This window comes from Streptomyces afghaniensis (genome assembly GCF_044327915.1).
Lineage (GTDB): Bacteria > Actinomycetota > Actinomycetes > Streptomycetales > Streptomycetaceae > Streptomyces > Streptomyces afghaniensis.
This window is the reverse complement of record NZ_JBIRGJ010000011.1, coordinates 280808-335962: the sequence shown is the minus strand read 5'-3', so window position 1 is coordinate 335962 and position 55155 is coordinate 280808. Positions and strand designations below refer to the sequence as shown.

The 55155-nt window shown below is 71.9% G+C and carries 53 protein-coding genes and 1 pseudogene (1 of these 54 running past the window's edge); 23 read left to right on the top strand and 31 right to left on the bottom strand.

What is annotated here, in order from left to right; translation table 11 throughout:
- On the top strand, nucleotides 1–374 hold the end of the coding sequence (locus tag ACH4G3_RS38020; RefSeq protein WP_397628752.1) for an RNA polymerase sigma factor SigF. Its footprint begins 514 nt before the window's first position; only the last 374 of its 888 coding nucleotides appear in the window; its start codon lies beyond the left edge, outside the window; the stop codon is at nucleotides 372–374.
- 92 nt (nucleotides 375–466) lie between these two features.
- Here ACH4G3_RS38020 and ACH4G3_RS38015 read toward each other — a convergent pair whose 3' ends face one another.
- Complete coding sequence (locus ACH4G3_RS38015; RefSeq protein ID WP_397628751.1) at nucleotides 467–931, bottom strand: ATP-binding protein; 465 nt, start codon at nucleotides 929–931, stop codon at nucleotides 467–469.
- 209 nt (nucleotides 932–1140) lie between these two features.
- Between ACH4G3_RS38015 and ACH4G3_RS38010 the strand changes: the two genes are divergently transcribed.
- Entirely contained in the window at nucleotides 1141–1725 is a 585-nt protein-coding gene (locus tag ACH4G3_RS38010; RefSeq protein ID WP_397628750.1) for a PRC-barrel domain-containing protein, read from the top strand.
- Nucleotides 1722–2138 (top strand): PRC-barrel domain-containing protein, encoded by a 417-nt coding sequence (locus tag ACH4G3_RS38005; protein ID WP_397628749.1) that lies wholly within the window; start codon nucleotides 1722–1724, stop codon nucleotides 2136–2138. Before ACH4G3_RS38010 ends, ACH4G3_RS38005 begins: the two co-directional genes overlap by 4 nt.
- A gap of 38 nt (nucleotides 2139–2176) precedes the next feature.
- Here ACH4G3_RS38005 and ACH4G3_RS38000 read toward each other — a convergent pair whose 3' ends face one another.
- Complete coding sequence (locus tag ACH4G3_RS38000) at nucleotides 2177–3316, bottom strand: DUF6777 domain-containing protein (protein WP_397628748.1); 1140 nt, start codon at nucleotides 3314–3316, stop codon at nucleotides 2177–2179.
- Between the two features lie 180 nt (nucleotides 3317–3496).
- Here ACH4G3_RS38000 and ACH4G3_RS37995 point away from each other — a divergent pair, with 180 nt between their 5' ends.
- The gene (locus ACH4G3_RS37995) at nucleotides 3497–4795 is read left to right on the top strand and encodes a streptophobe family protein (RefSeq protein WP_397628747.1); all 1299 of its coding nucleotides are present in this window, start codon (nucleotides 3497–3499) and stop codon (nucleotides 4793–4795) included.
- A gap of 57 nt (nucleotides 4796–4852) precedes the next feature.
- Here the strand turns inward: ACH4G3_RS37995 and ACH4G3_RS37990 are convergent, their stop codons facing one another.
- Genes ACH4G3_RS37990 through ACH4G3_RS37975 form a run of 4 tightly spaced genes read right to left on the bottom strand, consistent with a single transcriptional unit; the run spans nucleotide 4853 to nucleotide 9589 of the window.
- On the bottom strand, nucleotides 4853–5833 hold the full coding sequence (locus ACH4G3_RS37990; RefSeq protein ID WP_397628746.1) for a serine/threonine-protein kinase: 981 nt from the start codon (nucleotides 5831–5833) through the stop codon (nucleotides 4853–4855).
- Nucleotides 5830–6792: a hypothetical protein gene (locus tag ACH4G3_RS37985; protein ID WP_397628745.1), complete on the bottom strand. Its 963-nt coding sequence runs from the start codon at nucleotides 6790–6792 to the stop codon at nucleotides 5830–5832. Before ACH4G3_RS37985 ends, ACH4G3_RS37990 begins: the two co-directional genes overlap by 4 nt.
- A 9-nt stretch (nucleotides 6793–6801) precedes the next feature.
- On the bottom strand, nucleotides 6802–9132 hold the full coding sequence (locus ACH4G3_RS37980) for an FHA domain-containing protein (protein WP_397628744.1): 2331 nt from the start codon (nucleotides 9130–9132) through the stop codon (nucleotides 6802–6804).
- Nucleotides 9133–9178: 46 nt separating this feature from the next.
- Nucleotides 9179–9589: a hypothetical protein gene (locus tag ACH4G3_RS37975; protein WP_354747798.1), complete on the bottom strand. Its 411-nt coding sequence runs from the start codon at nucleotides 9587–9589 to the stop codon at nucleotides 9179–9181.
- Between the two features lie 335 nt (nucleotides 9590–9924).
- Between ACH4G3_RS37975 and ACH4G3_RS37970 the strand changes: the two genes are divergently transcribed.
- Both ACH4G3_RS37970 and ACH4G3_RS37965 read left to right on the top strand, forming a co-directional pair.
- A complete protein-coding gene (locus ACH4G3_RS37970; protein WP_397628743.1) occupies nucleotides 9925–10308 on the top strand; it encodes a nuclear transport factor 2 family protein in 384 nt (127 codons plus the stop codon).
- A 76-nt stretch (nucleotides 10309–10384) separates the two neighbouring features.
- On the top strand, nucleotides 10385–10672 hold the full coding sequence (locus tag ACH4G3_RS37965) for a DUF1905 domain-containing protein (protein ID WP_354747801.1): 288 nt from the start codon (nucleotides 10385–10387) through the stop codon (nucleotides 10670–10672).
- A gap of 42 nt (nucleotides 10673–10714) precedes the next feature.
- On the opposite strand, the gene mgrA is transcribed toward ACH4G3_RS37965, so the two are convergent.
- Nucleotides 10715–11707 carry an L-glyceraldehyde 3-phosphate reductase gene (gene mgrA, locus ACH4G3_RS37960; RefSeq protein WP_397628742.1) on the bottom strand — a complete coding sequence of 331 codons (993 nt, stop codon included), beginning with the start codon at nucleotides 11705–11707 and terminating at the stop codon, nucleotides 10715–10717.
- 117 nt (nucleotides 11708–11824) lie between these two features.
- Between mgrA and ACH4G3_RS37955 the strand changes: the two genes are divergently transcribed.
- Both ACH4G3_RS37955 and ACH4G3_RS37950 read left to right on the top strand, forming a co-directional pair.
- Nucleotides 11825–12838, top strand: coding sequence for a LysR family transcriptional regulator (locus ACH4G3_RS37955; RefSeq protein ID WP_397628741.1), 1014 nt, complete (start codon nucleotides 11825–11827; stop codon nucleotides 12836–12838).
- A gap of 220 nt (nucleotides 12839–13058) precedes the next feature.
- Nucleotides 13059–13574 (top strand): mycothiol transferase, encoded by a 516-nt coding sequence (locus ACH4G3_RS37950; RefSeq protein ID WP_354747807.1) that lies wholly within the window; start codon nucleotides 13059–13061, stop codon nucleotides 13572–13574.
- On the opposite strand, the gene ACH4G3_RS37945 is transcribed toward ACH4G3_RS37950, so the two are convergent.
- Together ACH4G3_RS37945 and ACH4G3_RS37940 are read right to left on the bottom strand one after the other, a co-directional pair.
- Complete coding sequence (locus tag ACH4G3_RS37945; RefSeq protein ID WP_397628740.1) at nucleotides 13556–14635, bottom strand: adenosine deaminase; 1080 nt, start codon at nucleotides 14633–14635, stop codon at nucleotides 13556–13558. The two genes, ACH4G3_RS37950 and ACH4G3_RS37945, sit on opposite strands and share 19 nt — an antisense overlap.
- Nucleotides 14636–14680: 45 nt before the next feature.
- Entirely contained in the window at nucleotides 14681–15073 is a 393-nt protein-coding gene (locus ACH4G3_RS37940) for a VOC family protein (protein ID WP_397628739.1), read from the bottom strand.
- 65 nt (nucleotides 15074–15138) lie between these two features.
- On the opposite strand from ACH4G3_RS37940, the pseudogene ACH4G3_RS37935 reads away from it, so the two are divergent.
- Both ACH4G3_RS37935 and ACH4G3_RS37930 read left to right on the top strand, forming a co-directional pair.
- Nucleotides 15139–15480 (top strand): annotated as a pseudogene (locus ACH4G3_RS37935) (tautomerase family protein); the annotation flags it as partial.
- Nucleotides 15481–15727: 247 nt separating this feature from the next.
- Nucleotides 15728–16186 carry a pyridoxamine 5'-phosphate oxidase family protein gene (locus ACH4G3_RS37930; RefSeq protein WP_397628738.1) on the top strand — a complete coding sequence of 153 codons (459 nt, stop codon included), beginning with the start codon at nucleotides 15728–15730 and terminating at the stop codon, nucleotides 16184–16186.
- A gap of 4 nt (nucleotides 16187–16190) precedes the next feature.
- Here ACH4G3_RS37930 and ACH4G3_RS37925 read toward each other — a convergent pair whose 3' ends face one another.
- The 3 genes from ACH4G3_RS37925 to ACH4G3_RS37915 form a co-directional block, all read right to left on the bottom strand.
- The gene (locus tag ACH4G3_RS37925; protein WP_397628737.1) at nucleotides 16191–17099 is read right to left on the bottom strand and encodes an oxidoreductase; all 909 of its coding nucleotides are present in this window, start codon (nucleotides 17097–17099) and stop codon (nucleotides 16191–16193) included.
- A gap of 27 nt (nucleotides 17100–17126) precedes the next feature.
- Nucleotides 17127–18017 (bottom strand): glycoside hydrolase family 19 protein, encoded by an 891-nt coding sequence (locus tag ACH4G3_RS37920; RefSeq protein WP_397628736.1) that lies wholly within the window; start codon nucleotides 18015–18017, stop codon nucleotides 17127–17129.
- Nucleotides 18018–18219: 202 nt separating this feature from the next.
- Nucleotides 18220–18657 carry a MarR family winged helix-turn-helix transcriptional regulator gene (locus tag ACH4G3_RS37915; RefSeq protein WP_397628735.1) on the bottom strand — a complete coding sequence of 146 codons (438 nt, stop codon included), beginning with the start codon at nucleotides 18655–18657 and terminating at the stop codon, nucleotides 18220–18222.
- A gap of 81 nt (nucleotides 18658–18738) precedes the next feature.
- On the opposite strand from ACH4G3_RS37915, the gene ACH4G3_RS37910 reads away from it, so the two are divergent.
- Complete coding sequence (locus ACH4G3_RS37910; protein ID WP_397628734.1) at nucleotides 18739–19851, top strand: substrate-binding domain-containing protein; 1113 nt, start codon at nucleotides 18739–18741, stop codon at nucleotides 19849–19851.
- A gap of 67 nt (nucleotides 19852–19918) precedes the next feature.
- On the top strand, nucleotides 19919–20983 hold the full coding sequence (locus ACH4G3_RS37905; RefSeq protein WP_397628733.1) for an acyl-CoA dehydrogenase family protein: 1065 nt from the start codon (nucleotides 19919–19921) through the stop codon (nucleotides 20981–20983).
- On the opposite strand, the gene ACH4G3_RS37900 is transcribed toward ACH4G3_RS37905, so the two are convergent.
- The 5 genes from ACH4G3_RS37900 to ACH4G3_RS37880 all read right to left on the bottom strand — a co-directional run bounded on the left by ACH4G3_RS37900 (nucleotide 20980) and on the right by ACH4G3_RS37880 (nucleotide 24774).
- A complete protein-coding gene (locus tag ACH4G3_RS37900; RefSeq protein ID WP_397628732.1) occupies nucleotides 20980–22182 on the bottom strand; it encodes a serine hydrolase domain-containing protein in 1203 nt (400 codons plus the stop codon). The two genes, ACH4G3_RS37905 and ACH4G3_RS37900, sit on opposite strands and share 4 nt — an antisense overlap.
- 280 nt (nucleotides 22183–22462) lie before the next feature.
- Complete coding sequence (locus ACH4G3_RS37895) at nucleotides 22463–23623, bottom strand: LLM class flavin-dependent oxidoreductase (protein WP_397628731.1); 1161 nt, start codon at nucleotides 23621–23623, stop codon at nucleotides 22463–22465.
- Nucleotides 23624–23675: 52 nt separating this feature from the next.
- Entirely contained in the window at nucleotides 23676–24230 is a 555-nt protein-coding gene (ssuE, locus tag ACH4G3_RS37890) for an NADPH-dependent FMN reductase (RefSeq protein WP_397628730.1), read from the bottom strand.
- A gap of 189 nt (nucleotides 24231–24419) precedes the next feature.
- Nucleotides 24420–24497, bottom strand: coding sequence for a putative leader peptide (locus ACH4G3_RS37885; RefSeq protein WP_351405193.1), 78 nt, complete (start codon nucleotides 24495–24497; stop codon nucleotides 24420–24422).
- Nucleotides 24498–24597: 100 nt separating this feature from the next.
- Entirely contained in the window at nucleotides 24598–24774 is a 177-nt protein-coding gene (locus ACH4G3_RS37880; RefSeq protein WP_397628729.1) for a hypothetical protein, read from the bottom strand.
- Nucleotides 24775–24999: 225 nt separating this feature from the next.
- Here ACH4G3_RS37880 and ACH4G3_RS37875 point away from each other — a divergent pair, with 225 nt between their 5' ends.
- Nucleotides 25000–25440, top strand: a complete 441-nt coding sequence (locus tag ACH4G3_RS37875; protein ID WP_397628728.1) for an SPW repeat protein — start codon at nucleotides 25000–25002, stop codon at nucleotides 25438–25440.
- Between the two features lie 126 nt (nucleotides 25441–25566).
- Complete coding sequence (locus tag ACH4G3_RS37870) at nucleotides 25567–25830, top strand: GlsB/YeaQ/YmgE family stress response membrane protein (protein ID WP_397628727.1); 264 nt, start codon at nucleotides 25567–25569, stop codon at nucleotides 25828–25830.
- A 61-nt stretch (nucleotides 25831–25891) separates the two neighbouring features.
- Here ACH4G3_RS37870 and ACH4G3_RS37865 read toward each other — a convergent pair whose 3' ends face one another.
- Nucleotides 25892–26815: an NAD-dependent epimerase/dehydratase family protein gene (locus ACH4G3_RS37865; RefSeq protein WP_397628726.1), complete on the bottom strand. Its 924-nt coding sequence runs from the start codon at nucleotides 26813–26815 to the stop codon at nucleotides 25892–25894.
- Nucleotides 26816–26907: 92 nt separating this feature from the next.
- Nucleotides 26908–27684, bottom strand: a complete 777-nt coding sequence (locus ACH4G3_RS37860) for a GNAT family N-acetyltransferase (protein WP_397628822.1) — start codon at nucleotides 27682–27684, stop codon at nucleotides 26908–26910.
- Between the two features lie 125 nt (nucleotides 27685–27809).
- On the opposite strand from ACH4G3_RS37860, the gene ACH4G3_RS37855 reads away from it, so the two are divergent.
- From ACH4G3_RS37855 to ACH4G3_RS37845, 3 genes are all read left to right on the top strand, one after another.
- Complete coding sequence (locus ACH4G3_RS37855; protein ID WP_397628725.1) at nucleotides 27810–28295, top strand: nucleoside deaminase; 486 nt, start codon at nucleotides 27810–27812, stop codon at nucleotides 28293–28295.
- A 175-nt stretch (nucleotides 28296–28470) separates the two neighbouring features.
- Entirely contained in the window at nucleotides 28471–32748 is a 4278-nt protein-coding gene (locus tag ACH4G3_RS37850) for an aminotransferase class I/II-fold pyridoxal phosphate-dependent enzyme (RefSeq protein ID WP_397628821.1), read from the top strand.
- A gap of 6 nt (nucleotides 32749–32754) precedes the next feature.
- A complete protein-coding gene (locus tag ACH4G3_RS37845; protein ID WP_397628724.1) occupies nucleotides 32755–33489 on the top strand; it encodes a class I SAM-dependent methyltransferase in 735 nt (244 codons plus the stop codon).
- Nucleotides 33490–33534: 45 nt separating this feature from the next.
- On the opposite strand, the gene ACH4G3_RS37840 is transcribed toward ACH4G3_RS37845, so the two are convergent.
- Nucleotides 33535–34200 carry a chaplin gene (locus ACH4G3_RS37840; RefSeq protein WP_397628723.1) on the bottom strand — a complete coding sequence of 222 codons (666 nt, stop codon included), beginning with the start codon at nucleotides 34198–34200 and terminating at the stop codon, nucleotides 33535–33537.
- Between the two features lie 276 nt (nucleotides 34201–34476).
- Between ACH4G3_RS37840 and ACH4G3_RS37835 the strand changes: the two genes are divergently transcribed.
- On the top strand, nucleotides 34477–36048 hold the full coding sequence (locus ACH4G3_RS37835) for an alpha/beta hydrolase (protein WP_397628722.1): 1572 nt from the start codon (nucleotides 34477–34479) through the stop codon (nucleotides 36046–36048).
- Between the two features lie 25 nt (nucleotides 36049–36073).
- Here the strand turns inward: ACH4G3_RS37835 and asnB are convergent, their stop codons facing one another.
- Entirely contained in the window at nucleotides 36074–37915 is a 1842-nt protein-coding gene (asnB, locus tag ACH4G3_RS37830; protein WP_397628721.1) for an asparagine synthase (glutamine-hydrolyzing), read from the bottom strand.
- 283 nt (nucleotides 37916–38198) lie between these two features.
- Between asnB and ACH4G3_RS37825 the strand changes: the two genes are divergently transcribed.
- On the top strand, nucleotides 38199–39293 hold the full coding sequence (locus tag ACH4G3_RS37825; RefSeq protein WP_397628720.1) for a baeRF3 domain-containing protein: 1095 nt from the start codon (nucleotides 38199–38201) through the stop codon (nucleotides 39291–39293).
- Between the two features lie 271 nt (nucleotides 39294–39564).
- The gene (locus ACH4G3_RS37820) at nucleotides 39565–40968 is read left to right on the top strand and encodes a PP2C family protein-serine/threonine phosphatase (protein ID WP_397628718.1); all 1404 of its coding nucleotides are present in this window, start codon (nucleotides 39565–39567) and stop codon (nucleotides 40966–40968) included.
- A gap of 5 nt (nucleotides 40969–40973) precedes the next feature.
- Here ACH4G3_RS37820 and ACH4G3_RS37815 read toward each other — a convergent pair whose 3' ends face one another.
- Nucleotides 40974–42467 carry a DNA-binding protein NsdB gene (locus ACH4G3_RS37815; protein WP_397615180.1) on the bottom strand — a complete coding sequence of 498 codons (1494 nt, stop codon included), beginning with the start codon at nucleotides 42465–42467 and terminating at the stop codon, nucleotides 40974–40976.
- Between the two features lie 234 nt (nucleotides 42468–42701).
- Between ACH4G3_RS37815 and ACH4G3_RS37810 the strand changes: the two genes are divergently transcribed.
- Nucleotides 42702–43841 carry an aminoglycoside phosphotransferase family protein gene (locus ACH4G3_RS37810; RefSeq protein WP_037666293.1) on the top strand — a complete coding sequence of 380 codons (1140 nt, stop codon included), beginning with the start codon at nucleotides 42702–42704 and terminating at the stop codon, nucleotides 43839–43841.
- A gap of 77 nt (nucleotides 43842–43918) precedes the next feature.
- On the opposite strand, the gene ACH4G3_RS37805 is transcribed toward ACH4G3_RS37810, so the two are convergent.
- From ACH4G3_RS37805 to ACH4G3_RS37770, 8 genes are all read right to left on the bottom strand, one after another.
- Nucleotides 43919–44416, bottom strand: a complete 498-nt coding sequence (locus ACH4G3_RS37805; RefSeq protein ID WP_397628717.1) for a glycosyltransferase family protein — start codon at nucleotides 44414–44416, stop codon at nucleotides 43919–43921.
- Nucleotides 44417–44486: 70 nt separating this feature from the next.
- Complete coding sequence (locus ACH4G3_RS37800; RefSeq protein ID WP_397628716.1) at nucleotides 44487–45086, bottom strand: CGNR zinc finger domain-containing protein; 600 nt, start codon at nucleotides 45084–45086, stop codon at nucleotides 44487–44489.
- A 40-nt stretch (nucleotides 45087–45126) separates the two neighbouring features.
- A complete protein-coding gene (locus ACH4G3_RS37795; protein WP_397628715.1) occupies nucleotides 45127–46029 on the bottom strand; it encodes a universal stress protein in 903 nt (300 codons plus the stop codon).
- Between the two features lie 184 nt (nucleotides 46030–46213).
- Nucleotides 46214–46456 (bottom strand): DUF397 domain-containing protein, encoded by a 243-nt coding sequence (locus tag ACH4G3_RS37790; RefSeq protein ID WP_010033039.1) that lies wholly within the window; start codon nucleotides 46454–46456, stop codon nucleotides 46214–46216.
- An 82-nt stretch (nucleotides 46457–46538) separates the two neighbouring features.
- Nucleotides 46539–47705 carry a thiolase domain-containing protein gene (locus ACH4G3_RS37785; RefSeq protein WP_397628714.1) on the bottom strand — a complete coding sequence of 389 codons (1167 nt, stop codon included), beginning with the start codon at nucleotides 47703–47705 and terminating at the stop codon, nucleotides 46539–46541.
- Nucleotides 47702–48766, bottom strand: a complete 1065-nt coding sequence (locus ACH4G3_RS37780; RefSeq protein ID WP_397628713.1) for a thiolase domain-containing protein — start codon at nucleotides 48764–48766, stop codon at nucleotides 47702–47704. The genes ACH4G3_RS37785 and ACH4G3_RS37780 overlap by 4 nt, the downstream gene beginning before the upstream one ends.
- The gene (locus ACH4G3_RS37775) at nucleotides 48763–49704 is read right to left on the bottom strand and encodes a Zn-ribbon domain-containing OB-fold protein (protein ID WP_397628712.1); all 942 of its coding nucleotides are present in this window, start codon (nucleotides 49702–49704) and stop codon (nucleotides 48763–48765) included. Before ACH4G3_RS37775 ends, ACH4G3_RS37780 begins: the two co-directional genes overlap by 4 nt.
- Nucleotides 49705–49822: 118 nt before the next feature.
- Nucleotides 49823–50623, bottom strand: coding sequence for a crotonase/enoyl-CoA hydratase family protein (locus tag ACH4G3_RS37770; RefSeq protein WP_397628711.1), 801 nt, complete (start codon nucleotides 50621–50623; stop codon nucleotides 49823–49825).
- A 176-nt stretch (nucleotides 50624–50799) separates the two neighbouring features.
- Between ACH4G3_RS37770 and ACH4G3_RS37765 the strand changes: the two genes are divergently transcribed.
- Together ACH4G3_RS37765 and ACH4G3_RS37760 are read left to right on the top strand one after the other, a co-directional pair.
- Nucleotides 50800–52419 (top strand): acyl-CoA synthetase, encoded by a 1620-nt coding sequence (locus ACH4G3_RS37765; RefSeq protein ID WP_397628710.1) that lies wholly within the window; start codon nucleotides 50800–50802, stop codon nucleotides 52417–52419.
- A gap of 238 nt (nucleotides 52420–52657) precedes the next feature.
- Nucleotides 52658–54460, top strand: a complete 1803-nt coding sequence (locus ACH4G3_RS37760; protein ID WP_397628709.1) for an LTA synthase family protein — start codon at nucleotides 52658–52660, stop codon at nucleotides 54458–54460.
- Here ACH4G3_RS37760 and ACH4G3_RS37755 read toward each other — a convergent pair.
- Nucleotides 54432–55145 (bottom strand): alpha/beta fold hydrolase, encoded by a 714-nt coding sequence (locus ACH4G3_RS37755; protein WP_397628708.1) that lies wholly within the window; start codon nucleotides 55143–55145, stop codon nucleotides 54432–54434. The genes ACH4G3_RS37760 and ACH4G3_RS37755 overlap by 29 nt on opposite strands.
- Nucleotides 55146–55155 lie beyond the last annotated feature (10 nt).

The following is a 55155-nucleotide window of genomic DNA, read 5'->3' as shown; positions in this document are numbered from 1 at the left end:
TGGCCACCCTGATGAACATCTCCGAGAAGGAGGTCGTCGAGGGGCAGATCGCTGCCAACGGGTACAACTCGTCGTCGCTGGACGCCGCGCTCACCGGCGACGGCCCGGAGGGCGGCGAGGCGGTCCTGGCCGACTTCATCGGCGTGGAGGAGGACGGGCTGCGGCTCGTCGAGGACTTCCACTCGCTCGCCCCGCTGATGGCGGAGCTCAGCGAGCGCGACCGGCAGATCCTCCACATGCGGTTCGTGGAGGAGGCCACACAGGCGGAGATCGGGGAGCGGCTGGGCTGCTCGCAGATGCATGTCTCGCGTCTGATCAAGCGGATCATCTCGCGACTGCGCGAGGGAATGCTGGGCGAGCTGGGCTGCGCCTGACGCGGCCGGCGACCAGCGGGTGCCGTCCCCCACGCGCGGGAGTGGGACGGCACCCGCCTCTGTGCCGGCTCCGGGGGACGTCGGTGGACGGCTCAGTGATCGCTCTCGCCGACGAGCGGCAGCACGGCGCGTACCCGCTTGCCCACCGGCACCCGCTCCACGCTGACCTGCTCCGCGAGCGCGTGGACGATCTCCAGGCCGTGGCGCCCGACGCGCTCGGGGTTGCGGGGGAAGATGCGGGGCAGTGCGGAGCTGCTGTCGTAGACCGACACCGTCACCGCGGTGTCGGTGCCGACGAGCTCCAGGATGTACGGCCCGTTGCTGTGCCGGTCGGCGTTGGTGACGAGCTCGCTCACGACGAGCTGCACCGCTCCGCCGGCCCGGTCGTCGATGCTCGCGCACCACTCGGTCCTGAGCTGGTCGAGAAAGAGCGCGGCGAAGGACCGCGCCTCGGCGATGCAGCCCTGCTCGCCGGTGTAGTGTGCCGCCCGCCTCAGCGGTTCCACGGGCACGTCGAAACCAGTCGGTATCACTGCCCCGTCCAGGTGGTCGATCATTCATTTCTCTCCGGGAAGCCGGGCCGGCCGGACGCTCTGCACAGTGCTCGTACCCCGAGCCGGGCTTCGCAGTCCTGACAGGTGTTCGGCCCGTCCGGTGCCCCGGGCATTGTCCCCTGTCCGCGGGGCACACGGTAGGAACCGGGTCCGGCGGCCGACGGCCGGGGACGGTCATCGCGGTCCGGGCCCGCCCGCGGGGAGGTCGTGCGATGAACGAGCTGAGGGCGGCACGGAGCCTGACGACCCTGCCGGTGGTCACCCTGGGGGGCGACGCCGTCGCCCAGGTCAAGGACACCCTGTTCGACACCGCCGCCGGGCGGGTCGACGGCTTCACGCTCAGCGGCCGGGGACTGCTGTCGGGCCCGCTGAAGCAGAGCCTGCCGTGGAGGGCCGTGCACTCGCTGGGCCATGACGCGGTCATGATCGTCGACGCCGGTGCCCTGGCGGACACACCCGTCGCGGTGGCACGCCGCGCGGCCCAGCAGGGCCGGGTGCTGCACGCGAAGGTGCTGACCGACGAGGGCGCGGAGGTGGGCACGGTGCTCGACGTGATCGTCGAGGGCGGTACCAGCGGCCGGGTCGTGGGCTTCCGGATCGCCGCGGGCAAGGCGCTGGCGCAGGGCTCCAGGGGGCGCCGGCACCGGGTGTACGTGCCGCGCGGCGCGACGCTCACGGTCTCCGGCCGGGCGCTGGTGATCCCGGCGGACGCCACCCGCTACGTGGCCGACGACCTGCCGGCCTTCGCCGCCCGGGTCGGCGCCTTCGACGAGGGGCACGAGGGGACACCGCCATGATGCTGTTCTCGCAGGCCCGGGGGCTGCCGGTGCTGACGCTGGCCGAGGCGGAAGAGATCGGGGTCCTGAGATCACTGACGGTCGACGCCCCGGCCGGTGTGGTCACCCACGTCCGGGTGCGCCGCAGGCACTCCCGCAGGGAGTCCGTGCTGGCCTGGGGCGCCCTGCAGGCCGTCGGCCCGGACGCCGTGCTCGTCCGCTCGGCCGCCGCCCCCTCCGAGGTGCCGCCGCACCACGAGCTGCCGGGTCTGAGGATCCTCACCGAGACGGGCGACGGGCTCGGCACGGTCCAGGACGTCGTGTTCGAACCGGAGACCGGCCGTCTCGAGGCGATCCGCACCGCTCACGGCGACCTGCCGGCCGATCGCCTGCTCGGTCTCGGCGACTACGCCCTGGTGGTCCGTGCCTGGTGAGCGGGCCGGGTCGGTCGGGGCGAGTGGGTCGGGCCGGGTCAGGAGGACGGGACCTGGTCCGTCGTGTCGTTCCCGGTGCCGTCCCCGGGCGGAGGCGGAGGCGGCGGCTGCGACGACGTCCCCGGGTCCGAGGTGGGCGGCTCCGGCGACGTCCCCGGGTCCGAGGTCGGCGGTTCGCTCGTGGGCGGCTCCGACGAGGTCGTGTCGGTGGTTCCCGTCGGCGTGGTGACGCTCACCGACGGGGAGGGCGTGTCGGGCTTCTCGGTCTTGCGGTCCCTCGCGCCCGTGTCGCCCTTGTGGCGCTCGAACCACTCGCCGTCGGGCTCGCACATGACGAAGACGTCGACCGGCTCCGGGGCGGGCGTGACGGCGACGACGTTCGACTGCTTGAACCCCGGCCACGCGTCGCCGGTCGTCTTCGGTGCGCTCTGCTGGGCGACCGGCGCGGACAGCGGGTTGCCGCACGCGCAGCGCACGCGGGGCATGCCGCGGTCGTCGACGAGGACGGCCGTGCCGGCCTGGAGGACGGCCTGGTAGTCCGTCGCACGGCCGTTGCTGTAGCCGTGGTTGGTGACGCGCGTGTCGATGCGCAGCACGACGGGCGTGAGCGAGCGCAGGTAGGCGGGGACGTCGGGCGGGTCGACGCGGGCGACGGAGGCGAACGCCCGCTGCTTGTCCGGAGCCCCCTTGAGGTACGTGATCTGCTTCTCCACGTCACAGCTGGCGACGTTGCGCGTGCCGCCGTACAGACCGGGCGCTCCGCCCTGGACGCCTTGGACGGCGTTGGGTGTGGCCAGCTCGGTGGGTGAGGGCGAGACCGGTGAGGCCGAGCTCTCCTTCGCCGTGGACTCGGTGAACGGGTCCGGCCCGGTGTCGGCCGCGGGCTGGAGGAAGACCTCGCCCTCGGAGGTCCTGGTGCCGCCGTCGGACGCGCCGGTGCCGCCGCCGTCGGGCCGGGTGAGCACCACGGCCAGGATCACGGCGGCCACGACGGCGGTGGCGATCAGCGCCACGCGAGGTACCGAACCCCACCAGGGGCGGCGGGGCTCCGGCGCCTGCCCTCCCCCGCTCGGCGGCTCGGAGGGCGGCCCGCCTCCCGACGGCGGCTGGGAGGGACCCGACAGCGGGCCCGAGGGAGGTCCCGTCGGGCGGCCGGACGACGGCGGTTCGACGCTCACGTGCTCTTCTTCCCGCGTGGGTTCTCTGCGGCCTTCTCACACCGGGAGGTAGTCAGTCCTGGTGTATACCGCTTTTTCCACTACGAGTTCATTGTGTGCCCCGGTCCCGTACGGCTCGCAAGCCGACGCGGACGGACCTCCCGGCGGGCGTCCGGCGCGGGTGCTGCTTAGCGTGGCAGCGTGAGTTCGCGCACCTCCTCCGGCCAGGCACGTACCTCCGGCGAGCGGGCCGTCGCCCGCCACGGGTGGGCGCACGCCCTCCTCACGGTGGTCGGCGGGCTGCTCGCCATGGCGGTGGTGTCCGCGCTGGGCCTGTGGGCGGCCGGGGCGGCGGACCTGCCCGACGGCGCGTTCGCACCGGTCGTCGCGGCGACCGTGGTCACCGCCGTCGGGGGCACCGTGAAGCTCTCCGGAAGCGCCGGAGACCTCGCCGACACGCAGGCGGAGCTGACCGTCATCCCCCTGTCCGTCACGCTCACCGGGGCGCTGGTGATCGCCTGGGGATTCCTGCGGCCCCTGCGGCACCGCGCGGTCGCCGGTACGGCGGAGCTGGCCGGCTGGGCCGCCAGGATCGCGGTGTTGTGGCTGCTCGGGCTGATCGGTCTCGCCCTCGCCGCCCGCCACACGTTCGACATCTCGCTCGGGAACGACGCGCTGGGCGAACTGGGCGACCTGTTCGGCGTCTCGCCGAGGATCGGTTTCACCACCGACGTCCCGCTGTCCGTGTTCGTCGGCGTGGTGTGGCTGGCCGGTGTGCTGGTGCTGGCCCTGCTGGTGTCGCGCGGCGCCCCGTTGCCGGCCGGGCTGCTGCGCTTCCAGACGTCGGTGCGGCCGGCCGCGTACGCGATGGTCGCGCTGCTGCTCGCGTACGTCGTCATCGGCGTGGTCGTCGCGCTGGTCGTCGCGGCGACGCGGGGGCACGCGGCGGAGACGTTCGCCGTGATCCTGCTCGGCATGCCCAATCTGGTGTGGCTGGCGCTCACGATCGGACTCGGTGCCACCTGGAACGGCCGGGTGGAAGGGCCGTTCGGGCTGCCCATGCCGCATGTGCTCGACGAGGTGCTGCGCACTCCGGACGTCTCCGAGCTGAACCTGCGGACACTCGCCGAGCACGACGGCAGGGTGTGGTGGTTGCTGGTCGTCGACGTGGTGCTGCTGCTCGCCGCCGCGTTCGTGATGGCGGCCCGGTCGCCGGCCCGGGTACGGGCCTGGCAGCACGCGGTGCACATGGCGTTGGCGCTCGCGCTCACGGTGTTCATGATCTGTCTGGTCGGGCGCGTCTCCGCGCACTACGGCCTGTCCGTGCTCGGCATCGGCGACCTGAGCGGCGGTCTCGCGGGTGAGCTGTTCCTCAGACCCCGGCTGTGGGGAGCCGTGGGCCTGGCCGTCCCGTGGGGGCTGCTGACCGGGTTCGCCGGCGCGCTGGCGGCGCGGCACGTGCGGCGGCGGGGTGAGGTGCGCGCCGGGCAGACGGGTTGACGCCGGGCACACCGGCAGCCCCGCGGACGCTGCTCTACGCCCGCTCCACGAAGAGCTCTACGCCCGCCCCACGAAGACCGGTTCCGCCCAGCGCGGGGGCGGCTTCGGCCCCTCCTCCCCCGGCGGCCGGCCCATCCGGGCGGGCCCGGCGCCCGCTCCGCCCCCGGTCGTCGCGGCGCGCAGGGCTGCGACGAAGGTGAGGCAGGAGGGGTAGCGCTCGTCGGGGTTCTTGGCGAGGGCCTTGGCGAACACCGGGTCCACCTGGGGTGGCAGGCCGGGCCGGGACTCGGTCAACGGCGGCGGGTCGTCGTACTGGTGGGCCCACAGCAGCGCCATGTCGTCGTCCCGGAGGAAGGGCGGGTGGCCGGCGAGGATCTCGAACACGACGCAGGCGAAGCCGTACACGTCACAGCGGGCGTCGACGGGCTTGCCGGAGATCTGCTCGGGGGCGACGTAGTCGAGGGTGCCGACGAACTGGCCGACCGTGGTGAAGCCGGTCAGCGACAGCGACTTCTTGGTCAGTCCGAAGTCGGTGAGGTAGACGTGCTCGGGGTGGTCGCTGTCGGTGCCGCGGGAGACAAGGATGTTGCCGGGCTTGACGTCCCGGTGCACCAGGCCGTGGTCGTGGGCGGCGTCGAGCGCGGAGGCGACCTGAGCGGCGACGCGTACGGCGGTGGCGGGCGGCAACGGGCCCTCCCGGTCCAGGAGATGACGCAGGTCGCTGCCGGCGACGTACCGCATCGCGATGTACAGCACTCCATCCGTCTCGCCTGCCTCGAAAACCGGCACGATGTGCGGGTGGTCGATCGCGGCGGCGGCCCGGGACTCGTGGGTGAAGCGGCGCCGGAAGGTGTCGTTGCGGGCGAGCTCGGGGGCCAGCAGCTTGAGCGCGACGGTGCGCTCCAGACGCAGGTCCCGGGCCCGGTAGACCACGGCCATGCCGCCGCGCCCGATCTCCTGCTCGATCCGGTACCCGGCGATCTGCTGCCCGACCAGCTCGGAGGGCCGCCCCGAGAACATACTCGTCTCGCGGCTCAACGGACGTCACCCTCGGGCGACACGATCCGGGTGGGCTCGGACCCCACGGCCCGCGTGGGCGGCGCCTCGCCGGAACCGGCGGCCTCCTCGTCCGGAGCCGGCTCGCCGTCCCCCTCGGGGGACACGACCCGTGTGGGCGGCGCCGCGGGCGCTTGTGGTGACACCACCCGGGTGGGCTCGGGAGCCTCGGGAGGCACGAACCGCGTCGGCTCGCCGGCCTCGGCAGACCCGGCCGGAGGGGACTCGGCGGCCTCACGCGACACCACCCGAGTCGGCTCCGGCGCCTCACGAGGCGCGGCCCGAGCGGGTTCCGGTGGTACGAGCCGGGTGGGCGGTGCCTCGGTCGGCGGGGTCGGCTGCACCGGACGGCCCGGCTGCTCCGCCCGGGGTGCCTCCTCGACGGCCTCCGCGGGTACGACCCGGGTCGGCGTGCGCGTCGGGCCCGGAGGCCCGGCCGGGTGGGATTCCGGGTCGGACCGGGGTGTCTCGTCCGTCGCGTACGTGGTCGCCCGGGTGCCCTCGGCGTACACCCAGTGCCCGTGCGCGGCATCGTAGAGCCATACGGACTCGCCGTCGACGACGACGCCGATCCGCAGCCCGTGGGTGCGGGCGTGGAAGGACTCCCGGTCCGAACCGGCCGCGAGGTCCTCGACCGCGGACCGGTAGCGCGCCAGGGCCTCCTGCGTCCGGCTCAGCAGGGGACGCGGATCGGCGCTGCGGGTGAGCGGCCCGTCCGCGGCGGGCGGATCCTGCGGTACGGCAACCAGGCGGCGGCCGTCGACCCAGGCCGACCAGCCGTTGAAGCACAGCACGTGCCCCCAGTCCCCCTGCCGCTCCATCAGCTGCACCGGGAGCAGGGGGTCGAGGTCCACCGTGGGCCGGGACGGGTCGGGCGCCTCCCAGGCGGGCATCCCGTGCTGCGGGACCACGTGCGTGGGCCGGAATCCAGGAGTCGTCACAGGCGCTGCCTACTTCCGCATCACGGCCGGTTCGTGGCGGCGCAGCAGCCGGGACACCAGGAAGCCGAAGAGTGCCGACAGCACGAGCAGCATCCCGACGTCGAGCAGCCACGTGCCCGCCGAGTGCTCGAAGAGCGGATCCTCGGTCAGCTCGTCGGGCACGATCCGGTCCAGCCCGACGGTGCCGGCCATCGCGGCGAGCGCCCAGCGCGCGGGCACCAGCCAGCCCAGTTGCTCGAGCCCGGGCACACCGTCCAGCTTCAGCAGGGCACCGCAGAAGACGACCTGGACGATGGCGATGAGCACGAGCAGCGGCATCGTCACCTCCTCCTTGCGCACCAGCGCCGAGATGAACAGGCCGAGCATCATGGCCGTGAACGCCAGCAGGGCGACGGCGACCGCGATCTCCACCAGGGGAGGCATCAGCACGCCTTCACCACCGGGCGCGTTGAGGTCCACGCCGAGCAGGGCCACCAGGGTCAGCACCACCGCCTGGAGCACGGTGATGACGCCCAGGACGACGACCTTGGACATCACGTACGCCGATCTGGACAGGCCCACCGCCCGCTCCCGCTGGTAGATCACCCGTTCCTTGACGAGTTCCCGCACGGCGTTGGCGGCCCCGGTGAGCACCGCACCGACACACAGGATGAGCAGGGCGTTCATCGCCGTCTCCTGCGTCAGTCTGCCGCCCGCCAGGGCCCGCGCCATCACGCCCATCACGAACGGCAGGGCGATCATGATGATCAGGAAGGTGCGGTCGGCGCCGAGGGCGGCCGCGTACCGCCGTACGAGCGTGCCGAGCTGGGCGGCCCGGCTGCGCGGCCGGGGCGGCGGAGTGATGACGACGGGTCCGGACCGGGGCTGCCGGGGCTGGGCGGTTGCGTCGGCGACGTACCGGCCGTGGAAGGGCGAGGCGCTGTAGTCCCCGGCCCAGTCCCGGTCCGCGTCCCGGTCGAAGGCCTCGAAGGCCTCCGGCCACTGCTCGAAACCGAAGTACGCCAGGGCGTCCTCGGGAGGCCCGTAGTAGGCGATCCTCCCGCCGGGCGCGAGTACGAGGAGCCGGTCGCACACGTCCAGGCTGAGCACGCTGTGGGTGACCACGATGACGGTCCGGCCGTCGTCGGCGAGGCCGCGCAGCATGTGCATCACCGAGCGGTCCATGCCGGGGTCGAGTCCGGACGTCGGTTCGTCGAGGAACAGCAGCGACGGCTTGGTCAGCAGCTCCAGGGCCACGCTGACGCGCTTGCGCTGGCCCCCGGACAGGCTGTGCACGGGCTGGTCCGCGCGCTGTTCCAGGCCCAGTTCGCGGATCACCTCGTCGACCCGGGCGCGCCGTTCGGCCTTGGCGGTGTCCTGCGGGAAGCGCAGCTCGGCGGCGTAGGAGAGGGCTTTGCGGACGGTCAGCTGGGCGTGCAGGATGTCGTCCTGCGGGACGAGGCCGATGCGCTGGCGCAGCTCGGCGTAGTCGCGGTAGAGGTCGCGGCCGTCGTAGAGGACGGTGCCGTGGCCGGCGGGCCGCTGGCCGGTGAGGGCGTTGAGGAGCGTGGACTTACCGGCGCCGCTCGGGCCGACGACGGCGAGCAGGCACTTCTCCCCCACCGGGAACGACACGTGGTCGAGCAGCGTCTTGCGGCCCCGGTCGACGGTCACCGCGAGGTCCTGCACGTCGAGGGAGATCTCACCGGTGTCGACGTACTCCTGGAGCTGGTCGCCGACGAGGCAGAACGCCGAGTGGCCGATGCCGACGATGTCGCCCTGGCCGACCGGGGCGCTGGTGACGCGGCTGCCGTTGAGGTATGTGCCGTTGTGGCTGCCGAGGTCGGTGATCTCGTACGTCCCGTCGGGCAGGGCGCGCAGTTCGGCGTGCCGGCGGGAGACCACCAGGTCGTCGATGACCAGGTCGTTGTCGGCGGCGCGGCCGATGCGGACGGTGCGGGAGGGCAGCGGCCGTACGGTCGTGGGCCGCCGGTAGGTGCCCGTCATGGCCGGCATCGAGACGGCGGAGGGGCGTTCCGGGGCCGGTGCGGGGCGGACCGTCAGGACCACGCGCGGTCCGTCGGCCGGATCGCCGAGGCGTATGACGCTGCCGGGTCCGACGTCCCAGTCGTGGATGCGGTGGCCGTCGGCGTAGGTGCCGTTGGTGCTGTTCTCGTCCTCGATGGTCCAGTGCCCGTCGTCGGGTCTCAGTACCGCGTGGTGCCAGGAGACCCGGTCGTCGTCGATGACGATGTCGCTCAACGGGTCGCGCCCGACGTGGTAATCACGGCCCGGAATCATCACTGTGGAGCCCGTCTCGGTCTCCAGGACGAGTTCTGGTGTCACCGACGACTGCGCCATGACCAAGATTCTACCGATTTGCCTGATGTGTGACTCGGCGAGCCGCTCAGGCCACGGGTACACCCAGGGAGGAAGCCGTGCGCTGCATCCGCAGGGCGTCCACGGACTCGGCGAGCAGTTCGTACTCGGTGGTGTCGTCGCTGGTGGCAATGCGTACCAGCCGTCCGGCCGCCAACTCCTCGGCGACCCTCTCCTGCTGACCGGGGTCGGCGCACCAGGCGCGCAGCAGGGTGGGCACGTCGGGCACGGTCTCGGCGACCGGCACGAGCGCGCCCGGCGGTAAGTGCTCGGCGTCGGGCTGGGGGTCGAGGCGCTGGGCGATCCAGGAGGCGCGGTCGCGCAGCCACCACAGGGCGAGGGCGAGTGTCGGCGCCCGGTAGGTGCCCAGCGGGACCCCGATGCGGCGGCCGTCGCAGACTCCGTACGCCGTGACGTGACACAGAAACTCGTCGTGCACGTGACCCTCCCCCGTTGCCCTGCCCGCCTGCCGGCCCGGCCTCGCCCGTCCTGCGGCTCGCGTGCTGTGCGTGAGGGCGCCGTCGCTGGATGTGAAGCGCTCTCGCTGGTCAGTATGTTCACTACTGAAACACTGTCACCATGTCTTTCCGGCCAGTCTCCTGGCATATTCACACCCCGAGTTGGCCGAAACGTGGCGGGCTGTCGCCAGGGGGCATGACGCCGGAGGTAATCGACGGTCCCACCGGGCGCGGGCAGGGTGGTCCGTGCCGGTTCGCCGTGAGCGGTGATCCGGGGTCCGACCAGCAGACACGACCTCTCGGAGGCTGATCGCCCATGTCCGCACCCGCCCACCGTCACGAGGACGCCGTCGCCCGCTACTTCGAGGCCTGGAACGCCGAGGACCCGGCGGCCCGGGCGAAGGCGGTCGCCGCCGCCTGGACCGAGGACGGCGGCTACACCGACCCTCTGGCCGACGTCCACGGCCACGAGCAGATCGCCGCGTTGATCGCCGCGGCCCGCGAGCAGTTCCCGGGGTTCGTGTTCCGGCTCGCCGGCGCCGTCGACGGGCACCACCACATCGCGCGCTTCTCGTGGGAGCTGGTGAGCGAGGCCGACGGCTCGGCGCCGGTGGCCGGGTCGGATGTGATCACACTGGACGAGCAGGGCCGGATCAGGACCGTGCTCGGATTCCTCGACCGGGTGCCCGCCGGGGCGTGAGACCGGCTCCGGCGATGAGTTCTTTGGTGTCCGGCGGTCTGTGTGGGTGAGAGGCCGCCGAACATCGGAGGACATCATGGCCACGACCGGAAAACTGGACGCGGAATTCACCGCGGTCCTGCGCAAGAGCCCCGCCGAGGGTGGCTGGACCTACCTGGTCTGGCCACGGTCGGCCGAGTTCTTCGGCACCCGCGGTCTGGTCAAGGTCCGCGGGACGATCGACGGGCACCCGTTCCGCAGCTCGTTCATGGCACTGGGCGACGGCACGCACAAGCTGCCCGTGAAGGCCGACGTCCGCAAGGCCATCGGCAAGGAGGAGGGCGACACGGTGACGGTGCGCCTGGAGGAGCGGATCGGCTCCTGAACCGCCTGACCGGGGGCGGCCGCCCCCGGTCGAGCGGACCGGTTACTGCTTGACGACCGCGTCGATACGGGCCAGCTCGTCCGCGTCGAAGTCCAGGTTGCCGATGGCTCCGACGCTGTCCTCCAGCTGCTGCGGGCTGCTCGCTCCGACCAGCGCGGAGGTCACGCGGCCGCCGCGCAGCACCCAGGCCAGCGCCATCTGGGCCAGGGTCTGGCCGCGCGACTTGGCGATGTCGTTCAGGTCGCGCAGCCGGCCCACCAGCTCCTCGGTGACCGCGTCGGAGTTCAGGAACGGGCTGTCGCTCGCGGCCCGGGAGCCCTCCGGGATGCCGTCGAGGTAGCGGGCGGAGAGCAGGCCCTGCTCCAGCGGGGAGAAGACGATGGAGCCGACCCGGAGCTCGTCGAGGGCGTCCAGCAGGCCCTCGTCCTCGGGGCGGCGGTCCAGCATCGAGTAGCGCGGCTGGTGGATGAGGAGCGGGGTGCCCAGCTCGCCCAGGATGCGGGCGGCCTCGCGGGTCTGCTCCGCGGAGTAGTTGGAGACACCCACGTACAGCGCCTTGCCCTGCTGCACCGCCGAGTGCAGGGCGCCCATCGTCTCCTCCAGCGGAGTCTCCGGGTCGGGGCGGTGCGAGTAGAAGATGTCGACGTAGTCCAGGCCCATCCGCGTAAGGCTCTGGTCCAGGGACGACAGCACGTACTTGCGCGAGCCCCACTCGCCGTACGGACCCGGCCACATCAGATAGCCGGCCTTGGTGGAGATGACCAGCTCGTCGCGGTAGGCCGCGAAGTCCGACTTCAGGAACTCGCCCAGCGCGGACTCGGCGGCACCGGGCGGCGGGCCGTAGTTGTTGGCGAGGTCGAAGTGGGTGACGCCCAGGTCGAAGGCGCGGCGCAGGATGGCTCGCTGGGTCTCGACCGGCCGGTCCGGGCCGAAGTTGTGCCACAGGCCGAGCGAGAGCGCGGGGAGCTTCAGGCCGCTGCGTCCGGTGCGCCGGTAGGGCATGTCCGCGTAGCGGTCGGGGTGTGCGGTGTACAACGCGACTCCAGAGGGGTTGGCTCGGTCGGGAAGAAACCGGTGTCCACTCTGTCGTGACCTGCTCCCATGCGTCCAACAGAAGAATCCGATGGAATTCAGCGGCTACGCTTCTCAGTCATGGAACTGCGCCACTTGCAGCACTTCGTCGCGGTCGCCGAGGACCAGCACTTCACCCGGGCGGCGGAGCGGCTCCTGGTGTCCCAGTCCGGCCTGTCGGCCTCGATCCGGGCGCTGGAGCGGGAGCTGCAGACCCCGCTGTTCGTCCGCACGACCCGCCGGGTGACGCTCACCCCGGCCGGGCGGGCGCTGCTCGGCGAGGCGGAGCGGATCCTGGCGCAGGTGCGCGCCGCCCACGAGGCGGTGGCGGCGGTGCAGGGCGTCCTGCGCGGCATGCTCGCGCTCGGCAGTGAGCAGTGCATCGCCGGGGTGCATGTCGCGGGGCTGCTCGCCACCTTCCGGCACCAGCATCCAGACGTGGAGATCTGTCTGCGGCAGGCCGGGTCGGGCGCGCTCGCGGAGGAGGTCGCGGCCGGGCGGCTCGACCTGGCGTTCGCCGTCCGGACGCAGGCGGACAGCGACCAGCTGCGGTCGGTGCCGCTGAGCAGCGAGCCGATGACGCTGCTGTGCCATTCCAGCCACCGGCTCGCCGCCGCCGGTGCGGCCGTCACGCCGGAGGAACTGGGCGGGGAGGTGTTCGTCGACTTCCACCCGGACTGGGGTCCGCGCCGGACCACCGACACGGTGTTCGCCGCCGCGGGCGTACGGCGGACCGTGGCCCTGGAGGTGAACGACGTGCACACGCTGCTCGACCTGGTCGACGAGAACCTCGGCGTCGCCGTGGTGCCGCGGCACTTCGCGCACAAACGCGCCTCCCTGACCGCGCTGCCAGTGAAGGGAACGGGCGAGGCGGTCTACGAGACGGTGGCCCTACTGCCGCCCCGGCAGGCCACGAGCCCGGCGGCCCGGGCACTGATGGCGCTGCTGGAGGCCACGGGCACGTCGACGGGGAGCACGAGTACGTCACTGGGGGCGGCCACGGGCGGGTCGCCCGGGGCCACACGCGCGACACCGGGGACCGCAAGCGCCTCGCCCGAGGCCACAGGCGCGACACCGGAGACCATGGGCGCGTGAGGCGCAGACCACGGGCCGCCACACCGGAGAACACGAGCGCGCGAGCGTAGACAACAGGCGCGACACCGAGGATGGCGTGCGTGCCACGGGACACGGCGAGCGCTTCAAGGGATACAGCGAGCCCGCCACAGGACACGGCGAGCCCGCCCGGCGCGACACCGGAGACCACCGGCGCGTGAACCGGGGCGCACGGGGCGCGGCTATGCGCGATGGTGGAGGCATGCATGCGAAGGACATCCTCATCGACGGCTACAACCGCATCCGGGAAGAAGTCCACGCCACCGTCGAGGGCCTCGCGCCCGACGAACTGAGCGCCCGCCCCTCCCCCGACACCAACTCCATCGCCTGGCTGGTCTGGCACCTCACCCGCGTCCAGGACGACCACGTCGCCGACGCCTTCGACCTCGACCAGGTGTGGCTGTCCCAGGACTGGGAGAAGCGCTTCGGCCTCGGTCTGCCCCGGCACGACACGGGCTACGGCCACAGTCCCGCCAAGGTCGCCAAGGTCCGGGTCGACTCGGGCGAGATGCTGACCGGCTACTACGACGCCGTGCACGACCAGACCCTCGAAGCCCTGCGCGGTCTGGCAGCCAGGGACCTGGAGCGCGTCGTCGACGAGCGCTGGGACCCGCCGGTCACCCTGGGCGTCCGGCTGGTCAGCGTCCTGTCCGACGATCTCCAGCACATCGGACAGGCCGCCTACCTGCGGGGGCTCCTTCAGAGCGCGGCCTCGTAGCCGGGCAGGACCACGTCCCGGATCAGCGCGTTCCGCTCGTCGAACGGGAGGAACGCGCTCTTCAGGGCGTTCACCGTGACCGTGCGCAGGTCCTCGACGGTCCAGCCCGCCTGCTCGACCAGCAGGGACATCTCGCGGGTCATCGTGGTGCCCGACACGAGCCGGTTGTCGGTGTTCAGAGTGACGCGGAAGCCGAGGTCCTTCAGCGCGGTGATCGGGTGCTCGGCGATGGAGGTCGCGGCGCCGGTCTGGAGGTTGGAGGTCGGGCACATCTCCAGGGCGACACGCCGGTCGCGCACCCAGCCCGCGAGACGGCCGAGCTTGCCCGACGCGAGGTCGGGGATGTCGTCGGTGATGCGCACGCCGTGCCCGATGCGCTGGGCGCCGCACACCTGAAGGGCCTGGTGGATGCTGGGCAGGCCGTGCGCCTCCCCGGCGTGGATGGTGAACGGCACGTTCTCGCGGCGCAGGTGCTCGAAGGCCGCGAGGTGGCCGGCGGGCGGGAAGCCGTCCTCGGCGCCGGCGATGTCGAAGCCGACGACACCGGCGTCCCGGAACGCCACGACCAGATCGGCGATCTCCCGGCTCCGGTCGAACATCCGCATCCCGCACAGCAGCGTCCCGACCCGCACGGGCGTCCCGGCGGCCGCCGCCTTCGCCATACCGGCCGCGAGTCCCTCCTGCACGGTCTCGACGACCTCGGGCAGGGTCAGCCCGCCCCTGACCATCAGCTCCGGGGCATAGCGCACCTCGCCGTAGACGACACCGTCCGCGGCCAGGTCGAGCACGTACTCCTCGGCCGTGCGCAGCAGGCCCTCGCGGGTCTGCATGACGGCCAGGGTGTGCTCGAAGGTGGCTATGTAGCGCACCAGGTCGCCCGAGTTGGCGGCCTCGTAGTACCAGGCGGCGAGTCCGGCGGGGTCGGTGGTGGGCAGGGTGTGGCCGACCGCGTCCGCGAGTTCCACCACCGTCGCGGGGCGCAGGCCGCCGTCGAGGTGGTCGTGCAGCACGGCCTTGGGGAGGCGGCGGATCACATCATCGTCTACGCGCGTAGCAGTCATGGCGAGTCTTTCCTTGAGCGAGTGGTTCACAGGGGTGGGGCAGGGTCAGCCGGCGGGCTGGAGCAGGTCCCAGCGGTTGCCGTACAGGTCCTGGAAGACGGCGACCGTTCCGTACGGCTCGTGCCGCGGCTCCTCCAGGAACGTGACGCCCGCGGCAGTCATGCGGGCGTGGTCGCGGGCGAAGTCGTCGGTGTGCAGAAAGAATCCGACCCGTCCGCCGGTCTGGTCCCCGACCCGGCCGGCCTGCGCCGCCCCTTCGGCACGGGCGAGCAGCAGACCGCTGCCCGTTCCCGGACTCCCGGGTTCGACGACGACCCACCGCGACCCGTCGGGCCGGGGAGCATCCTCGGCGATCCGGAATCCGAGAGCCTCGGTGTAGAAGCGGATCGCCTCGTCGTAGTCGTCGACGACGAGGGTGACCAGGGCGATACGTCGCATCGGAGCCTCTCGGTGCGTGTGGTTGACGGGAGAGGTTATACGTAACACCCAGGGGATGCAAAACACTCGGCCGCGCCGTCCACGACGCCCTCGTCGAAACGATCGGGATTCCACCCGACGACCGGTTCCAGGTCCTGGTGGACCACGACGGCGCGAGCAGCACCCTCCGGTACGACGACTACCTCGGCGTGCACCGCGACGACGGCATCGTCTACGTCGCGATCACGCTGCGCTCGGGTCGCGCGCCCGCGCGGAAGCAGGCGCTGTACCGGAGGATCGCCCAGCTCGCGAAGGCCTACGCGGGGACGGAACCGAGGAACGTGTTCGTCGTCCTGACGGAGAACGGACCGGCCGACTGGTCGCTCGGCGAGGGGCGGGCGCAGTATCTCGGCGCCCCGACGACCTAGGGCCTGTCGTTTGGATCAGGTCGCAGGGAATCGGCGGCACCTCTTCGGCGCCGGTGAGCGGGGTCTGGTGCGTGCAGCTGCAAGGCGGAGGAGGGCGTCGATGCGGAGCATCGGCAACCGACGACAACGCCGCAGATGCGCGTGCCAGACCCCGCGTCTGCGATCTGATCCAAACGACAGGCCCTAGGTCTCGGCCTACGCCCCCGGCCCGAGGCGGTACGCCCGGCCACCCACTAGCGTCCCAGGCATGAAGATCACCGAGCCACCCCGCACGCCCGAGCAGCGCAAGGCCGACCTCCTGAACCGTATGGAGCGGGAGATCGACATCTGGGTCGCCACGGCGGACACCGAAGGCGTGCCGTGCCTGGTCCCGCTCTGGTTCGTGTGGCACGACGAGGCCGTGTGGCTGTGCACACGGCTGACCAATCCCACCGGCCGTAATCTGCGGGACGGCCGGCGGGCCCGGCTGGCCTTCGGTGACACCCGGGACGTCGTGCTGGTCGACGGTGAGGCGGAGACCTTCACGATCCCCGAGGTGCCGTCGGCGGCGGCAGAGGCGTTCCGCGCGAAGACCGGCTGGGATCCGCGCGAGGACCACACGTCGTACGCGTTCTTCCGGGTGCGGCCGCGCGCGTCGCAGGCGTGGTGCGAGGCGCACGAACTGCCGCGCCGGCATCTCATGCGGGACGGGGCCTGGGTGGTCTGACCGGTCAACCGGCCGCTGGGCGCAGCGCGTTCAGCCGGTCCAGCTCCCCCTCCGTGAGGCGGATCGCGCCCGCCGCCACGTTCTCCACGAGGTGGTCGGGGTTACCCGTGCCCGGGATGGCAAGCACATGTGTGCCTTGGTGCAGGGTCCAGGCGATGCGGATCTGCGCGGGGCTTGCGCCATGGGCACGGGCCACGGCTCGCACTTCCTCGTCGTGTGCGGCGAGGGCGCCGCGCTCGCCGCCCTCGCCGGCGACCGCGTAGAACGGCACGAAGGCGATGCCCTGTTCGCCGCAGGTCCGCAGCAGTTCGTCGGTGTCGGGGTCGGGACGGTCGAGGGCGTACCGGTTCTGCACGCAGACCACGGGGGCGATGGCCTGCGCCTCGGCGAGGTGCCGGGGCGTGACGTTGGAGATGCCCAGGTGGCGGATCAGGCCTGCCTCGCGCAGTTCCGCGAGGGCGCCGAAGTGCTCGGCGATCGAGTCGTACTTCGGCATCCGGCGCAGATTGACCACGTCGAGGTGGTCGCGGCCGAGCTGGCGCAGGTTCTCCTCGACGTGCCCGCGCAGGTCCTCGGGGCGGGCCGAGGTGCCCCACTGTCCGTCGTACGCCCGGTAAGGGCCCACTTTGGTGACGATGACCAGGTCGTCGGGGTACGGCGCCAGCGCGCTGTTGATGAGCTCGTTGGCGGAGCGCAGCGACGAGAAGTAGAAGGCGGCCGTGTCGATGTGGTTCACGCCGAGGTCGATCGCCTTGCGCAGGACGGCGATCGACCGGTCGCGGTCACTCGGAGTGCCGAGGTGGAAGGCGGCACTGCCCGTCAGCCGCATCGCGCCGAAGCCGAGGCGGTGGACGGGCAGGTCGCCGAGTTTCCAGGTGCCCGCGGCGTCCGCGGTGATCGTCTGTGAGGTCATCGACGGAGTCTCACACACGGCTCATCGTCAGCAGTAGAGGTTGCCGCCCGGTGACGTCCCGAGGATCTGCGTGAACCGCTGGTAGTTGGTCACGCGGCTCTGCACCTGCGCCGGGTTCTTGCCGTCGCACTCCAGGGAGCCGTTGATGCTGCGGATGGTCTGGCCGAAGCCGGCGCCGTTCACCATGGCGTTGTGCGGCGTCATGGTGCCGGGGCCTGTTTGGGTGTTCCAGTACCACAGGGCGGTCTTCCAGGCGACGGCCGCGTCGTTCTGCACCAGCCACGGGTTGTTGAGCAGGTCGATGCCGAGCGCGTCGCCCGCGGCCTTGTAGTTGAAGTTCCAGCTCAGCTGGATCGGGCCGCGCCCGTAGTAGGCGGCCTGGCCTGCCGGGCAGCCGTAGGGCCGGCTCCAGTCGCAGTAGTGCGGGTAGTTGGCGGTGTTCTGCTCCACCACGTGCACCAGGCCGCCGGTCTCGTGGCTCACGTTGGCGAGGAAGGCGGCGGCCTCCTGCTTCTTCACCGTGTCGCTGCCGGTGTTGGCGAAGCCGGGGTAGGCGCTCAGGGCCGCGGTGAGACCGCTGTAGGTGTAGAAGGGATTCCGGTTCGGGAACATCTGGTTGAACTGCGCCTCGGTCACGACGAAGCGCGCGTCGGGCGTGCCCGGACCGCTGTCGCAGGCGTACGGCTCCCAGTACCAGGTGCTGATGGTCGGGTCGTAGCCCGGGTTGGCGTGCTCGGCTATGTAGGCCTTGCCGTCGGTGTAGCGGACGATGTCGTCGGCGGCGTAGGACTTGCCCGCCACCCAGCTGGGATAGCTGGAGCACGCGGCGGCGGAGGCGCTGTTGGCCGGCAGGAGTACCGGTGCGGTGCCCGCGAGGGCGAGTGCGGCCAGGACGGCGGAGACACGGCGTCTCGACACGGGATCAACTCCTTTGCGGAACACGGCCGCACGCGGCAGGGCAGGGTGAAGCAGAGCCCTGGCGCAGCCGTGGTGGGGGGTGTCGGAGGCACACTCAACCGCGCTGGTCTGTACCAGTCAAGGGTGTAGACCAGTCATCGTGCGCAGGGTGCCGCTCGGCGGCTCGAAGGTGTCCTCGGGGGCTTGGATATGCCCCGGGCGCTCACACGCGTGCCGACTCCGTCAGCGTCGCGGCCAGCCGGTCCAGCAGGGATCGCAGCAGTTCGTCCTCGTCCTCGCCGAGCGGCGGCCACCCGGCGCGCACCGCGCGGTCGAGCCGCTGCCCGTACTCCCGGCCGCGAGGAGTGAGGTGGGCGAGGACGCGACGGCGGTCGAACGGGTCGACCCGACGGTGTACGAGGTTCTGGTCGACGAGCTGGTCGATCAGCTTCGTCAGCGTCGGAGGCGGCAGAAAGGCGGCCTCCGCGATCGCCGTCATGTGGTGCCCCTCGCCGTCGGACAGCAGCGCCAGCACGCGCCACGCGTCGAGCGAGCAGCCCTCCTTCTCCAGCACGGCCTGCAACCGCCGTGCCGCCAGCCGCTCGGCCCGCGTCAGCAGTTGCACCAGGTCGTCGGGCCGGCGCGGGGTTGGGGTGGGCATCCTGCTCCTAGTTCGACCAGAGGTGCGTCCATCCTAGGAGACGCACTGGAGTTCGTCCGGCGCAGCCGGAATCATGACGCCATGGTCCGGCACGATCTCCCCGCGCCCGAGTGGTTCACGGCCGACGACTCCGTCCTCGGCGTGGCGCTCGTCTTCCCCCTGCAGGGGCCGGCCGGGATCTTCGGTCCCACCTGTGAGCTGTGCGCGCGGCTGGCGGCCGAGGAGGTCAACCGGGACGGCGGCGTGCTCGGCAGGGAGCTCCGGCTGGTGCCGGTCGACGGCTCGGGCGCGCCCCGCGAGGTCGCCGGCCAGGTCGAGGCGCTGGTGGACCTGGGTGTCGTGCAGGGCGTCACGGGCTGGCACATCTCCTCGGTGCGCCGGGCGCTGGCGCCGCGGATCGCGCACCGGGTCCCGTACGTGTACACGGCGCTGTACGAGGGCGGTGAGGACACGGCGGGCGTGTTCCTGACGAGCGAGACCCCGCGGGACCAACTGCGGCCCGCGATGGACCTGCTGGCGCACGAGCGCGGGGTGCGACGGTGGTTCGTCGTCGGCAACGACTACGTGTGGCCGCGGCGGACGGCCCGGGCGGCCCGCGGGTACGCGCACGCCTCCGGCGGGACCGTCGCCGACGAGGTCTATCTCCCGCTCGGCACCCACGACTTCGAGCCGGTGCTGCGCGGCATCGAGCGCTCGGACGCCGACGGGGTGCTGATGCTGCTCGTCGGCAGCGACGCGGTGCGCTTCAACCGGGCGTTCGCGGCGCACGGCCTGCATGCGCGCTGTCTGCGGCTGAGCACGCTGATGGACGAGAACATGCTGATGGCGAGCGGCCCGGCGGCCACCGAGGACCTTTACAGCACGGCCGGGTTCTTCGCCTCGCTGGCCAACCGGGACACGCTCGACTTCCACGGGCAGTACGCGGCCCGCTACGGCGTCGAGGCACCCGCCCTCGGCAGCCTCGGCGAGTCCTGCTACGAGGGCGTGCTGTTGCTGGCCGCGCTGCTGAGGCGGGCCGGGACGCTGGACGTCTCGGCGATCGGGGCCGCGGCGGGCGCGGTGTCGTACGAGGGCCCGCGCGGACTGCTGCACCTGCGGGACAGTCATGTGCGCCAGCGCATCTACCTGGCCCGCGCCGACGGGCTCGATTTCGACGTGCTGACGGAGCTGGACCTGCGCGGCGCGCACACCTGACGGGGCCGGGCGAACGACACGCCCCGGGAGCGGCACCGCGCGTCACGCGACCGGGAGAATCAGTTCCATGAGCCCCACGCCCCTCGCATCGCCGTCCCACCCCCTCGTCACCCGTGCACAGCGACTCGCGCGCGATCTCCTCGTCCCAAACGCCGAGCGCGTCGACCAGGAGGGGGTGCCGGTGAGCCACATCGAGGCGGTGAGGCGGTCGGGGCTGCCCGGGCTGGGCGCGCCGAAGGAGTACGGCGGGGCGGACGCGCCCGTCGCCGTGGCGCGGGAGATCGCGGAGATCCTGGCCGGGGCGTGCTGCTCCACATGGTTCGTGCAGACACAGCACCACACACCGGTGAAGCTGCTCGCCACATACGACTCTCCGGTCCGGGAGAGACTGCTGCGCCCGCTGGCGACCGGCGAGTCGCTGGCCGGCATCGCGTACGCGCACGTCCGTGCCTTCCCCCGCGTGCCGGTGCGGGCGATTCCCGAGCGGGGCGGCTGGCGCTTCGAGGGCACGGTGCCCTGGTACACGGGCTGGGGTCTGAACGACGTGATGCTGCTGGCGGGTGTGACGGACACGGCCGAGGTGGTGTTCGTCGTCACTGAGGCCCGCGAACAGCCGGGGATGCGTCCGTCGGCGCCGATGCGGCTCGCGGCCCTCACAGCCGCCCGTACGGTCTCCCTGGAGCTGGACGGCCTGCGGGTGCCGGAGGACGCCGTCGTGCTGCGCATCGCACAGGAGCGGTTCGCCCTGGTCGATCTGCCCAGGGCCGCCAACACCAGTCCGGCCGTGTTCGGGGTGGCGAGCGCGGCCCTGGACCTGGTGGCGGACGCCCCGGACGGCCGGGAGCCGGCCCGGGCGCTGCGGGCCCGGCTCGACGAGGTCCGGCGAGAGGCCTACGCGCTGGCCGACCACCCCGTCCCGCACGAGTGCGTCCCGGAGCGGCTGGCGCTGAAGACACGGGCGTACGACGTGCTGCGGGCGGCCACGACCGCGGCGATCGTGGCCGGGGGCGGCCGATCCATGACCCTGGACAGCCGGGCTCAGCGGCTGGCACGCGAGGGGATGTTCCTGCTGGTGCAGGCCCAGACGGCCGAGGCACGCCGCACGCACCTCGGCGCACTGGCGTCCGGCTAGCCGAGGCGGGGCAGCGCGGACGGCCGGTCCGTACTGGACGGGGCCCTGCCGCAGAACTCCGCTTCGATCACGTTGACGTAGAGCGACGGGTCCGGGAGCCAGTCACCGTTGATGTTGAACGTCAGCTGGTGCTTCCCGTCCTGCGTGCCGACCATCGCGGACAGGGAGCCGTTCGTCCGGCCGCTCTTGCCCACGATCTTCACGCCGCAGGACAGCTGCGCGAACTCGACTCCGAGTCCGTACCCGAGCCCGCCCCCCGCCGGCACCTCGTCGAACATCTTCGCCATCTGCTTCCGGGGCAGCAACCGGCCGCCGGCCAGGGCCCGTTGGAAGCGGTTGAGGTCGCCGCTGGTGGAGATGACGTCACCGGCCGCGCCCAGCCAGGTCATGTTCTGCTCGGTGGCGTCGTGGACCGGGGCGTCCGGGGCCTCCTGGTGCAGCCGGGAGTAGCCGACGGGGTGGGGTTTCGGCATGTGGGGTGAGGTGCCGGGGAACGACGTGCCGCGCAACTTCAGCGGTCGGATGATGCGGCGGGTGATCTCCTGCGCGTACGAGCGGCCCGTCGCCTTCTCGACGACCATCCCCGCGATGACGAAGTTGGTGTTCGAGTACACCGGCTTCGTCTCCGGGTCGGGCAGCGGCGGGTACTTCAGCGCGATCGCCACGAGTTCCTCGGGCGTGTGCGTGTCGTACCGGTGCTCCGGAAAGCCGGGACCGGCGGCGTCGTGGACGAACGCGGGGTCGTCGGTGTAGTTGGCGATGCCGCTGGTGTGGTCGAGGAGCCGACGCAGGGTGATCCGGTCGCCGTCGTAGCCATTGCCCTGCACCAGGCCGGGCAGCCATCGCTCGACGGTGTCGTCGAGGCTCAGCCTGCCTTCCGCCTCCAGCTGGAGCAGGACGGTCGCGACGAAGGTCTTGGTGATGCTGGCCCCGCGGAAGTGGTCGCCGGGGGAACGCTCCCGGCCCGTTGCGGTGTCGGCATGGCCGGCCGCCGCGAACCAGCCTTCCTTGCCGTTCTGGACCTTGGCGGCCACTCCGGGCAGTCCGCCCTTTTCCACGAGATCACGCAGTGCGGTCCGGGTCGCCTCGTGGTCGCGCGTCGGCTGTGCCGCGTGTGCGGACGGGGCCAGTGCCGCCGTTCCGGCGGATAACGCCACGGCCAGCGCGAATGAGACGGTGCGTGAAGCCCGCTGCTTCATGATGTGTGCCTCCCGTTCACCGAGGGGCAGGGCTGCCCCTCGGTGCGGATGACGCCCAACGCGGGTCCAGGGGTTGATCGTTGGGGCGGGAGGCCGACGAGCCCTAGGTCGTGTCCGCAAAGTCCCGCCTGCCCCGCGACGCCTGGCACGCACTCTCGCCGCACCGGGCGAAGCCCCAAGTACATCCAGTACGAGGGTCTCCGCCCGGCGCGCCGAGAGCACGCACCAGCCGCCGCGGGGCCCGCCCTCCGGGCGGACGACGGGACTTTGCGGACACGACCTAGCTCGCGAAGGGCGCGAGCACAGCGGGTGCGGCGGGTGCGGCGGGCACGGCCTCGTTGTCCGAGGGATGCCGCCACAGCCCTTGCGCGGCGAGGCGCGGCAGCACGCCCTCGCCGAACCAGTACGCCTCCTCCAGGTGCGGGTAGCCGGAGAGGATGAACTCGTCGATGCCGAGGGCGTGGTACTCCTTGATCCGCTCGGCGACCTCCTCGTGGCTGCCGACCAGCGCGGTGCCCGCGCCGCCGCGCACCAGGCCGATGCCGGCCCAGAGGTTGGGGTGGATCTCCAGACGGTCGCGCCGACCGCCGTGCAGGGCGAGCATCCGCCGCTGCCCCTCGGACTCGCTGCGGGCGAGCCCGGCCTGCACCGAGGCCACGGTCTCCGGGTCGAAGCCGTCCAGCAGCCGGTTCGCCTCGGCCCAGGCCTGCTCGGCGGTGTCCCGGGTGATGACGTGCAGCCGGATGCCGAAGCGGAGGGTGCGCCCCTCGGCGGCGGCCAGCGACCGGAGCCGGTCGAGTTTCCCGGCGACCTGGGCGGGCGGTTCGCCCCAGGTGAGATAGACATCGGCGTGCCGGGCGGCGATCTCACCGGCGATGGGCGAGGAGCCGCCGAAGTACACCTGGGGAACGGGGTCGGGCACGCGGGCGAGCTTCGCGTCCTGCACCCGGAGGTGCTCACCGTGCAGGTCGACGGTACGGCCCTGCCACAACTCGCTCACGACGTGCAGGAATTCACCGGTGCGGCGGTACCGGCTGTCCTTGTCGAGGAAGTCGCCGAAGGCCCGCTGCTCCTGGTTCTCGCCGCCGGTGACGACGTTGAGCAGCAGCCGTCCGCCGGTCTGCCGCTGGAAGGTGGTGGCCATCTGCGCGGCGAGGGTCGGCGAGATCAGCCCGGGCCGGAAGGCCACCAGGAATTTCAGGCGTTCGGTGTGCTGGCTGACCATCGCGGTGCTGAGCCACGCGTCCTCGCACCAGGCGCCGGTGGGGGTGAGGGCACCGGCGAAGCCCACCTCCTCGGCGGCGCGGGCGATCTGGCTCAGGTAGGCGACCGTCGGCGGCCGGTCCCGGCCGGATGCGGTGGCCGGGGTGCCGTGGCCGCCGCCGACGACATGGCGGCTGTCGCCGTTGGTGGGCAGGAACCAGTGGAAGGTGAGGGACACGGGGAATCTCCGATCGAGGTGGAACGTCCGGCGGTGCGGCGGTGAGTGGGTATCAGCCCGCCACGGCCAGCAGGGGGGTGCGGCCGAGCGCCGTGGAGAACTGGTCGACCACCTGGGTGAGCGCCTCGGTGGCGGCCGGTGCGACGGCCAGGGTCCCGTCGTCGTCCACGGTGATGTCCTTGTCGAGGGTGAACCAGCCCTGCACGATGTGCGCCGCACCCATGGAGGTCAGCACCGGGCGCAGGGCGTAGTCGATGGCCAGGACATGGGCAATGCTGCCGCCGGTGGCGAGCGGCAGCACGGTCTTGCCGGTGAGTGCGTACTGCGGGAGGAGGTCCAGCAGTGCCTTGAGGACGCCGGAGTAGGACGCCTTGTAGACGGGCGTGCCGACGACGACGCCGTCGGCTCGCGCGAACAGGTCGGTGGCCTCGACGATCGCGGGGTGCCGGAAGTCCGCGCCGAGCAGGGCCTCGGCGGGGATGGTGCGGACGTCGAGCGGGATCACGTCATGGCCCTGTGCGGTCAGCCGCTCGTCCAGGTGGCGCAGCAGTCGGCTGGTACGGGAGGAGGCGGAGGGGCTGCCGGAGACGGACAGGACGGTGGCCATGGGGTCTCTTTCCGGGAGAGGGCGCGAACGCGCGTGGCAGGCCGAATTCGGGGACGCCGCGTTCAACGGGCGTGACTGAGCACCGAATTCAGGCGTGAGGGGAATGCACCGCGCAAGAGGTCCCGTCGGCGCGACAGTGTTCGGCCGGCGGCGAATACGGCGGTGGGGAGAAGCGGCGAGCCGGGAGACTCAGGCTGCGGCGCGACAGGAGGCGCTGGAGACGCGTGCGAGGTCGACGTGGCGTCGCCGCGTGAGGTCCAGTCGCATGGTCATGCCATGGATCGTGACAGCGGGAGACGACGGCCGTCAAGGAAACCGCGGCTCATCTCGTATCCCGGACCGTGGATTCCGGGACTGTGGATGGCGTTCAGCCCTCGTCCGAAGGAACCACCACGAGGAAGGCGTCCGACTCCAGGTCCATCACGACGGTGGCCGGTTCCCCCTCGGCCCGGCGGCGTGCCGCGTACTCCTCCGCCGGCCATGATCCGCGCGGAGCTCCCGCCGGGAACCGCTCCAACACCTTCGCGTCGATGGCCGCAGACACGTCCGCCGTCCTCCCTGTCCCGCGTCGCCCGCCGGCGACGTCGATCGGTCACTGTCGTACACATCCGCTTGCCCCCGATTCCCCCGGACATGTACCGCCCGGTAGAAGTTCACACCTCTACCGACCTCTACACATAAAGGAAAAATAAGCGCAGAATGTGCTTACGCGGCGCTTACCGCACACCCCACCAGCCGCGGTCGCCCTGCAAGACGAAGGAGACGAGTCATGGCCAACGTCTCGCCCACCAGAGGTGACATAACCAGCCACCCCGATGCCTCCGAGATGCGGGATCGGTACGCCCGCGTGCTCGGTGGTCGCGATGTGGCGCTCGTGGACGGACCGGTGTTCCTGCTCGGTCTGTACTGCGCGGCATCCCCGTGGATAGTCCACTACACGACCAGCCAGCCGCCGCTCGTGACGCACAACCTGATCATGGGTATCGCGATCGGTCTGCTGGCGCTCGGGTTCACTCGCGCTCCGGAGCGTATGTACGGCCTGAGCTGGGCCATGTGCGCACTCGGGGTGTGGATGATCATCTCGCCGTGGGTCGTCGGCGACAGCCCGGACGCCGGCGTCGTGTGGAACAACATCATCATCGGCGCCTTGGCCCTGATTCTGGGTCTGGCGTGCGCCGGCACCGCGGCGAAGGCCTCCCAGAGGCCCTAGACCACCGGAAGGCGATCCGAAGGCCGGTCCGCATCCCGGACCGGCCTCTTCATGTCCGCACCGGCGTGTCCCGGCCATCGGGGGGCACAAGCACTACAGCGGGGGACCTGAAGAAAAGGGGCGGAGATGGAGATCGACGGCATCATCAGTGCCATAGTGATCGGCATCGTCATCGGCGTCCTGGGCCGGCTCGTGGTCCCGGGCCGTCAGCGGATCGGAATCCTGTGGACGATCCTCGTCGGCATCCTCGCCGCGTTGGTCGGCTCCGCGATCGCCGCCGCGTTCGACGTCGCCGACACCGAGGGCGTCGACTGGGTCGAGTGGCTCATCCAGATCGGCCTCGCCGCGCTCGGCGTCGCCGCACTGGACCGCTCGAAGGCACGCCGCTGAGAGCGGCACCCGGCGTGCCGAGGCCCGCGCCCGGCACGCCGGAGCCGTGTGTCGCCCGGCATCAGCGGCCCGCCGACCGCATCGCGGCGAGCCCCGCCCGGCTGGACGGGTACAGCGGCGTCCAGCCCAGCTCGCGTTCCGCCTTGGCGCAGGACACCACCAGCCGCGACGACATCACCGTGTGCGCGTACGACATGGGTTTCATCAGCCACAGCGGTACGGTCATCGGCTTCGGCAGTCCGAACGCCCCGGCGACGGCCTCGACGTGGGCACGGAAGCCGAGCGGGGTGCGGTCGGCGATGTTGTACGCCTGCCCGGGCCGGCCGCGTTCCACGGCGGCGACCACCGCGCGGGCCGCGTCGGTGAGCTCCACCCACGGCAGCACCCGGCCGTGGTCGGCGGGCAGGGGCAGTTGCCGCCGGCGCAGCAGCGGGAGCAGCGCGTCGGTGCCGCCGGGGCCGTAGAACAGGCCGAAGCGGAGCGCGATGCCCTCCAGCGCCTCCGCCTCGAAGGCGAGTCGCTCCTTGGTCCGCATGGCCGCGATGTGCCGCTCGAGTTGCGGTGTGCTGCCGCGTGGGCCGAAGGGGTCGTCCTCGGTGACCGGGCGGTCGCCGTGGTCCCCGTAGCCGTAGCCGAAGACCATCGACTCCACCACGAAGCGGAGGGCCCCGGTGACGCGGGCGGCTTCGAGGAGGTGGACCGTGCCCTGGGTGCGCAGCGCGTCGGTGGCGAACATGTCGCGGTCGCGCATGGGCGGCTTGCGCAGGGCGGTCGCGGCGTGGATCACGGTGTCGAAGTGGTGTCCGTCGACGGCGCGCAGCAGCGCGTCGCGGTCCATGAGGTCGGCGCGCACGCCGTTGTCCGCGCCCCGCCCGAGTCCGGTGACCTTGTGGCCCGCCTCGGTCAGGGCGCGGGTGATGTGCCGGCCCAGGACGCCGCTCGCACCGGCGAGGAGGATGCTCTGGTTCTTCTGGTTCGTCGTCATGACCACACGACGGACCGGACCGGCACGGATGTGACATCGGACCGGCGCAGATGTGACGTCCAGGCGGATGTGACATCCAGGAAGACGGCCGGCTACGGGGTGTACACGTACGGCGTCGTCGTGGTCAGTGGTGTGAAGCCCAGGCGTTCCAGGATGGGGCGGCTCTGGCTGGAGGCGTCGACCTGGAGGTAGTGGTAGCCGCGTGCCGCGGCATGGTGGGCGCGGTGGGCCACCAGGGCACGGTAGATGCCGCGGCCTCGCCAGCCCGCGACGGTGCCGCCGCCCCACAGGCCGGCGAACCTCGTGCCGGGCACGAGTTCCATGCGGGCCGCGCTCACCGGCTCGTCGCCGGCCATCGCCACGACGGCGACGACGGTGTCCGGGCCGGCCGAGAGCCGGGTGAGGAGCTGGTCGCGCAGCCAGGCGCTGTCCGCGCCGAACGCCTTCTCGTGGACATCGGCGACGAGATCCACGCCCAACTGATCGGTGACCGGTACGACGCGGACGCCCTCGGGAGGTTCGGCGTCCAGGGACAGGGTCGCGATCTCGCCGATCATCAGCGTCTCCTCGGGTTCGGGCTCGAACCCGGCCGCGCGCAGCCGCTGCCCGAGGTCCGCCGGCCGGTCGTGCCCGTACAGCTTCCACTCGAAGTCGAGGCCGAGCCCGGTGAAGTGGGCGATCTGCTCGGCGATCGCCGCGTCCGCCGCAGCCTCGCCGAGGGCCGCCCACAGGACGCCGTTCCAGCCCTGCGGACCCGCGACCTGGCGCACCACGTCGCCCGCCCGCTCGACGCGGACACCGGGGCCGTCCGGCCGCGCCTCCTCGCGCAGCTCACGGTCGAACAGGGTGAGCAGCGCGGTGTGATCCACATGAGTCATGGGCACACCCCAGCAGGGGTCGGACCGCCGCGCAACGCATTTACGGACGTGGCAGTACGCCCCGGCGGCCGTACAGTCCTGCTGATCACGTCGTCACCAGGAAGGGGTCCGGCACCATGGTCGTGAAGGACACGGAACTGCCGTACCTGCGCCGCTGCGTGGAGCTCGCGGCCGAGGCGCTCGATGCCGGGGACGAGCCGTTCGGTTCGGTCCTGGTCGGCGGGGACGGCACGGTCCTCGGCGAGGACCACAACCGGGTGGCCTCGGGCGACCGCACGCGGCATCCCGAGTTCGAACTGGCACGCTGGTCGGCGACCCGTCTCACGCCCGGGGAGCGGGCGGCGGCCACGGTCTACACCTCCGGCGAGCACTGCCCGATGTGTGCGGCCGCGCACGCCTGGGTCGGCCTGGGACGCATCGTCTACGTCGCCTCGTCCGAACAACTCGCATCCTGGCTGAGCGAGTTGGGGGTCGCCGCGCCGCCGGTGCGGACACTCCCCGTCCACGAGGTCGCACCGGGTGTGGTCGTGGACGGTCCGGTGCCCGAGCTGACGGAACGAGTGCGGGAACTGCACGTGCGGTTCCACCGGGGACGGGGCTGAGAAACCCGCGACCCCGGCCCGTCGGGCAGGACCGTCCGCCGGAGGCCGGCGAGGCGGGCCTCCCGAGATGCAGGGCCACCCTGGCGAACGTACGATCGAATTCAACAGGCCAGGCGTACGCCTCGGTCTCCCCGACGGGGGGAGGCGCATGTCCGTGCTGTCAGCACGTCGGCTGATGGCCGCCCAGATCGCCCTCGTCACGGTTGCCACAATCGTGTACATGTCCGTCCCGGCGGCGGCTCCCGTCCTGTGGGCCGTCATCGGGCTCGCCGGCGTCGCCGCCGTGGTGACCGGCATTCGTGTCCACCGGCCCGCCCATCAGTGGCCCTGGTGGTTCCTGGCCGCCGGACTGCTCACCTTCATCGCGGGCGACACGTACTACAACGTGATGGAGGAGTACTTCGACGCCTCCAACCCGTTCCCCTCCCCCGCCGACGCCTGCTACCTCGCCACCTACCCGCTCTTCGCGATCGGACTGTCGGGGCTCGTCCGGCACCGGTGGGCCGACCGCGACCTGCCGAGCCTGCTCGACGCGCTGATCATCACCGCGGGCCTCGCGCTGCCCGTGTGGGTGTACCTGGTGCAGCCGCTGACCGTGGTGGAAGGGCTGACCTGGCAGCAGCGCGCCATCAGCATCGCCTATCCCCTCGGTGACGTCCTCGTACTGGCCCTGCTGGCGCGGCTGCTGACCCCGAGCCCGCTCGTCGGGCCCAACCGTGCCGTGCAGCTGCTGGTCGTGGGCACCGTGACACTGCTCGGCTTCGACATCGCGTACGGGATCCTGCAGCTGAAAGACCTGTGGCAGACCGGCACCCTGCTGGACCTCGGCTGGATCGCCTTCTACACCGCCTGGGGCCTCGCCGCCCTGCACCCCTCGATGGTCGCGCTGACCGCGTCCGTGCCACAGCGGGAGTCCCTGCTGCCGCCGCCGCGCCGGCTGGTCATGCTCGCCGTGGCCACGCTCATCGCGCCGGGGATCCTGCTGTACGAGGGGCTGAGCAAGCAGACGCGGGACGCCGCCGTGATCGCGGTCTTCTCGGGCGTGCTGTTCCTGCTGGTGATACTTCGGCTGGCGGGAATGGTCGTGGCCCATCGCCATGCGGTGACGCGGGAACTCGCGCTGCGCGGGGCCGCCGCCTCGCTGGTCTCGGCCTTCCGGCAGGACGAGGTCGACCAGTCCTGCTGTACCGCGGTGGACCGGCTGCTGGGTGCGGACGTACCGCACCGGACCTTGCTGCTGCCGACGGAGCGCGCGGGCGACCTCGGCGCGCGTGGCACCCACATGGTGGACCCGGCCGCCCTCGAACCCGGCATCGCCGCCGGACTGGACGGCCTGCCCTGCGTCCTGGTCTGCCCCATGACCCAGCCCGACCGCCCGGCCGGGGCCGTCCCGGGTGTCCTGCTGGTCGCCGCCCCCGAGCGGCAGCTCACCGAGACCTGGGGCTCGCTGGAGATCCTGGCGTCGCACGCGGGCCTGGCCATGGAGCGGGTCGCGTTGCGCAAGGAGGTCGTCCGGCGGGAGAACGAGGCGTACTTCCGCACCCTCGTCCGCAACGCCTCCGACGTCATCCTGATCCTGGAGGACGACGACGCGATCCGGTACGCCAGCCCGTCCGCGCGGTCCGTGTTCGGCACCGACGACCTCGTCGGCGTCCCGCTGCCGGAACTGGTGGATCCCGGGGACCGGGAGCGGGCCGCGCGGGAGCTGGCCGCCGTACGGGAGAGGGGCGCGCGGGCCGGACACGACCACTGGTGGGTGCGGCGCCGGGACGGGCGTGTCGAGGTGGAGGTGCGGTGCAGCGACTTCCGGGACGAGCGGACCGTGTCCGGCCTGGTCGTGACGCTGCGGGATGTGACCGAGCAGCGGCGGCTGGAGCAGGAGCTGACCCAGCGGGCCTTCCACGACTCGCTGACCGGTCTGCCCAACCGGACGCTGCTGCTGGAGCGGATCGAACGGGCCTTGCTGCGCGGCCGCCGCGAGTCGTCCCTGACCTGTCTGCTCTACATCGACCTGGACGACTTCAAGCTGGTCAACGACACGATGGGGCACCGGGTCGGCGACCATCTGCTGGTCGCCGTCGGCAACCGGCTGTCCCGGGCGCTGCGGCGGACCGACACCGCGGCCCGGCTGGGCGGGGACGAGTTCGCCGTGCTGATGGAGGACGCCCGGCAGCCGCTCGACGCCGAGCTGCTGGCCGCCCAGGTGATCCAGACGCTGGGACGGCCGTTCGATCTGGCCGACGAGTCGGTGACGGTGTCCGCCAGCGTCGGCGTGGCCACCGCGCGCGACAGCACGGACGCGGAGGAACTGCTGGGCCACGCCGACCTCGCGCTGTACGCCGCGAAGGCGGCGGGCAAGCGGCAGTGGCGCCGTTTCAGGCCACTGCTGCGCAGCCGCATGGTCGAGCGGCACGACCTCCAGTCCCAGCTGGCCCGGGCGGTCGCCGACAAGGCGTTCGCGCTGCGCTACCAGCCCGTCGTGGACATCACCGGAGGCGAGGTCGTGGGGTTCGAGGCCCTGGTCCGCTGGCCGGACGAGCACCGGCCGCCCGTCGCGCCGGACCAGTTCATCAGCCTGGCCGAGGAGACCGGGCAGATCGCCCCGCTGGGCTCGTGGGTGCTGGAGAACGCGGTCAGCGACATCGCGGCCCTGCAACGGCAGCCGGGTCCCGCCGGTCCGCCGTACGTCAGCGTGAACGTCTCCGCGCGCCAGTTCCGCGACGCCGGTTTCGTCGAGCAGGTCGGCCAGGCGCTGAGCACGCCCGGGCTGGAGCCCGGTTCCTTGCAGCTGGAGCTGACGGAGACGGTGCTGCTGCACCGCGACGACCGCCTCCAGACGGTGCTGCACACGCTGAAGGAACTCGGGGTGCACATCGCGGTCGACGACTTCGGCACCGGCTTCTCCTCGCTGCGCCATCTGCGGGACTTCCCCATCGACGTGCTGAAGATCGACAAGTCCTTCATCGACGACATCGCCCGCGACGCCCAGCAGGTCGCCCTCGTCGAGGGCATCGTGCGGATCGCCGACACCCTGGGCCTCCAGGTCATCGCGGAGGGCATCGAGGACACCGCCCAGCGGGACCTGCTGGCCCAGATGGGCTGCCGGTTCGGGCAGGGGTACCTCTTCGCCCGGCCCATGACGGTGGAGCAGAGCGCGCACGTCCTGCGGGAGCCGAGCGCCCACCCCTTCGCGCCGCCCCGGGCGCGGCGGCCGCGCCTCGACGCCGTCCCGGGACGCCGGGAGGCACGCTGGGCGGACCTGGAGCATCTGCGGCGCACCAGCCCGATGAGCGACGCGGTCCTCGACGAGGTGCGCGGCCGGCACATCCGCAGCGGCGACCACTGGCTGATCGACTTCGCGTCCTGCAACTACCTGGGTTTCGACTGGGACCCGGAGATCATGGAGGCCATCGATCCGGCGGTGCGCGAGTGGGGTACGCACCCCAGCTGGTCGCGACTGCTGGGCAGTCCGCGGCTGTACCCCGACATCGAGGAGCGGCTCGCCGCGCTGCTGGGCGCGCCGGACACGCTGCTGCTGCCGACGCTGACGCTGGTGCACGCCTCGGTGATCCCGGCGCTGGCCGAGGACGGGCACGTCTTCGTGGAGGCGACCGCGCACCGGACCGTCTACGACGGCTGCGTGGTGGCCCGTGGCCAGGGCGCCACGCTGCACCGCTTCCACGCCGGGCGGCTCGACGAGCTGCGTGTCCTGCTGTCCGGGGTGCCGCCGCGCACGCCGCGGCTGGTGTGCCTGGACGGCGTCAACAGCATGAGCGGCAACATCCCCGACCTGCCCGCGCTGGCCGCGCTGTGCCGGGCCGAAGGAGCGACGTTGTACCTCGACGACGCGCACGGCTTCGGCGTGCTCGGGGAACGCGGGCCGGGCGAGACCTGCCCGTACGGCATGCGCGGCAACTGCCTGGTGCGGCACACCGGGGAGTCGTACGACGGGATCGTGCTCGTGGCCGGTTTCTCCAAGGCGTACTCGTCGCTGCTCGCATTCCTGGCGCTGCCGTCGGAGCTCAAGAACCGCCTCAAGACCGACGCGGCCCCCTATCTCTACTCGGGGCCGTCGCCGACGGCGTCGCTGGCCACCGCGCTGGCCGGGCTGGACGTCAACGAGCGGCGGGGCGACGTCATCCGGGCCGGCCTGTACCGCAAGACGGTCCGGGTGCTCGATCACCTGGACAGCCTGGGGGTGAGCACCCTCAACACGGACCGGCTGCCCATCGTGGAGGTCCCGCTGGCGAACCCCGCGGACCTGGACGCGGTCGCCGCGTATCTGTGGGAGGAGGGCATCTATGTGACGCTCGCCGCCTATCCGCTCGTGCCCCGCGACCGGGTCGGCTTCCGCATCCAGCTCACGGCACTCAACTCGGACGACGACATCGACCGCCTGACGGGGACCCTGACCCGGCTGGCCGGGCGTTTCCCCCTGCGGCTGAAGGACTAGAAGGCCATGACGACGCACAACGACGACGTGGACTGGGACAGCTGGCCGGTCGCCGACTACCTCCGCGAGAACTACCGCGAGGTGCATCCCTCGGACGCGGCGGTCATCGCACACCACAGCGCGTTCTACCGTCGCTTCCGTCCGGGCACCATCGCCCGCTCCGTGGAGTTCGGGGCGGGGCCCAACCTCTACCCGCTGATCCTCGCGTCCGCCGTGAGCCGCAGGATCGACGCCGTGGAGGCGGGCGCGAGCAACGTCGCCTACCTCCAGGACCAGATCTGTCACCGCCTCGACGCCAGCTGGCTCCCCTTCCACGCGCTGTGCCGGCGGCTCAACCCGGACGTGCCGGCGACCCTGGCCGGGGCGCTGGCACCGGTGAACGTCGTACACGCCGACGTGCGGACCCTGACACCCGGCTCCTACGAACTCGCCTCCATGCACTTCGTCGCCGAGGGCGCGACGGAGGACTTCGCCGAGTTCGCCGACTTCTGCCGCACGTTCGTCCGCACGGTCGAGCCGGGCGGCCACCTGGTCGCCGCGTTCATGGAGAACATGCCGACGTACCGCATCGGACCGGCGTCCCGCTGGCCCGGCTGCCCGGTCGATCCGGCGACCGTGACCGAGGTCTTCACGCCGCTGACCCGCGACCTGGACGTCACCCACATCGATGCGGACCCGACCCTGCCGGACTACGGCGATTCCGGGATGGTGCTGCTGACGGCGGTGGCGGAGGCGGCCTGAGGGCACCGCCTCCGTGACGGCTCCGGCAGAGGACAGGCCGTCCCTTCAGTCGTCCGTCCCCGGGCGGAACCGCCGCCGCAGTACGACTCCCCCCAGCACCAGTGCCGCGCTCGCCGCGACGGCCTGGAGGGTGTGGTCCGTGCCCGTGTGGGCCAGGGCGCCGGCGGCATGCGGGACGGTGTGCGGGGCCGCCGGTTCGGGGGCGGGGTGCGGCCGAGGCGGGGTGGGCGGCTTCGGAACCGGCTTCGGTGGGTGGTGGGGGCGGACCGGGCGGTCGCCGGGGGTGTTCGAGGACTCGTTGCCGGTCGACGCGTTGCCGATGCCGACCACGTTCACGGAGTTGCCGGTGACATTGACCGGCAGGTCGACGGGCAGCTGGACGCCGTTGCCGGAGACCACGCCCGGTGAATCCTTTCCGCTGCCGTCCGCGACCGCGCCGCCGGGCTTGCCGGGCCGGCCGGCCCGCCCGTCGTCCTTGTTCGCGCAGCTGTTGCCCGCGGCCGGATTCAGGAGCCCCACCACGTTCACGGTGTTCCCGCACACGTTCACCGGGACGTGCACCGGCAGCTGGACGGTGTTGCCGGAGACCACCCCGGGCGAACCGGCAGCCGAGCCCTCCGCTCCGGAACCGGCGTACGCGGGGACGGTCAGGGCCATCGCGCCCGAGGCCGCGGCGACGGCGATCACACCGTTTCGGGTAACCCGATTCATAGGTTCCCTGCCTTCCAGACATCATCGCGGGCACTCACCCGCACGAGATAAAACGCGGACGGCCGATCCGAGTTATGGCTTATCGGCCTTTCACTCCATCGAGCGGCCCTGTTGTCGAACTAGCGGTAAAGCCCTTGGTATGCGCGAGGCAGCCGCGCAGGTCAAGGCGCTCCGCCCCCGCCCGCTCGTCCGGAGGCGCGGCTTGAGGAGCCCGCTTATGGTGATCGAGGGCGCCGGTCCCCGGTCCGCTGTGGGGCGCGCCCCCTGGAGGCATCGATGCTGGCCAAGCTGTCCACGCGCCCCTCGCTGAGGCGCTGCGCGGTCCCCTGTGCGGCCGGACTGGCCCTGCTGGGTGCGGGGCTGCCGGCCGTGGACGACCCCCCGCCGGGCCTGGCGCGCTTCTACGACCAGAAGGTCACGTGGTCGGCGTGCGAGGGCGAGGACATGCCGAAGGACCTCCAGTGCGGCAAGGTCACCGTCCCCCTCGACTACGCCGACCCCAAGAAAGGGACCCTCGATCTCGCCCTGGCCCGCTACCGCGCCACGGGCAGGTCCCGGGGCTCGGTGCTGCTGAACTTCGGCGGCCCGGGCGGCCAGGGCGTGGGACAACTCGCCATGGCCGGCAAGGACTTCATGGGCCTGACGAACGGCTACGACGTGGTCGGCTTCGACCCCCGGGGCGTCGGCCGCTCCTCGCCGGTCAGCTGCGGCAACGCCCCGGACGACCCACTGGCCGGGACGGACGGCGACGCGGCCGTGGCCGACCCGCAGGCCCTGCTCGAAAAGCTGCGTGACGCGGCGGCCGAGTGCACCGAGCACTCGGGCCCCGTCCTGCGCCACATCGGCACGGTGAACGCCGCCCGTGACCTGGACGTCATGCGTGACGCACTCGGCGACGGCAAGCTCAACTACCTGGGCTTCTCCTACGGCAGCCGGCTCGGCGCGGTGTACGCGGCCCAGTTCCCCGACAAGGTCGGCAGGATGGTGCTGGACGGCGTCGACACGCTCACCGAGCCGCTGTCCGAGCAGGGTGTGGTGAGCGCGCAGGGGCAGCAGACGGCACTGGAGAACTTCCTCGCCTGGTGCACGGAGGACATCGCCTGCCCGTTCGGACAGCACCCGCGGGAGGCCAGGGAGCACGTCGTCGAGGTGGTCGAGTCGCTCGACCGGGACCCGGTGCCGACCGACTTCGGTGAGGAGTTCTCCGGCCAGGACTTCGCGGGCGCTCTCGCGCAGGGGCTGTTCAGCAGGGAGCTGTGGCCCTCGCTGCAGCGGGCCGTCGCGCAGCTGCTCGAGGACGGCGACACCAGCCGCCTGGAGGCTTTCGCGTCCGGGGGTGTCGCCCACCCGCCGTGGCGGGCGGCGCACCGCGGCCTCACCGACCCGCAGGACGTTCCCCTGGACAACCTGCCGGCGGCCCTGATGGCGGTGAACTGCGCGGACGATCCCGACCGCCCGGCCGCCGAGCAGGTCGGCAGGGACCTCGGCCGGCTGCGCGCCCGGTACGAGCGGGCGTCGCCGGTCTTCGGCCGGTACCGGCTCACCCAGGTGCTGATGTGCTACGGCCGTCCCAAGGGCACCGACTTCATCCGTGACGAGGTCAAGGACCTCGACACGCCGAGGATGCTGCTCGTCGGCACCCGGGGCGACCCGGCCACGCCGTACCGCTGGACGGTGGAGACGGCCGAGCGGCTCGGGTCGTCGGCCGTGGTGCTCGACAACCGGGGCGAGGGCCACACCGGCTACGGCTCCTCCAAGTGCGTGCACCGCAAGGTCGACGCGTTCCTGCTGTACGGCACGCTGCCGCCGGACGGCAGCTCCTGCGGCTCCGACCACGACACCGAGTGAGCCGGTGCTGCCACGGATCCCCCGGTCAGCCGAGTGAGACCTCGGGTGCGTAGAGGTCCATCCACATCGCCAGGTCGAGCGCCCGTTCCAGGCCCCGGCGTGCGGCCTGGCTGCTCACGGGCGTGTCGCGGTGCGCGGCCTGCCGGAGCCGTTCGGGGTCGACGAGGTCGAAGACCGGGTGGTCCGGGCGTGCCAAGAGGTCCTTCGCCTGGTTCCGGAGGGCCACCGCGTACTCCGGGTCCTGCGTGGACGGGTAGGGGCTCTTGACCCGGTCGTACACGGACCGCGGGATCAGATCCGCGGTGGCCTCCCTGAGCAGGCTCTTCTCCCGGCCGTCGAAGGACTTCAGCGCCCAGGGAGCGTTGTAGACGTACTCGACGAGCCGGTGGTCGCAGAACGGCACCCGGACTTCCAGGCCGACGGCCATGCTGGCGCGGTCCTTGCGGTCGAGCAGGATCCGTACGAACCGGGTCAGGTGCAGGTTGCTGATCCGCCGCATCCGGAACTCGAAGTCGCTCTCGCCGTCGAGGCGCCGCACACCGGCGACGGCGGAGCGGTAGCTGTCGGCGACGTACGACTCCAGATCCAGGGCCTTGACCAGCTCCGGGCGCAGGACGTCGGCGTCGTCGCCGAAGTGCCGGCCGAGGCTCACCAGCCAGGGGAAGGTGTCGGCCTGACGGGCCTCCTCGTCGAAGAACTGCTGGTAGCCGCCGAAGACCTCGTCGGCGGACTCGCCGGACAGGGCGACCGTGGACCGTTCACGGATGGCCCGGAAGAGCAGGTAGAGCGAGGCGTCCATGTCGCCGAGGCCGGCCGGCAGGTCGCGGGCCCTGATCACCTTCTCCCGTACGCCGGGGTCGGCGAGGGCCTCCGCGTCCAGCACGATGTCCTGGTGCTCGGTGCCGGCGTCCCGGGCCACGTCGTGCACGAAGGGGGTGTCGGGGGTGGCGCGCAGGTCGTCGGCGACGAAGTTGTCGGCCTGGCCGGCGAAGTCGACGGCGAAGCTGCGGACCCGCTCGCCGTGCGCAGCGAGCTGCCGGGCGGCCAGTGCCGTCATGGCGGAGGAGTCGAGGCCGCCGGAGAGCAGGGTGCAGCGGGGCACGTCGGCGACGAGCTGGCGGCGCACGATGTCGTCGAGGAGCGAGCGGACGGTGGCGATGGTGGTGTCGCGGTCGTCGGTGTGGGGCTGCGTGCGCAGCTCCCAGTAGACGCGGTGGCGCACGCCGGTGCGGTCGACGGTGACGACGGTGCCGGGCTCGACTTCGCGCATGCCCTCCCACATGGCGTGTCCGGGGGTCTTGACCATGGTGAACAGCTCGCGCAGGCCGTCGAGGCCCACGCGCCGGCGGGCCAGCGGGTTGGCGAGGATCGCCTTGGGCTCGGAGCCGAACAGGACGCCGTCGGGAGTGGGGTGGTAGTAGAGGGGCTTGATGCCCATGCGGTCGCGGATCAGCAGGAGCCGGTCGGTACGGCCGTCCCAGACGGCGAAGGCGTACATGCCGTTCAGGCGCTCGGCGACGGCGTCGCCCCATTCGAGGTAGCCGCGCAGGACGACCTCGGTGTCGGAGTCGGTGGTGAAGCGGTGGCCGCGGGCGGTGAGCTCGCCGCGCAGTTCGGTGAAGTTGTAGGCCTCGCCCGAGTAGACGAGGGCGACGGTGCCGTGCGGGGTGGCGGCGGTCATGGGCTGGCGGCCGCCGGGCAGGTCGATGATCGCGAGCCTGCGGTGTCCGAGGCCGGCGGGCCCCTCGGTCCAGACGCCGTGGTCGTCCGGGCCGCGGCAGGCCATCGTCTCGGTCATCGCGTCCAGGGTCGATGCCTCGGCACTCAGGTCGCGGTCGAAGGAGACCCAGCCGGTGATGCCGCACATACGTATACCTCCCGCAAATCAGTTGTATGGGCCATCTATATTTCGAGCGTGTTACACCCGCGATCACAGGTCAATCGCCGACGGCGCACGCGGCCCCGGCCACCCCTCAAATCCAGCCGCACTTTGCACGCGCAATATCCCCGGACCCGCCGCGCCACGGGGGATCCCCGTCGAAAATCGGCCGGCGGCAAAAACTTCCCCAACTCCCGGACGGCGACGCCTCGACAGCGGGGTACCGGTTGCCCCGAATGCCCTAATGGTGAATCCGCTCTATCGTGCTGTCATGGAGCACGTTCTGAGTCCCGCGACCCTTGCCGAGCTGCGGCGCCCGCGCCCCTACCCCGCGGTCTCCGTGCTGACGCCGACCCACCGGCGCGATCCCTACAACGCCCAGGACCAGGTCCGGCTGCGCAATCTGGTGGCCGAGGCCAAGCGGCAGCTGGAGGCCGATCCGGCGGTCAGCCGCGAACGACGGGCCGAGGTCGCCCACCACCTCGACCAGGCCCTGTCCGAGGTCGACCTGACACACGCCGAGGACGGCCTGGTGATCTTCGCCGCCTCAGGTGAGCACCAGGTGTGGTCACTCGCCCGGTCCGTGCCCGAACGCGTGGTGCTCTCGGACACCTTCCTCACCCGCAACCTCGTCTCCGCCCAGACGGCGGAGCGGCCGTTCTGGGTGCTGTCGCTCTCCGCCGACCGCGCGACCCTGTGGAACGGGGGCGTCGACCGCGTCGTCGAGCAGCGCGCCGACGGCTTCCCGCTGACCCGCCGCGTGGAGAACTTCGACCCGGAACGACAGGAGCGGGTCGGCGACCTGCCGAGCGCCTTCCGGGAGGAGCGCACCCGCCAGTTCCTGCGCGAGACCGACACCGCGATGAGCACCGTCTTGCGTGAGCACCCGCGACCGCTGTACATCACCGGCCCGCCGGCCGCCCTCGCCCTGCTGGACGAGGTCGGCAGCGCCACCAAGAAAGCGGTGCACGTCCCGCACGGCGGTCTCGCACACGGGACGCCCGAGTCCGTGTGGCAGGCCATCCGGCCGGTGATCGAGACGGAGGCCCGCAAGGACACGGACGCCGTGGCCCGCGCCCTCGAAACGGCCCGCGGACGAAGGGAGTTCGCCGCCGGTGTCGACGAGCTCTGGCAGAGCGCCCGGGACGGGCGCGTCCGGCTGCTGGCCGTCGAGGAGAACTACCGCGTGACGGTCAGCGACGCCGGGGACCATCTGATCCTCACCGAGAGCGCCGGCCTCGAGTCCCGCGAGGACATCGTGGACGAGATCGTCGAGCAGTGCTTGGAGACGGGAGCCGACGTCCGCTTCGTGCCGGACGGCACACTCGCCGAGGCGGACGGTATCGCCGGCGTCCTGCGGTACTGAAACCTTCGAACACGGAGTCGTCGAACAAGCGCGGCAATCTCGCGCCGCCCTTCCGACGGATCGTCAAACTCCCTGTGTAATCTACGACTTGACCCTCCGGAGGGCCTGCTCCGCACCTACCTCGGAGTAACTCCGTGAGACTGTGGCATATGCCAGAAGCACCACCGTATCGTGTGTTGCCGAATCCCTTACAGGGCGTCGCGGGCTGTGCAACAGTCGTAACGGTCCCTCCGTCCGCCTTGGTCGAACCGTCCCCGCATCGGAGTGCGTCATGCCGTCCCACCTCTCCGCGGACCGCCCAGCCGCCCAGCCGCCCGGACGCGGCTCGGTCGACGCGCTGATATCTCAGACGCGGCGGCTCAAGGGCGACGTGGACGCCGTGCGGCGCGACGCCGAGGAGGAAGCGGACCACCCTCGAGGACGCTGGCAGCGCGCCCTGTACGACCTGGCCCTGCACCAGCTCAACGACCTCGACGAACACCTGGCCCAGCTGCGGGACGGACCCCTGCCCACGGCGGCCCCGGAGCCCGCCGTGCCCGCACCCGGCTCACTGCTCAGCCGGGTCGGCAGCGCCGAGTGGAACCTGCTGACGGACGAGGCCAGTTGGTCCGGGGAGCTCTACCGGATCCTGGGCCGCGATCCCGCCGCTCCCCCGCTCACCCTCGACGAGCTGCCGTCCCTGGTGCTCGACGAGGACCGGCCGAAGCTGACGGCGATGGTCACGAACTGCCTCGTCGACGCCCGGCCCATCGACGGCGAGTTCCGCATCGCACGCCAGGGCGGCGACGTACGGACCGTGCACATGATGGGCGAACCGGTACTCGACACTGACGGCAGCACCGCCTCGATGTGGGCCGTGCTGCGGGACGTCAGCGAACTGCGCCGCAGCCAGCGGGTGGTGAGCGAGACCCGTGACTCGCTCCCCGACCGGCGGCAGGACGCGCGGACCGAGCACCGGCTCGCGGTCGAGTTGCAGGAGGCCGTGCTGCCGCCGTGGCTCGGCTCCCTGCGGCTCCCGCACCGGGGTCCCAGGACCCTCGACCTCGCGGCCCGGCGCCTGCCGGCGTCCACGCACACGCTGATCGGCGGCGACTGGTACGACGCGCTCGAGCTGACGGACGGCGAGACCCTGCTCAGCGTCGGCGACCTCACCGGACACGGTGTCGGTGTCACGTCGAACATGACGATGCTGCTCGGTGCCGTACGCGGCATGGCGATGGCCGGCGCCCCGCCCGGGCAGCTGATGGCCTGGCTGAACCAGTTACTCGACGCCACCGTGCAACCCGCCCTCGGCAGCGCCGTCTGCTGCCGCTACCGCCCCGGGACCCGCACCCTGGTGTGGGCGCAGGCCGGGCACCCCGCCCCGCTGCTGTTCCGCGACGGGACGGGGCGGGTCCTGGGCGCACCGGACGGCGTCCTGCTCGGCGCCACCTCGGGCGCCGTGTACGGGCAGGCCGAAGAGACCCTCGAGGCCGGCGATCTGCTGCTCCTGCACACCGACGGGCTGGTACCCGGGCACACGGGAACGGCGGCCGCGAACCTCCTCCTCGACCTGGCGCCGCGGCTGACCGCGACCGCCACCGCGCAGGACTGCCTGCGCACGGTGGTCCAGGAGTTCGGCGAGTGCGAGCGCGCGGACAACGCCTGCGTGCTCGTCGCCAAGATCACGTCATAGGAAACTCAGGCCTGTGCGTGGTTGCCGCTCCTGCCCTTCGTCTTCGGCAGGGCGAGCTTGATCTCCTCCCGCAGCTCCTGGATCTTCGGGTAGCCGGAGTACTGGGCGGTGAGCCGGTACATCTGGCGCAGCCGGTCCCATGTGCGGTGGGAGGAGTTGGAGCCCATCGACACCAGCGCCAGTCGCGCGTACCGGTCGGCCTGCTCGGGGTCGTCCGCGATGAAGCACGCCGAGGCCATCGACAGGTAGTCGAAGATCTTCGAGCGCTGCCGGCCGTCGACCCGCAGGGCGAGCGCCTTCTCCGCGTAGTGCTGGGCATGCGCGGCCGCGCCCGGCTCGAACTCGGCGAGCGTGCGGTAGGCCAGGGCCTGCATGCCGTAGAGGTCCTCCTCCTTGAAGGTCTGCATCCAGTCCGGCGGTGGCACGTCGGCCTTGTCGGAGACGAACAGGTCCTCGGCCTGCCCGAGCGTGCGGCGCATGGCCTGGCCCTTGCCCATGGAGGCCTGTGCCCAGGCCTCGATGGTGCAGAGCATCGCCCGGGTGCGGGGCAGCACCTCGTCGCCGGAGCCGGACGTGGCGAGCTTCATCAGGTCCAGGGCCTCGTCCGGCTTGCCCAGGTGCACCATCTGGCGGGCCGCACGGGAGAGCGCCTCACCCGCGCGGGGCCGGTCCCCGCCCTCTCTGGCCGCGTGCGCGGCGATGACGAAGTACTTCTGGGCCGTGGGCTCCAGGCCGACGTCGTGCGACATCCAGCCCGCGAGGACGGCCAGGTTGGCGGCGACGCCCCACAGGCGCCGCTGGAGATGGGGTGGGTGACGGTAGGCGAGCATCCCGCCCACCTCGTTGAGCTGGCCCACCACGGCCTTGCGCTGGAGCCCGCCGCCGCGGGCCGCGTCCCAGGCGCGGAACACCTCGACCGAGCGCTCCAGTTCCTCGATCTCCTGCGACCCGATGGGGGCGGCCTCGTAGCGGTCGAACCCAGCGGGGTCGGCGTGCAGGGGATGGTCGAGGTCGGGTGCGTCGGCAGCCAGGGCAGGGTCGGTGTGCAGCCAGTCGTACATGGCGCTGCTGAGTGCGGATCCCGCGGCGAGCGCGGCGCCCGCGCCCACCAAGCCGCGTCGGTTGAGCATGAGGTCCATTCCCGTGAATTCGGTGAGGACCGCGGCGGTCCGCTCGGGCGCCCACGGCACTCCGTCGGGAGACTCCGCACTCCCGCCGCCCTGCCGCTTCCCCGCACGCCCGTGCCGGACCAGACCGAGGTCCTCGATGGTCACGACACGGCCGAGACGCTCGGTGAACAGAGCCGCCAGCACCCGCGGCACCGGATCGCGCGGGATCTCTCCCATGTCGATCCACCGCCGCACCCGGGAGGTGTCGGTCGCCAGCTGGGGATGGCCCATGGCCGCCGCCTGCCGGTTGACCAGCCTCGCGAGTTCGCCCTTGGACCAGCCGGCCAGGCCGAACAGGTCCGCGAGCCGGGTGTTGGGTTGTCCGCTCACGTCAAGCCCCCAGGTTCTCGGCTGAGTTGACAGTAGCCCGGGGAGACTTGCCGGGCGACTATTCGCCAGGGTTCGCCAGGGTGCGCCAGATGGTGTGCCACTGGTCATCGGGTGTCAGGTAGGAACGCGCCACCCCGACCCGGTCGCCGCAGGGACATTCCCCAGGGTGCTCCCGGGAGTCCGGGCCGGGTGGTGCACTGTCGTCGCAGGCACACGAAGGGATCTGTCTCGCCCATGTACGCAGCATCGTCCTCCGTGTCCGCACCGCCCCGGTCGCTGCACCCCCGTCCCACGGACAGCGGCCCCTACCTCGCCCCCGCGCGGCCGGCGGCCCCCGTGCTCGGTGCGGGCAGGGCACGGCGCGGCGCGGTACTCGGCACCCAACCGCTCAGCGGGAGACTCGACTTGTCCGGCCCCCAGGGCGCGCAGCTGCGCACGGCGATCGCGTCGGTGCACCGCATCTGCCCGGAGTTCGCCCCGGTGCAGGTCCTGCGCCGCAACGGGCGGTCCGTGCTCCTGGTCGGCACGACCGGTCGCAGCTCGGCCGTCGCCAAGTGTTTACTGGACCACTCCCCCGCCTGGTCCGAGCGGATCCGCCACGAGATAGCGGCGTACCGCTCGTTCGTCCGGCACCGCCCTCCGGTGCGGGTGCCGAGACTGATCGCGGCGGACCCGGACAACTGCACACTGGTGATCGAGCGGATGCCGGGCCGGGTGGCCGCGCTCCAGCGGCACCCGGCCGAGGCACCGCCGCGGGCGGACATCAGGGCGGCACTCGGCGCGATCTGCCGGCTGAACGCGTGGCGGCCGCCGGCGGGCACGTTCGACGCCCCGCTGGACTACGCGGCCCGGATCTCGCGGTACCACGAGCTGGGCCTGCTCACCGACCGGGACCTGGGTGATCTCCAGAAGCTGCTGCACGGCATCGCGCAGGCGGCCGGGCGGCAGGGCATGGGCCAGTTCTGCCACGGCGACGCACTGTTGTCGAACATCCTCCTGTCACCGGCCGGTCCAGTGCTGGTGGACTGGGAGCACGCGGGCTGGTATCTGCCGGGGTACGACCTGGCGACGCTGTGGTCGGTGCTGGGGGACGCACCGGTGGCCCGTCGCCAGATCAGCCAGATCGCCCAGTCGGCGGGCCCGGCGTCCAGGGATGCCTTCCTGGTGAACCTGATGCTGGTGCTGACCCGGGAGATCCGCAGGTACGAGACGGCCGTGCAGCGTTCGATGCACGACGCGACCCCGGCGGCACCGGGTACGGCCCACCCTGGTGCTGCGCCGTCCGGCGAGGAGCAGCGGCTGCTGCTGCGGCGGCTGCACGACGACTGCCAGATGGCCCGGCGGGCCGTGCGCGCGGCGGTCGGCACTCGCTGACGGGGACGAAGGGGCCGCTGTGTGCCTGGCCAGGCGCACAGCGGCCTTTTCGTGTCTGCGGTGTGCCGCCCGTCGGCTCAGCCCTGCTGGAACAGCTCCGCGGGCAGCGGTTTGAGGAGGGCGTACAGGTCGTCCGTGATGGGGCGGTCCCAGGCGGCGATGGTCACCAGGACGTTGTCGCTGCGGTCGAACTGCACGCAGGAGATGCGGCCCTCGGAGAGCTTGACGCGGCGCACGATCAGGAGGTTGTCGCCCTGCATCACCGGCACGTCCTCGGTGCCGACGACGGTGATCTCCTCGTCGTTCTCCAGTGCCAGCAGCAGCTGTCCCACCTCGAAGGGGACCTGTCCCTCGGGGACGTCGCGGGCCGGGGAGCCCTCCGGCAGGTTGCCGATGATCATCGCGGGGCCGCGGCCGCCGAACAGGTCGTAACGCAGGAAGACGCCCTGGCAGGTGCCGTCGGGAGCGGGCAGCAGTCCCGCACCGAGGTTGCCGGGCCAGTCGCCCGGGTCCATGGCCAGTACGTCGAAGTCGGGCCCGGCGGGCGTGGCGCTGCGGCGGCGGAGGAACGACATGCCGCCATGGTACGTGGCCCGGCCTGCGAAGTGCCGCCCGGGCGACGACCCGATCGGGCCGGGAGTTTCCTCAGGCCGTCGTCCGGTGCCGTTGGTGGTGGCGGGCCACCCGGGCGCGGTTGCCGCAGGAGGGTTTGCACCACTCCTGGCGTGGGTGGTCCTTGAGGAAGTACCGCACGCAGCGGGGCGCGTGGCAGGCCCGCAGCCGGTCGCGGTCGGGGCTCGCGAGGAACGCGATCACGGCCTGCGCGAGGGCGGACGTCAGATCCTCGCCGCCGTGTACGGGCTGGTGACGGACCTCGGGTCCGGTCCCCTCGGGCCAGTCCAGGTGGGGCACGGTGGGGGTGCGGGCGGCAGCCTCGTTGAGGCGCCGTACGGCTTCGGGTACGGGCAGGAGACGGGCCGCGTCGGCGGGGCTCGGCTCGCCGGGGCGCACGGCGCGGGCGAAGAGGGCGCGGACGGCTGCCCGCAGGTCCAGGACGGCGGCGAACTGCGCGGCGTCGGCGGTGAAACGGCCGGTGTCCGGCAGGACCTCGGGGTGTGCCCGGACCCAGGCGGTCAGGCCCGCCGGTTCGGTGAGGTCGTCGGCGACACCGCCGTTGCCGTCGTGCCGGATGGTGAGGGCCAGGTCCAGGGCGAGCCGGGCGTCCCTGCTGATCGGTTCCCGCATGGGGCTAATGATAGGCCTGCCGGTATCCATTACCCCGGGGTCAGTCCTCCGGCGGTGCCGGCGGGACCACCGCGACGGGGCTCGCGGCGTGCAGCAGGACGGCGTGGGTGACCGAGCCCATCATGCGGGCGGGTGCCAGCAGGTGCCGCCGGTGACGGCCCACGACGACGAGGTCGGCGCCCGGGGATGCCGCCACGAGGTGTCCGGCCGCGTCGCCCGCCGCCGGAACGGTCTCGGCCGTGACGTCGGGGTGCCGTTCGCGGTAGGGGGCGAGGAATCCCTCGGCGAGGACCCGGGTCTCGTCCTCGATGACGTTCTGGTCGACGATCGGAGGGGGCAGTTCGCCGGGCATCATCCAGGGCTGCGCGGGCCACGGATAGGCGGCGACCGCCTGCAGCCGGGCGTCGCGCCGCGCTGCCTCGGCGAAGGCGAACTCGAGCGTGGCCTCGTCGGGGCCGTCCACCTTCAGACCGACCACCACGCGCGAGCCGGGACCGGTCCCCGCCTCGCCGCGGACGTCGCGTCCGGGCCTGGGCACCACCACGACGGGGCACTCGGCATCGCGGGCGGCAGCCATGCCGTTGGAGCCGAGCAGCAGACTGGCGAAGCCGCCGCGGCCCCGGGAGCCGAGAACCAGCAGCTGGGCGGACGAGCCCTGTTCGGGCAGGACGGCGCCGGGGGCGCCCTCCAGGGCGAGGTACTCCGTGTCCGGCCGGGCGGGGAGGCTCTCCACGTGGGCGCGGACCCGGTCGAGCACCGGGTCGTCCCGCGGGTCCGGGGGTCCGGCGGCGAGCACCTCGTGCTGCACCCAGTGGGCGTACTGGCGTACGTGCACCACACGCAGCGGTGCGGAACGCCGGCGGGCCGCGTCGAGGGCCCATTCCAGGGCGCGCAGGCTGTCGTCCGAACCGTCGACCGCCGCGATGACCGGCAGGGTGCTCATGGGTTCCTCGCCTTCCGGGATACGACCGTCCCTCCGGGGCCAGCCTGGCTCAGGCGCGGGCCCGGGGAGGATGTCTCAGGTCGCGTGTCCGGAAATGCGGGCGGAACACCCCCGGATCGGCCGTGGGGTCACGGCCGGTCCGGGACCGTTCCAGGGGTGCCGCGGTCGAGGTCGCGGCCTCGCCTCAGGTGAGGTCGAACTCCCCTTCCCGCGCTCCCGACACGAACGCGCCCCACTCGGCGGGCGTGAAGATCAGGGAGGGGCTCTCCGGGCGGGCACTGTTCCGCATGGCGATGAAGCCCTCGACGAAGGCGATCTGGACATCCCCCCGCCCCCGGCTGCTGGACTGCCACTGTGCGTTGGTGAGGTCCAGCTCCGGCTTGTCCCAGCCCGTGAGCGGGCGCTGCTGGGTGGTGGTCTCGGCCACGTCCGTGCTCCTCCCGATTCGTCGTCCGCGGCCAGCCTAGCGATCGTGTCCCATGGCCGACAGGGCACGTGAGGGGGACCTTTCAGGAGTCCGGGGGCCGGGCTCCCACGAGCCACATGGAGAAGAACTGCGAGCCGCCGCCGTAGGCGTGCCCGAGGACCCTGCGGGCGCCGTCCACCTGGTGTTCCCCGGCCTGTCCGCGCACCTGGAGCGCCGCCTCCGCGAAGCGGATCATGCCGGAGGCGCCGATGGGGTTGGTGGACAGCACGCCGCCCGACATGTTGACGGGCAGGTCCCCGTCCAGCTCGGTCACGCCCGCCTCGGTGAGCTTCCACCCTTCGCCCTCACCGGCGAAGCCCAGGTTCTCCAGCCACATCGGCTCGTACCAGGAGAACGGCACGTAGATCTCGGCGCCGTCGATCTCGCGGCGGGGGTCGGTGATCCCGGCCTGCCGGTAGACGTCGGCCGCGCAGTCCCGGCCGGCCTGCGGGGAGACGAAGTCCTTGCCGGCGAAGAGGGTCGGCTCGCTGCGCATCGCGCCCCCGAGCATCCAGGCGGGCGGCCGCGGGGCCCGGGCGGCTCCGGCGCGGTCGGTGAGGATCATGGCGCAGGCGCCGTCGGAGGAGGGGCAGGTCTCCGAGTAGCGGACCGGGTCCCACAGCATGGGCGAGGCCATGACCTTGTCGAGGGTGAGGTCGTGCTCGTGCAGGTGGGCGTAGGGGTTCTTGAGGGCGTTGCGGCGGTCCTTGTAGGCGACCAGGGCACCGATCGTCTCCGGGGCGCCGCTGCGCCGCATGTAGGCGCGGATGTGCGGGGCGAAGAACCCGCCGGCTCCGGCCAGCAGGGGCTGTTGGAAGGGGATGGGCAGGGACAGGCCCCACATGGCGTTCGACTCGGACTGCTTCTCGAAGGCGAGGGTGAGAACGGTGCCGTGGACGCGGGCCGCGACGAGGTTCGCGGCGACGAGGGCGGTGGATCCGCCGACCGAGCCGGCGGTGTGCACCCGGAGCATGGGTTTGCCGACGGCGCCGAGCGCGTCGGCGAGGTAGAGCTCCGGCATCATGACGCCCTCGAAGAAGTCGGGCGCCTTGCCGATCACGACGGCGTCGATGTCGGCCCAGGTCAGCTCGGCGTCGTCCAGGGCCCGGCGGGCCGCCTCCCGGACGAGTCCCGCGAGGGACACGTCCCGGCGGGCCGCGACGTGCTTGGTCTGGCCGACGCCGACGACGGCCACGGGCTCCTTGCTCATCGGGGCTCCCCTTCGAGTACGGCGACGAGGTTCTGCTGGAGGCAGGGGCCGGAGGTGGCGTGGGCGAGGGCGCGGTCGGACGCGCCGCGGTGGATGCGGGCGGCGGCCTCGCCGATGCGGATGAGACCGGCGGCCATGACCGGGTTGGCGGCGAGGGCGCCGCCGGAGGGGTTGACGACGACGCCGTCGCCGAGGCGGAGCGCCTTGCGCAGGACGATCTCCTGCGCGGTGAAGGGCGCGTGCAGCTCGGCGGTGTCGACGGGCCGTTCGAAGGCGCCGGCCCGTTCGGCGGCCAGACGGGTGGAGGGCGAGTCGGTCAGGTCGCGCACGCCGAGGCCGTGGGCCTCGATGCGGTGGTCGATGCCGCGGATCCAGGCGGGGTGTGCGCACAGGTCACGGGCCCGGTCGCCCGCCGCGAGGATGACGGCGGCGGCGCCGTCGCCGATGGGCGGGCAGTCGCCGGTGCGCAGGGGCCGCACGAGGTAGTCGCCCTGCGGCACGCTGTGGCGCAGTTGGGCGTGGGGGTTGGCCGCCGCGTTCTCCCGGTTGCGGGCGGCGACGGCCGCGAGCGCCGGTTCGTCGGTGTGGCCGGCGTCGATGAGGGCCTGTGCCTGGAGGGCGGCGAGCGCCACGGAGTCGGGCCACAGGGGTGCGACGTAGTACGGATCGAGCTGGCGGGTGAGGACGTCGCGGACCGAGCCGGGCGAGGACTTGCCGTACGCGTAGACCAGGGCGGTGTCGGCGTCACCGGTGAGGAGTTTGGTCCAGGCCTCGTACAGGGCCCAGGCGCCGTCCATCTCGACGTGCGACTCGGAGATGGGCGGCCAGGCGCCGACCCCGTCGAGGGCGAGGGTGAACGAGAAGGCGCGGCCGGCGAGGTAGTCGCTGGAGCCGGAGCAGGTGAAGTCGATGTCGGCGGTCTTCAGGCCGGTCCGGTCGAGGACCTCGTGCAGCACCGGCATGAGCATCTCCACCTCGGAGGACTCGTCGCTGGTGCGCCGGTGGACGGTCTGGGCGAAGGCGACGACGGCGATCTCGCGGCCCCCCGGTGCGCTCGTCACAGCAGCTCCTTGTAGGTGTCGTAGTCCGCGTCCGGTTCGCCCGTGGGCCGGTAGTGGTCGGGATAGCGGCCGCCCTCGGTCCACACGGGCTCGACGCGCAGCCCCATGCGGACCTCGTCGTACGGGATGCCGCCGATGCGCCCGTGCAGGGCGAGGTCCGCGCCGTCGAGGGCGATGTGGGCGTAGACGTAGGGCACCTCGATGTCCAGGTTCTTCGCCTTGATGTTGACGATGCAGAACGTGGTCACTGTGCCGCGCGGCCCCACCTCGACCTGTTCGGATGTGGCCACCCCACATGTGGGGCAGGCACCCCTCGGAGGGACGTACACCTTCCGGCAGGACGGGCAGCGCTCGCCCACGGTCCGTTGGTCGCCGAGTGCGTTGATGTAGGCGGTCTGGGCGCGCCCGGGCGAGTAGGTGTAGTCGAGGCGGGCGGCGGCGACGATCCCGGACACCGGATCCTCGAACTGCCCGGTAGCTCCGGCGAGTTGCGGCGGGTCGCCGTCGTACGGCTCGAAGCAGGCGATGTCCGTGACGGCTCCTGTGCGTTCCGCCGCCCAGCGGATGCGGACGCGCATGCCGGTGCGCACGGCGTCGGGGCCGGGGGCGTCGAGGGCGTGCAGCAGGGCGGTGTCGGCACCGTCGAGGCGGACCAGGGCCCAGGCGAAGGGGGTGGTGAGCGGCTGGCCGCGGCGCGGGGCGTGGTTCCAGGCCCAGGTGGTGACCGTGCCGGTGGGGGCGACCTCGACGAGGTCGCGGATCTCCTCGGCGGTGACGGGGTCGTACTCGACGGGAGGGACGAGGACGCGGCCGTCGCGGGTCTTCACCCCGAGGATCACACGTTCCCGCAGACCGGTCAGGAAGGCACCCTGGACGGGCCCGAGGGAGCGGGTGAAGGGAAACTCGACGACGAGCGGCGCCTTGAGAACTGCGGACATCGAGGGCCCGCCTCCTTCGAATCGGCGTGCACGGGCGCGCCCCCTGAGGGGCGCGGGGAACTGCGCGCTCAGCCACCGACGACCCGCAGCTCTGAACCGGCCAAAGCAGGCGCAGCGCCTACGCGCGCTTGTAGACGGGCGGTCGCTTCTCCGCGAAGGCGCGGGCGCCTTCCTTGGCATCGGCGGTGTCGAAGACCGGCCAGCCGCGGGTGAGTTCGGCCGCGAGACCGTCGGACTCGGTCATCTCGGCGGTCTCGTAGACGGAGGCCTTGACGGCCTCGACGGCCAGCGGGCCGCAGGAGTTGATCCGTTCGGCGATCTCCAGTGCCTTCGCGAGCGCCGTGCCGTCGGGGACGACATGGCCGACCAGGCCGATGGCGGCGGCCTCGCGGGCGCTGTAGGGGCGGCCGGTGAGGAGCATCTCCAGGGCGTGGGTGCGCGGGATCTGGCGTGGCAGCCGAACCGTGGATCCGCCGATGGGGAACAGGCCGCGCCGCACCTCGAACAGGCCGAAGGTCGCGGACTCGCCGGCGACGCGGATGTCGGTGCCCTGGAGCATCTCGGTGCCGCCAGCGACGCAGTAGCCCTCGACGGCCGCGATCACCGGCTTGCGCGGGCGGTGGTGGCGCAGCATCGCCTTCCAGTGCAGGTCGGGGTCGGCCTTGAGCCGGTCGCGGTACTCCTCGCCCGTCATGCCGTTGCCGGCGAGGGCCTTGAGGTCCATGCCCGAGCAGAACGTGCCGCCCGCGCCGGTGAACACGATCGAGCGGACCGAGTCGTCCGCGTCGGCCTCCAGCCAGCCGTCGTGGAGGCCGACGAGCATCGGCAGCGAGAGCGCGTTCCTGGCTTCGGGCCTGTTGAGCGTGAGCACCAGTGTGGCGCCTTCGCGCTGCACGGTGAGGTGTTCCGTCCCACCCATGGCCAACTCCCCTCTCGTGGAACGAGAACAGGTTGCAGTAGTGAGGGAGGCACTTCAAGGGTTTTCTGACAGACAGTCAGATTTCTTCGCGCGAGCCCTTCACAGTTGGACCGCCCTTTGCTCTGATGACCGGCGAACCGTCCGATGCCAGGCACGTCCCGGGGTCAGGAGGAGCGGTGGAGTACAACCTTGCCGACCTGTTCGAGTCGGTCGTCGACGTGGTTCCCGACCGTGAGGCGCTGGTGTACGTCGACCATCCGGGCACGGGCGCGGAGCGCCGCCTGACGTACGCGGAGCTGGACGCTGCGGCCAACCGGGTCGGCCACCATCTGCTCGACAGCGGGATACGGCCCGGCGAGCACCTCGGGCTCCACCTCTACAACGGCGTGGAGTACCTCCAGACGGTGCTGGGCTGCCTGAAGGCGCGGATCGTCCCGGTCAACGTCAACTATCGGTACGTCGAAGAGGAGTTGGTGTACCTCTACCGGGACGCGGATCTGGCGGCGCTGGTCTTCGACGCGGAGTTCACTGACCGGGTGGCGGCCGCGCGACCCCGGGCGGAGAAGCTGCGGCATCTGATCCGGGTGGGTGCACCGGCGCCGGGAAGCGCCGAGGTGCCCTGTGTGGAGTTCCCCCATGTGGACGCCGCGGGGTCGCCCGAGCGCGGCTTCCCGGCCCGCTCGGCCGATGACCAGTTCATCATCTACACCGGCGGTACGACCGGCATGCCCAAGGGCGTGATGTGGCGGCAGGAGGATCTGTTCTTCGCGGGGCTCGGCGGGGGCGCGCCGACCGGTGAACCGGTGAAGAAGCCGGAGGAGCTCGCCGAGCGGGTCGCGGCCGGCGGAGCGGGGATCACCTTCTTCCCCACGGCGCCGCTGATGCACGGCACCTCCACCCTCACGGCGTTCATCGGCTTCAACTTCGGGCAACGGGTGGTGATCCACCGCAAGTTCGTGCCCGAGGAGGTGCTGCGGACCGTGGAGAAGGAGAAGGTCAGCAGCATCTCGCTGGTGGGGGACGCGATGCTGCGGCCGCTCATCGACGCGCTGAGGGGTCCGCTGAGGGACATCGACCGCTCATCGCTGTTCAGTGTGTCGTCGTCCGGCGCGATCATGTCGGACACGGTGCGTCGGCAGTTCCGGGAATTGGTGCCGAACGCCATGCTGCTGAACAACTTCGGCTCGTCGGAGTCCGGTTTCAACGGGACCGCGACCGAGGACTCGGGGCCCGAGCGGGGCTTCCGGGTGCGAGTCCACGCGCGCACGCAGGTGGTGGACCCGGCCACGTACGAACCCGTGTCGCCCGGTGAGGTGGGCAGGGTCGCCCAGTGCGGACACGTACCGCTCGGCTACTACAACGACCCGGCCAAGACCGCCGCCACCTTCTTCGAGAAGGACGGCCGGCGCTGGGTCCTGCTCGGCGACATGGCCACCGTCGACGAGGAGGGTGTGGTCACCGTCCTCGGCCGCGGCTCGCAGTGCATCAACACCGGCGGCGAGAAGGTGTACCCGGAGGAGGTCGAGCAGGCCCTCAAGTCCCACCCGGACGTCTACGACGCGCTGGTGGCCGGGGTGCCCGACCCTCAGTGGGGCCACCATGTGGCGGCGGTGGTGCAGTTACGGAAGGGCGCGGCCCGGCCGTCCCTGGAGGACATCCAGAGCCACTGCCGGGACCGGCTGGCCGGATACAAGATCCCGCGGCAACTGGTGATAACGCAGGCCATCCAGCGGTCGCCGAGCGGCAAGGCGGACTACCGGTGGGCGCGGGAGGTGGCGGTCGCCGCGGACCACTGACGCCATGCCGACCGTGGGCCCCTGCCCCCGGTCGGGGGCACGTCCCCATCCGGGGCGTGCCGCCCGCACCGCCGGAACGTTCTGACCGGCCTGGCTTGCGGCGTACTCTTTTGCGCGCGGTTGACCTTCGTCGTTGAACAGGCGGTGACGGTCGGCCGTACGGAGCATGACGGACCCGGGCCTCACGAACCTGGTCCGCCGCGCCAGCAGCAAGGCCATGTACGGAAGGAACCTCCGCGTGTCGCACCACACGCCGTCTCGTCACCTGCCCGACACCGACGGGGAAGTCGACACCGCCGCGGCCGACCCGGCGGACGACGGCACCGAGCCCGCGGCCGTCACGGAAGAGGCCGCGTCGGCCGAGACGGAGCCCCGGGAACACGGCCGATGGCGCGTATGGCGCGGATGGCGGGAAAGGAATCCACGCGCGTCACACGTGCTGAGCGTCGGCACGACCGTCCTGGCCGGCGCGCTCGTGGTCGTCGCGCTGCTGCTGCCGAACCGGATCGAGCGGATCGAGTTCGGCTCGTTCGTCCGTATCCCCGCCGAGGGGGTGCTGCTCGCGGGTCTGCTGCTCGCGCTGCCGCCGCGGCCCCGGCGGATCATGGCGGTCGTCTCGGGCGTGTTCCTCGGGCTGGTCACGGTCCTGAAGTTCGTCGACATGGGCTTCTACCAGGTGCTGGCCCGGCCCTTCGATCTGGTCCTGGACTGGATCCTGATCGAGAACGCCACGGACTTCCTGAGGGAGACGTTCGGCCGTACCGGACAGGTCCTGGCGGTGACCGGCGTGATCGTGCTGTTCGTCGCGGTGCTGGTCCTCACGACCCTCGCCGTGGTGCGGCTGACGAACCTGATGGTCCGGCACCGTCCCGTCGCCGCCCGGACGACGCTGATCCTCGGCACGGCGTGGATCACCTGCATGACCCTGGGCGTGCAGATCGGCACCGTGCCGATCGCCACCAAGGGCAACGCGGAGTTCCTCGGCAACCGCGTGGAGCAGGTGCGGGCCGGTCTGCAGGACGCTCGGGTCTTCCGGAAGCAGGCCGCCGTGGACGCCTTCGCGAAGACGCCGCCGGACCAGTTGCTCACGGGCCTGCGCGGCAAGGACGTCCTGTTCACCTTCATCGAGAGCTACGGCCGCGTCGCGATCGACGACCCGGCGATGGCGAAGCAGACCGACGCCGTGCTGAAGGAGGGCACCGCTTCGCTCAAGGCGGCCGGGTTCGAGTCGCGCAGCGGCTGGTTGCAGTCGCCGGTGACGGGCGCGGGCAGCTGGTTGGCCCACTCGACCTTCCTGTCCGGTCTGTGGATCAAGAACCAGCAGCGGTACCGCAGCCTGACCACCAGCGACCGCATGACACTGACCAAGTACTTCGGGAAGACGGGCGCCTGGCGGACCGTCGGCATCGTGCCGGGTGTGCGCAGGGCCTGGCCGGAGGGGAAGTACTTCGGCCTGGACCACATCTACGACTCCGAGCACCTCGGCTACCACGGCCCGTACTTCAGCTGGACGCCCGTGCCCGACCAGTTCAGCATGGAGGCCTTCGAGCGTCTGGAGCACGGCAAGAAGGACCGCGAACCGATCATGGCGGAGATCATCCTGGCCTCCAGCCACAACCCCTGGTCCCCCATCGCCCGCATGATCGACTGGGAGGACCTCGGCGACGGTTCGGTGTTCCACCGGATCAAGAAGGAGGGCACCAACCCCACGGAGGTCTGGAAGGACCCGGAGAAGGTGCGCACCGAGTACCGGAAGGCCATCGAGTACTCGATCAGGAGCCTGACCGAGTGGGTCGAGCGCTACGGCGACGACGACACGGTGCTCGTCTTCCTCGGCGACCACCAGCCGGTGCCGACGGTGACCGCCGGGGACACCGGCAAGGACGTGCCGGTCACCATCGTCGCCCACGACAAGAAGGTCCTGGACCGGGTCGCCGACTGGGGCTGGAGCGACGGCCTCAAGCCGGCCCCGGACGCGCCCCGGTGGGGCATGGACAAGTTCCGCGACCGTTTCATGACGGCGTACGGTCCGCAGGGCTGAGGAACTCCGCCACCGCCGCGAGGAACTCCTCGGGCCGTGCCTCGTGCACGAGATGCCCGGCGTCGATGGTGACGCGCCGGGCATCGGGAAGCAGCCCGGCGAGGGCGTCGAGCTGCTCCTGAGGGATCAGGCTGGCCGGCCCGCCACCGATCAGCAGCGTGGGCATGGTGATTCGCACCATGTGGTCCCACCACACGGGATCCGGGGCGTTGCGCTGTGCGTCGGTGGCGAGGATCATCGCCCAGTCGTACGGCAGCTCCCCGCCCGGATGTTCGGCGGGTGGGCGCGGCGGGTCCAGCGGGATGGGCGCGGGTACGTCCTCCAGCACGAGCCGCCGTACGAGCCGCGGGCTGTGCTGGGCGAGCAGGCAGGCGACGGCGCCGCCGAGCGAGTGGCCCACGAGGTCGGCGCGGGCGATGCCGAGCGCGCCGAGAAAGGCGAGCACGTCGTCGCGCATGGCCTCGTAGGCGTATCCGCCGGGCCAGTCGCTGCGGCCGTGCCCGCGCAGGTCGGGGGCGTACACCCGGCGGGGTCCGGCGGCCAGCGCCGGGGCGATCTCCGCCCAGTCGGCACCGTCGGCCCCGCGGGCGTGCAGGAGGACGACGGGCGGCGCGTCCGCCGGCCCCCAGACGCGGTAGGCCTGGGTGATGCCGTTCGCCCGTACGGTGCGCGGTTCGGTGTCCATGCCGGGCACG

Bases quoted from the DNA above. Each gene is read 5' to 3' on its own strand.
- ACH4G3_RS37940 (WP_397628739.1), bottom strand. From the start codon at position 15,073: ATGCGACGTATCGCCCTGGTCACCCTCGTCGTCGACGACTACGACGAG.
- ACH4G3_RS37865 (WP_397628726.1), bottom strand. From the start codon at position 26,815: ATGACGACGAACCAGAAGAACCAGAGCATCCTCCTCGCCGGTGCGAGC.
- ACH4G3_RS37955 (WP_397628741.1), top strand. From the start codon at position 11,825: ATGGAACTGCGCCACTTGCAGCACTTCGTCGCGGTCGCCGAGGACCAG.
- ACH4G3_RS37980 (WP_397628744.1), bottom strand. From the start codon at position 9,132: ATGGCGCAGTCGTCGGTGACACCAGAACTCGTCCTGGAGACCGAGACG.
- ACH4G3_RS37900 (WP_397628732.1), bottom strand. From the start codon at position 22,182: ATGAAGCAGCGGGCTTCACGCACCGTCTCATTCGCGCTGGCCGTGGCG.
- ACH4G3_RS37970 (WP_397628743.1), top strand. From the start codon at position 9,925: ATGTCCGCACCCGCCCACCGTCACGAGGACGCCGTCGCCCGCTACTTC.
- ACH4G3_RS38015 (WP_397628751.1), bottom strand. From the start codon at position 931: ATGATCGACCACCTGGACGGGGCAGTGATACCGACTGGTTTCGACGTG.
- ACH4G3_RS37855 (WP_397628725.1), top strand. From the start codon at position 27,810: ATGGTCGTGAAGGACACGGAACTGCCGTACCTGCGCCGCTGCGTGGAG.
- ACH4G3_RS37925 (WP_397628737.1), bottom strand. From the start codon at position 17,099: ATGACCTCACAGACGATCACCGCGGACGCCGCGGGCACCTGGAAACTC.
- ACH4G3_RS37870 (WP_397628727.1), top strand. From the start codon at position 25,567: ATGGAGATCGACGGCATCATCAGTGCCATAGTGATCGGCATCGTCATC.
- ACH4G3_RS37820 (WP_397628718.1), top strand. From the start codon at position 39,565: ATGCCGTCCCACCTCTCCGCGGACCGCCCAGCCGCCCAGCCGCCCGGA.
- ACH4G3_RS37795 (WP_397628715.1), bottom strand. From the start codon at position 46,029: ATGAGCACCCTGCCGGTCATCGCGGCGGTCGACGGTTCGGACGACAGC.
- ACH4G3_RS37915 (WP_397628735.1), bottom strand. From the start codon at position 18,657: ATGCCCACCCCAACCCCGCGCCGGCCCGACGACCTGGTGCAACTGCTG.
- ACH4G3_RS37825 (WP_397628720.1), top strand. From the start codon at position 38,199: ATGGAGCACGTTCTGAGTCCCGCGACCCTTGCCGAGCTGCGGCGCCCG.
- ACH4G3_RS37945 (WP_397628740.1), bottom strand. From the start codon at position 14,635: ATGACTGCTACGCGCGTAGACGATGATGTGATCCGCCGCCTCCCCAAG.
- ssuE (WP_397628730.1), bottom strand. From the start codon at position 24,230: ATGGCCACCGTCCTGTCCGTCTCCGGCAGCCCCTCCGCCTCCTCCCGT.
- ACH4G3_RS37910 (WP_397628734.1), top strand. From the start codon at position 18,739: ATGGTCCGGCACGATCTCCCCGCGCCCGAGTGGTTCACGGCCGACGAC.
- ACH4G3_RS37775 (WP_397628712.1), bottom strand. From the start codon at position 49,704: ATGTCCGCAGTTCTCAAGGCGCCGCTCGTCGTCGAGTTTCCCTTCACC.
- ACH4G3_RS37755 (WP_397628708.1), bottom strand. From the start codon at position 55,145: ATGGACACCGAACCGCGCACCGTACGGGCGAACGGCATCACCCAGGCC.
- asnB (WP_397628721.1), bottom strand. From the start codon at position 37,915: ATGTGCGGCATCACCGGCTGGGTCTCCTTCGACCGCGACCTGAGTGCC.
- ACH4G3_RS37885 (WP_351405193.1), bottom strand. From the start codon at position 24,497: ATGCGACTGGACCTCACGCGGCGACGCCACGTCGACCTCGCACGCGTC.
- ACH4G3_RS37965 (WP_354747801.1), top strand. From the start codon at position 10,385: ATGGCCACGACCGGAAAACTGGACGCGGAATTCACCGCGGTCCTGCGC.
- ACH4G3_RS38005 (WP_397628749.1), top strand. From the start codon at position 1,722: ATGATGCTGTTCTCGCAGGCCCGGGGGCTGCCGGTGCTGACGCTGGCC.
- ACH4G3_RS37840 (WP_397628723.1), bottom strand. From the start codon at position 34,200: ATGAATCGGGTTACCCGAAACGGTGTGATCGCCGTCGCCGCGGCCTCG.
- ACH4G3_RS37800 (WP_397628716.1), bottom strand. From the start codon at position 45,086: ATGCGGGAACCGATCAGCAGGGACGCCCGGCTCGCCCTGGACCTGGCC.
- ACH4G3_RS37930 (WP_397628738.1), top strand. From the start codon at position 15,728: ATGAAGATCACCGAGCCACCCCGCACGCCCGAGCAGCGCAAGGCCGAC.
- ACH4G3_RS37845 (WP_397628724.1), top strand. From the start codon at position 32,755: ATGACGACGCACAACGACGACGTGGACTGGGACAGCTGGCCGGTCGCC.
- ACH4G3_RS37950 (WP_354747807.1), top strand. From the start codon at position 13,059: ATGCATGCGAAGGACATCCTCATCGACGGCTACAACCGCATCCGGGAA.
- ACH4G3_RS37810 (WP_037666293.1), top strand. From the start codon at position 42,702: ATGTACGCAGCATCGTCCTCCGTGTCCGCACCGCCCCGGTCGCTGCAC.
- ACH4G3_RS37905 (WP_397628733.1), top strand. From the start codon at position 19,919: ATGAGCCCCACGCCCCTCGCATCGCCGTCCCACCCCCTCGTCACCCGT.
- ACH4G3_RS38010 (WP_397628750.1), top strand. From the start codon at position 1,141: ATGAACGAGCTGAGGGCGGCACGGAGCCTGACGACCCTGCCGGTGGTC.
- ACH4G3_RS37850 (WP_397628821.1), top strand. From the start codon at position 28,471: ATGGCCGCCCAGATCGCCCTCGTCACGGTTGCCACAATCGTGTACATG.
- ACH4G3_RS37805 (WP_397628717.1), bottom strand. From the start codon at position 44,416: ATGTCGTTCCTCCGCCGCCGCAGCGCCACGCCCGCCGGGCCCGACTTC.
- ACH4G3_RS37770 (WP_397628711.1), bottom strand. From the start codon at position 50,623: ATGGGTGGGACGGAACACCTCACCGTGCAGCGCGAAGGCGCCACACTG.
- ACH4G3_RS37875 (WP_397628728.1), top strand. From the start codon at position 25,000: ATGGCCAACGTCTCGCCCACCAGAGGTGACATAACCAGCCACCCCGAT.
- ACH4G3_RS37785 (WP_397628714.1), bottom strand. From the start codon at position 47,705: ATGAGCAAGGAGCCCGTGGCCGTCGTCGGCGTCGGCCAGACCAAGCAC.
- ACH4G3_RS37835 (WP_397628722.1), top strand. From the start codon at position 34,477: ATGCTGGCCAAGCTGTCCACGCGCCCCTCGCTGAGGCGCTGCGCGGTC.